This window comes from Pseudomonas fluorescens (assembly GCF_902497775.2).
GTDB classification, from domain to species: domain Bacteria; phylum Pseudomonadota; class Gammaproteobacteria; order Pseudomonadales; family Pseudomonadaceae; genus Aquipseudomonas; species Aquipseudomonas putida_F.
This window is the reverse complement of sequence record NZ_OZ024668.1, coordinates 3793287-3849848: the sequence shown is the minus strand read 5'-3', so window position 1 is coordinate 3849848 and position 56562 is coordinate 3793287. Positions and strand designations below refer to the sequence as shown.

At 61.7% G+C, this 56562-nt stretch carries 53 protein-coding genes, 4 tRNA genes and 1 riboswitch (2 of these 58 running past the window's edge); of the genes, 34 read left to right on the top strand and 23 right to left on the bottom strand.

The window, feature by feature from the left end; genetic code table 11:
• Positions 1-1191: the 5' portion of a TrkH family potassium uptake protein gene (locus F8N82_RS17665; protein WP_038996481.1), read on the bottom strand. 264 nt of this gene lie to the left of the window's left edge; 1191 of the gene's 1455 nt are visible here — the first part of the coding sequence; the start codon lies at positions 1189-1191; its stop codon lies beyond the left edge, outside the window.
• Positions 1192-1291: 100 nt separating this feature from the next.
• Here F8N82_RS17665 and F8N82_RS17660 point away from each other — a divergent pair, with 100 nt between their 5' ends.
• Positions 1292-1846, top strand: a complete 555-nt coding sequence (locus F8N82_RS17660; RefSeq protein WP_095161909.1) for a nitroreductase family protein — start codon at positions 1292-1294, stop codon at positions 1844-1846.
• Between the two features lie 121 nt (positions 1847-1967).
• On the opposite strand, the gene F8N82_RS17655 is transcribed toward F8N82_RS17660, so the two are convergent.
• From F8N82_RS17655 to F8N82_RS17630, 6 genes are all read right to left on the bottom strand, one after another.
• The gene (locus F8N82_RS17655; RefSeq protein WP_038996480.1) at positions 1968-3302 is read right to left on the bottom strand and encodes a sensor histidine kinase; all 1335 of its coding nucleotides are present in this window, start codon (positions 3300-3302) and stop codon (positions 1968-1970) included.
• A gap of 63 nt (positions 3303-3365) precedes the next feature.
• Positions 3366-3782: a Spy/CpxP family protein refolding chaperone gene (locus tag F8N82_RS17650; RefSeq protein WP_038996479.1), complete on the bottom strand. Its 417-nt coding sequence runs from the start codon at positions 3780-3782 to the stop codon at positions 3366-3368.
• A gap of 119 nt (positions 3783-3901) precedes the next feature.
• Positions 3902-4579 (bottom strand): response regulator transcription factor, encoded by a 678-nt coding sequence (locus F8N82_RS17645; protein WP_038996478.1) that lies wholly within the window; start codon positions 4577-4579, stop codon positions 3902-3904.
• Between the two features lie 7 nt (positions 4580-4586).
• Complete coding sequence (locus tag F8N82_RS17640; protein ID WP_038996477.1) at positions 4587-4991, bottom strand: translation initiation factor 2; 405 nt, start codon at positions 4989-4991, stop codon at positions 4587-4589.
• Positions 4992-5112: 121 nt separating this feature from the next.
• Positions 5113-5412, bottom strand: a complete 300-nt coding sequence (locus F8N82_RS17635; protein ID WP_038996475.1) for a YciI family protein — start codon at positions 5410-5412, stop codon at positions 5113-5115.
• Position 5413: 1 nt separating this feature from the next.
• Positions 5414-6022, bottom strand: a complete 609-nt coding sequence (locus F8N82_RS17630) for a septation protein A (protein WP_038996474.1) — start codon at positions 6020-6022, stop codon at positions 5414-5416.
• A gap of 66 nt (positions 6023-6088) precedes the next feature.
• Between F8N82_RS17630 and F8N82_RS17625 the strand changes: the two genes are divergently transcribed.
• From F8N82_RS17625 to F8N82_RS17600, 6 genes are all read left to right on the top strand, one after another.
• Complete coding sequence (locus F8N82_RS17625; protein ID WP_038996473.1) at positions 6089-6952, top strand: PHP domain-containing protein; 864 nt, start codon at positions 6089-6091, stop codon at positions 6950-6952.
• Positions 6953-6965: 13 nt separating this feature from the next.
• Positions 6966-7595, top strand: a complete 630-nt coding sequence (locus F8N82_RS17620) for an L-threonylcarbamoyladenylate synthase (protein WP_038996472.1) — start codon at positions 6966-6968, stop codon at positions 7593-7595.
• Between the two features lie 125 nt (positions 7596-7720).
• On the top strand, positions 7721-8419 hold the full coding sequence (locus tag F8N82_RS17615) for a segregation and condensation protein A (RefSeq protein ID WP_162195924.1): 699 nt from the start codon (positions 7721-7723) through the stop codon (positions 8417-8419).
• A gap of 15 nt (positions 8420-8434) precedes the next feature.
• Complete coding sequence (gene scpB / locus F8N82_RS17610; RefSeq protein ID WP_038996471.1) at positions 8435-9214, top strand: SMC-Scp complex subunit ScpB; 780 nt, start codon at positions 8435-8437, stop codon at positions 9212-9214.
• 150 nt (positions 9215-9364) lie between these two features.
• Complete coding sequence (gene rluB / locus F8N82_RS17605) at positions 9365-10522, top strand: 23S rRNA pseudouridine(2605) synthase RluB (RefSeq protein WP_038996470.1); 1158 nt, start codon at positions 9365-9367, stop codon at positions 10520-10522.
• A gap of 814 nt (positions 10523-11336) precedes the next feature.
• The gene (locus tag F8N82_RS17600) at positions 11337-12758 is read left to right on the top strand and encodes an amino acid permease (protein ID WP_038996469.1); all 1422 of its coding nucleotides are present in this window, start codon (positions 11337-11339) and stop codon (positions 12756-12758) included.
• 45 nt (positions 12759-12803) lie between these two features.
• On the opposite strand, the gene F8N82_RS17595 is transcribed toward F8N82_RS17600, so the two are convergent.
• From F8N82_RS17595 to F8N82_RS17570, 6 genes are all read right to left on the bottom strand, one after another.
• A complete protein-coding gene (locus F8N82_RS17595; protein WP_038996468.1) occupies positions 12804-13931 on the bottom strand; it encodes a DUF1120 domain-containing protein in 1128 nt (375 codons plus the stop codon).
• Positions 13932-14016: 85 nt separating this feature from the next.
• Positions 14017-16479 carry a fimbria/pilus outer membrane usher protein gene (locus tag F8N82_RS17590; RefSeq protein ID WP_052251563.1) on the bottom strand — a complete coding sequence of 821 codons (2463 nt, stop codon included), beginning with the start codon at positions 16477-16479 and terminating at the stop codon, positions 14017-14019.
• A complete protein-coding gene (locus F8N82_RS17585; RefSeq protein ID WP_038996467.1) occupies positions 16476-17189 on the bottom strand; it encodes a fimbria/pilus chaperone family protein in 714 nt (237 codons plus the stop codon). The genes F8N82_RS17590 and F8N82_RS17585 overlap by 4 nt, the downstream gene beginning before the upstream one ends.
• Before the next feature lie 130 nt (positions 17190-17319).
• Positions 17320-17931, bottom strand: a complete 612-nt coding sequence (locus tag F8N82_RS17580) for a DUF1120 domain-containing protein (protein WP_038996466.1) — start codon at positions 17929-17931, stop codon at positions 17320-17322.
• Positions 17932-18000: 69 nt separating this feature from the next.
• Positions 18001-18618: a DUF1120 domain-containing protein gene (locus tag F8N82_RS17575; protein WP_038996465.1), complete on the bottom strand. Its 618-nt coding sequence runs from the start codon at positions 18616-18618 to the stop codon at positions 18001-18003.
• 158 nt (positions 18619-18776) lie between these two features.
• Positions 18777-19430 carry a DUF1120 domain-containing protein gene (locus F8N82_RS17570; RefSeq protein ID WP_191626735.1) on the bottom strand — a complete coding sequence of 218 codons (654 nt, stop codon included), beginning with the start codon at positions 19428-19430 and terminating at the stop codon, positions 18777-18779.
• Between the two features lie 315 nt (positions 19431-19745).
• Here F8N82_RS17570 and F8N82_RS17565 point away from each other — a divergent pair, with 315 nt between their 5' ends.
• From F8N82_RS17565 to arfB, 3 genes are all read left to right on the top strand, one after another.
• Positions 19746-20111: a helix-turn-helix transcriptional regulator gene (locus F8N82_RS17565; protein WP_318196218.1), complete on the top strand. Its 366-nt coding sequence runs from the start codon at positions 19746-19748 to the stop codon at positions 20109-20111.
• A gap of 147 nt (positions 20112-20258) precedes the next feature.
• Entirely contained in the window at positions 20259-20402 is a 144-nt protein-coding gene (locus F8N82_RS17560; protein WP_157771872.1) for a hypothetical protein, read from the top strand.
• A gap of 40 nt (positions 20403-20442) precedes the next feature.
• Positions 20443-20856 carry an alternative ribosome rescue aminoacyl-tRNA hydrolase ArfB gene (gene arfB, locus F8N82_RS17555; RefSeq protein ID WP_038996463.1) on the top strand — a complete coding sequence of 138 codons (414 nt, stop codon included), beginning with the start codon at positions 20443-20445 and terminating at the stop codon, positions 20854-20856.
• Here arfB and F8N82_RS17550 read toward each other — a convergent pair.
• The 4 genes from F8N82_RS17550 to phhA all read right to left on the bottom strand — a co-directional run bounded on the left by F8N82_RS17550 (position 20850) and on the right by phhA (position 24854).
• A complete protein-coding gene (locus tag F8N82_RS17550; RefSeq protein WP_038996462.1) occupies positions 20850-22049 on the bottom strand; it encodes an MFS transporter in 1200 nt (399 codons plus the stop codon). The two genes, arfB and F8N82_RS17550, sit on opposite strands and share 7 nt — an antisense overlap.
• A gap of 424 nt (positions 22050-22473) precedes the next feature.
• Positions 22474-23667, bottom strand: a complete 1194-nt coding sequence (locus tag F8N82_RS17545; RefSeq protein WP_038996460.1) for an amino acid aminotransferase — start codon at positions 23665-23667, stop codon at positions 22474-22476.
• Positions 23667-24023, bottom strand: coding sequence for a 4a-hydroxytetrahydrobiopterin dehydratase (locus tag F8N82_RS17540; protein WP_036994257.1), 357 nt, complete (start codon positions 24021-24023; stop codon positions 23667-23669). Before F8N82_RS17540 ends, F8N82_RS17545 begins: the two co-directional genes overlap by 1 nt.
• A 42-nt stretch (positions 24024-24065) precedes the next feature.
• Positions 24066-24854, bottom strand: coding sequence for a phenylalanine 4-monooxygenase (phhA, locus tag F8N82_RS17535; RefSeq protein WP_038996459.1), 789 nt, complete (start codon positions 24852-24854; stop codon positions 24066-24068).
• Between the two features lie 284 nt (positions 24855-25138).
• Between phhA and F8N82_RS17530 the strand changes: the two genes are divergently transcribed.
• On the top strand, positions 25139-26695 hold the full coding sequence (locus tag F8N82_RS17530; RefSeq protein ID WP_038996458.1) for a sigma-54-dependent phenylalanine hydroxylase transcriptional regulator PhhR: 1557 nt from the start codon (positions 25139-25141) through the stop codon (positions 26693-26695).
• A 125-nt stretch (positions 26696-26820) separates the two neighbouring features.
• Here F8N82_RS17530 and F8N82_RS17525 read toward each other — a convergent pair whose 3' ends face one another.
• Positions 26821-27081, bottom strand: coding sequence for a DUF2790 domain-containing protein (locus F8N82_RS17525; protein ID WP_038996457.1), 261 nt, complete (start codon positions 27079-27081; stop codon positions 26821-26823).
• 404 nt (positions 27082-27485) lie between these two features.
• Here F8N82_RS17525 and acs point away from each other — a divergent pair, with 404 nt between their 5' ends.
• The 13 genes from acs (at position 27486) to astE (ending at position 41992) form a co-directional block, all read left to right on the top strand.
• Positions 27486-29447 (top strand): acetate--CoA ligase, encoded by a 1962-nt coding sequence (acs, locus tag F8N82_RS17520; RefSeq protein ID WP_038996456.1) that lies wholly within the window; start codon positions 27486-27488, stop codon positions 29445-29447.
• A 517-nt stretch (positions 29448-29964) separates the two neighbouring features.
• Complete coding sequence (locus F8N82_RS17515; RefSeq protein ID WP_036994260.1) at positions 29965-30750, top strand: ABC transporter substrate-binding protein; 786 nt, start codon at positions 29965-29967, stop codon at positions 30748-30750.
• 90 nt (positions 30751-30840) lie between these two features.
• On the top strand, positions 30841-31530 hold the full coding sequence (locus tag F8N82_RS17510; RefSeq protein WP_010226646.1) for an ABC transporter permease: 690 nt from the start codon (positions 30841-30843) through the stop codon (positions 31528-31530).
• Positions 31527-32225: an ABC transporter permease gene (locus F8N82_RS17505; protein ID WP_038996454.1), complete on the top strand. Its 699-nt coding sequence runs from the start codon at positions 31527-31529 to the stop codon at positions 32223-32225. The genes F8N82_RS17510 and F8N82_RS17505 overlap by 4 nt, the downstream gene beginning before the upstream one ends.
• Before the next feature lie 66 nt (positions 32226-32291).
• On the top strand, positions 32292-33056 hold the full coding sequence (locus F8N82_RS17500) for an ABC transporter ATP-binding protein (RefSeq protein ID WP_038996453.1): 765 nt from the start codon (positions 32292-32294) through the stop codon (positions 33054-33056).
• A gap of 98 nt (positions 33057-33154) precedes the next feature.
• Positions 33155-34135 (top strand): transcriptional regulator ArgR, encoded by a 981-nt coding sequence (gene argR, locus F8N82_RS17495; protein WP_038996451.1) that lies wholly within the window; start codon positions 33155-33157, stop codon positions 34133-34135.
• 224 nt (positions 34136-34359) lie between these two features.
• The gene (locus tag F8N82_RS17490; protein ID WP_038996449.1) at positions 34360-35580 is read left to right on the top strand and encodes an aspartate aminotransferase family protein; all 1221 of its coding nucleotides are present in this window, start codon (positions 34360-34362) and stop codon (positions 35578-35580) included.
• A gap of 132 nt (positions 35581-35712) precedes the next feature.
• Positions 35713-36732 (top strand): arginine/ornithine succinyltransferase subunit alpha, encoded by a 1020-nt coding sequence (aruF, locus tag F8N82_RS17485; protein ID WP_038996448.1) that lies wholly within the window; start codon positions 35713-35715, stop codon positions 36730-36732.
• A 74-nt stretch (positions 36733-36806) separates the two neighbouring features.
• Complete coding sequence (astA, locus tag F8N82_RS17480; protein ID WP_038996447.1) at positions 36807-37832, top strand: arginine N-succinyltransferase; 1026 nt, start codon at positions 36807-36809, stop codon at positions 37830-37832.
• Positions 37829-39295, top strand: coding sequence for a succinylglutamate-semialdehyde dehydrogenase (astD, locus tag F8N82_RS17475; RefSeq protein ID WP_191626736.1), 1467 nt, complete (start codon positions 37829-37831; stop codon positions 39293-39295). Before astA ends, astD begins: the two co-directional genes overlap by 4 nt.
• Before the next feature lie 24 nt (positions 39296-39319).
• Entirely contained in the window at positions 39320-40669 is a 1350-nt protein-coding gene (astB, locus tag F8N82_RS17470) for an N-succinylarginine dihydrolase (RefSeq protein ID WP_038996446.1), read from the top strand.
• A 14-nt stretch (positions 40670-40683) separates the two neighbouring features.
• Positions 40684-40974 (top strand): topoisomerase II, encoded by a 291-nt coding sequence (locus F8N82_RS17465; protein WP_010226660.1) that lies wholly within the window; start codon positions 40684-40686, stop codon positions 40972-40974.
• Between the two features lie 10 nt (positions 40975-40984).
• Positions 40985-41992 (top strand): succinylglutamate desuccinylase, encoded by a 1008-nt coding sequence (gene astE / locus F8N82_RS17460; protein WP_038996444.1) that lies wholly within the window; start codon positions 40985-40987, stop codon positions 41990-41992.
• 6 nt (positions 41993-41998) lie between these two features.
• Here astE and F8N82_RS17455 read toward each other — a convergent pair whose 3' ends face one another.
• Together F8N82_RS17455 and F8N82_RS17450 are read right to left on the bottom strand one after the other, a co-directional pair.
• Positions 41999-42763 carry a hypothetical protein gene (locus tag F8N82_RS17455; RefSeq protein WP_038996443.1) on the bottom strand — a complete coding sequence of 255 codons (765 nt, stop codon included), beginning with the start codon at positions 42761-42763 and terminating at the stop codon, positions 41999-42001.
• Between the two features lie 112 nt (positions 42764-42875).
• Positions 42876-43382, bottom strand: a complete 507-nt coding sequence (locus F8N82_RS17450) for a 6,7-dimethyl-8-ribityllumazine synthase (protein WP_038996442.1) — start codon at positions 43380-43382, stop codon at positions 42876-42878.
• Positions 43383-43474: 92 nt separating this feature from the next.
• Positions 43475-43626: riboswitch (FMN riboswitch) on the bottom strand.
• A gap of 352 nt (positions 43627-43978) precedes the next feature.
• Here F8N82_RS17450 and alaS point away from each other — a divergent pair.
• From alaS to mgtE, 8 genes are all read left to right on the top strand, one after another.
• Entirely contained in the window at positions 43979-46597 is a 2619-nt protein-coding gene (alaS, locus tag F8N82_RS17445) for an alanine--tRNA ligase (protein ID WP_038996441.1), read from the top strand.
• 88 nt (positions 46598-46685) lie between these two features.
• Positions 46686-47921: an aspartate kinase gene (locus F8N82_RS17440; protein ID WP_038996440.1), complete on the top strand. Its 1236-nt coding sequence runs from the start codon at positions 46686-46688 to the stop codon at positions 47919-47921.
• 184 nt (positions 47922-48105) lie between these two features.
• The gene (csrA, locus tag F8N82_RS17435) at positions 48106-48294 is read left to right on the top strand and encodes a carbon storage regulator CsrA (RefSeq protein ID WP_010226667.1); all 189 of its coding nucleotides are present in this window, start codon (positions 48106-48108) and stop codon (positions 48292-48294) included.
• A gap of 72 nt (positions 48295-48366) precedes the next feature.
• Positions 48367-48457, top strand: a tRNA-Ser gene (locus F8N82_RS17430).
• 108 nt (positions 48458-48565) lie between these two features.
• Positions 48566-48642: transfer RNA gene (locus F8N82_RS17425), tRNA-Arg, on the top strand.
• Between the two features lie 77 nt (positions 48643-48719).
• Positions 48720-48796: transfer RNA gene (locus F8N82_RS17420), tRNA-Arg, on the top strand.
• A gap of 76 nt (positions 48797-48872) precedes the next feature.
• Positions 48873-48949: transfer RNA gene (locus tag F8N82_RS17415), tRNA-Arg, on the top strand.
• A 387-nt stretch (positions 48950-49336) separates the two neighbouring features.
• Complete coding sequence (gene mgtE, locus F8N82_RS17410) at positions 49337-50779, top strand: magnesium transporter (RefSeq protein WP_038996439.1); 1443 nt, start codon at positions 49337-49339, stop codon at positions 50777-50779.
• A 53-nt stretch (positions 50780-50832) separates the two neighbouring features.
• On the opposite strand, the gene F8N82_RS17405 is transcribed toward mgtE, so the two are convergent.
• Positions 50833-52140, bottom strand: coding sequence for an NtaA/DmoA family FMN-dependent monooxygenase (locus F8N82_RS17405; RefSeq protein WP_038996438.1), 1308 nt, complete (start codon positions 52138-52140; stop codon positions 50833-50835).
• 33 nt (positions 52141-52173) lie between these two features.
• Complete coding sequence (locus F8N82_RS17400) at positions 52174-54261, bottom strand: TonB-dependent receptor (protein ID WP_150776933.1); 2088 nt, start codon at positions 54259-54261, stop codon at positions 52174-52176.
• A 182-nt stretch (positions 54262-54443) separates the two neighbouring features.
• Here F8N82_RS17400 and F8N82_RS17395 point away from each other — a divergent pair, with 182 nt between their 5' ends.
• Entirely contained in the window at positions 54444-55235 is a 792-nt protein-coding gene (locus F8N82_RS17395; protein WP_080764863.1) for an IclR family transcriptional regulator, read from the top strand.
• Here F8N82_RS17395 and F8N82_RS17390 read toward each other — a convergent pair.
• Positions 55223-56023: an ABC transporter ATP-binding protein gene (locus tag F8N82_RS17390; RefSeq protein WP_038996436.1), complete on the bottom strand. Its 801-nt coding sequence runs from the start codon at positions 56021-56023 to the stop codon at positions 55223-55225. The genes F8N82_RS17395 and F8N82_RS17390 overlap by 13 nt on opposite strands.
• 156 nt (positions 56024-56179) lie before the next feature.
• Between F8N82_RS17390 and fepB the strand changes: the two genes are divergently transcribed.
• Positions 56180-56562: the 5' portion of a Fe2+-enterobactin ABC transporter substrate-binding protein gene (gene fepB / locus F8N82_RS17385; RefSeq protein WP_038996435.1), read on the top strand. Its footprint extends 544 nt past the window's final position; 383 of the gene's 927 nt are visible here — the first part of the coding sequence; its start codon is at positions 56180-56182; its stop codon lies beyond the right edge, outside the window.

The window sequence follows — 56562 nt, the reverse complement described above, 5'->3', positions numbered from 1 at the left end:
GGTCAGGATCGAACGCACGATTTCTTCGTCGAGCCGGTGACCGTTGTACTTCTGCTTGATCACCGCCCGCGGGTGAATCAGCTGGTTCAAGTTGGCCTTGAGCAGGATGTAGGCCACCTGAAAGCGGAAGATCTTGATGCCGCCTGCGGTCGAGCCCGAGCAGCCGCCAACAAAGCCCAGGTAGAAGAACAGCATCAGCGAGAAGTTGCCCCACAGGCTGTAGTCGCCCAGAGCGAAGCCGGTGGTGGTGACCACCGAGGTGACGTTCAGGGCCACGTGGCGCAAGGCGTCGAGCCAGTGCAGGTTGGTGGTGGCCCAGTACCAGGTGCCGAGCACCAGCCAGGTGGCTACCAGCATGGCCAGCAAACCCTGGACCTGCTGGTCCTTGATCAGCGCCTTGCGATTGCCACGGATGGTCGCCACATACAGGGCGAACGGCAAGCTGCCGAGAATCATCACCACCACCGCGACCCAGTGCACCGCCGGCATGTCCCACTTGGCCAGGGACTGGTCGGAGGTGGAGAACCCGCCAGTGGAAATCGCCGACATGGCGTGGTTGATCGCATCGAAGGGGTTCATCCCGGCCAGCCAGAACGCCAGGGCGCCGAGGGTGGTGATGCCGATGTACACCAGCACGATCGACTTGGCGACCATGTGCGAACGCGGCATGACCTTTTCCGAACGGTCCGAGGATTCGGTCTGGAACAGGCGCATGCCACCGATGCGCAGTAGCGGCAGGATCGCCACGGCCATGGCGATAAAGCCGATACCGCCGAGCCAGTGCAGCAACGAGCGCCACATCAGGATGCCCGGCGACATGGTGTCCAGGCCGCTGAGCACGGTGGCGCCGGTGGCGGTGATACCGGACATGCTTTCGAAAAAGGCGTCGGTGTAGCTGATGTGCTGGGTGAGCAGGAACGGCAGGGCGGCGAAGATGCACACCACCAGCCAGCTGCTGACCGTCAGCAGGTACATGTCGCGCGGGCGCAGGTGCACGTGCTCGGGGCGGCCCTGGATGACCAGGGCAAGGCCGGCAATGAAGGTGATCATGCTGGCCCAGAGGAACGACGGCAGGTCGCCCGTGCGGTCGAAGATCACCAGGGTGGCCATGGGCACGACCATGCTGATCGCCAGGGTGATCAGGAAGATGCCGATGATGAAACCAATGATCCTTAAGGTCGGCAACGCCATGTGATCTGCTCTGACTCGAAACGGAAGGGCGCCATTCTACCTATGGACCTTTTTAAGTAAACGCTAGAATAGCCCGACATTAATTCACAAGGGGTAGCCAATGGAGGCTCTCGACGCATTGCTCAACCGTGTTTCGGTTCCACGTCTGCTGGATCCGGCACCCAATGACGCACAACGCGAGGCGCTGTTTCAGGCCGCCCTGCGTGCACCGGACCACGGCCAGTTGCGGCCCTGGCGCTTTCTGACGGTCGAAGGCGAGGCACGGGCAAAGCTCGGCGAACTGCTCGCCGAAGCGGTACAGCTCAATGGCGAAGCCAGCCAGGCCGCACTGGACAAGGCCCGCGCCATGCCATTGCGGGCGCCGTTGCTGGTGGTTGTGGTGGCGCGCCTGCAGGATCACTTCAAGGTGCCGGCGTCGGAACAGCGCCTGGCGGCCGGTTGCGCGGCCCATGGTATTTTGCTGGCGGCCCATGCGCAGGGGATCGGCGCGGTGTGGCGCACCGGTGAGCTTTCGTACAGCAAGCATGTGGCCAAGGGGCTGGGGCTGGCCGATAGCGAAGAGATCATCGCCTTTCTGTACCTGGGTACCCCGCAAAATGAACCGCGCACGGCGCCGGTGCTGGCGACGGCTGATTTTGTCAGTGCCTGGGGGTAAGGTTTTGTAGGGGCTGTACCGGCCTCATCGCCGGCAACGCCGGCTCCCCGTTAGCCTGTGTGCACCGGACCTGTGGGAGCTGTTCTTGCCAGCGATGGGCTGCGCAGCAGCCCCGGCAATCTCAAGCCTTGCCCGGCCCGGCCAGCGGCAACTCCAGCCGGGCAACAAAACCGCCCTCTGGGTGATTGCCCAGGCTCAGGTTGCCGCCATGGCGCTCAGCCGCCTTGCGCGCAATGGCCAGGCCCAGACCATGGCCGGCGGCGCTTTGCCCGGGCGCACGGTAGAACGGCTCGCCCAACTGTGCCAAGTGCTCTGCGGCCACTCCCGGGCCGTGGTCACGCACGCTCAACACAATCTTGTCGTTATCGCGCACCCCGGTGATTTCAATCGGCTGCCCGGCCGGGTTGAAACGCATGGCGTTGCGCAGCAGGTTATCCAGCGCCCGCTCCAGCAATGTCGGCCAGCCTTGCAGGTTGAGCCCGGGTTCATGCTGCAGCTGGATCTCCTGCTCGGGCGCTGCCAGTTGCGCGTCCTTGTGTACTGAAGCCAACAGCGCGTCGAGGTCCACCGGCTCCGCCCGCGTTTGTTCGGCATCGACCCGGGCCAACACCAGGATTTCGCTGATCAAGGCTTCCAGGCGGTCGCACTCGCGGGTCAGGCGCGGCCACAGGGCCTGGCGCTGCTCGGGTTCGGCCCGTTCGGCCAGGGCCAGGGCAATGCGCAGGCGCGCCAGCGGCGAGCGCAGCTCATGGGAAACGTCACGCAACAGCTGACGCTGGCTGCCGATCAGGCTCTGCAGTCGTGCGCCCATGCGGTTGAAATCGTTGGCCAGGACGCCGAATTCGTCGCGACGGTTGGCCAGGCGCGCCAGGCTGTTCTGCTGGTAGGTGGTCTGCCCCAGGTCGTGCACGGCACCGCGCAGGCGGCTCAGGGGGCGGGTAATCGACAGGGTGACGAGCAAACTGAACAGGGTCAGCACCACCAGGGCAATCCCTAAGGCACTCAACGGCCAGAGCAGGCTGTCGCGGTGCCAGGCGTCGAGTTCCGGGTGCGGGATGCGATAGATCAGCAGGTAGGTCTCTCCGCTGTCGGGGCTGGTGTATTCCTCGGTCAGCCGTCGCCATGGCAGGTGCCGCTCATCATTGTGCCGGCGTGCCTCAAAGGCGGCGGCGCGGCGCGGGAAGGTGCCGGGGACGACCGCATCGCCACTGTCATTGAGCACCTGCACGTCGATGTTGTAGCGGCGCTTGCGGTGTTCGAGGTAGCGCTGGGCGTACTCGGGCCCTTGCTGCTCATAGTGCTGGGTCCAGTTCTTGGCCAGGGTGTTGAGGCCCGGGTGGCGGCTGAGAATCCAGGCGTCCTGATTGAGCATGTGGCCAAGCAGGATCGACAACCCGGCAACCAGGGCGATGGCCAGCCAGAAACTGGCCAGGATGCGCCAGAACAATGAACGCAAAAGAGGCACCTCTAACGGAAAAAGCCCGGCTTGCTGGGGCAGGCCGGGCGGGTGGCTGACAGCTTACTGGGCCTTGTTGGCTTTTTCAGCTTTCCAGGCTTTGAACTCGGCCCATTCGGCGCTGCGTTCATCCTGTTTCTTCATCATTTCGTCGAACTGTTTTTGCTGGTCGGGTTTGAGCAGGGCGCGAATCTCGGACTGGGTCTTGTCCTTCTTGGCCTTGAGCTCGTCTTTGAGGGCCTTCTGGTCAGCGGCCGGGAGTTTTTCCAGGTAGCGCTGGGTGATTTCGTGGCGGCTTTTCATCTGCTCGCCCATCAGCGTGCCGATCTGCTGGCGCTGTTCGCGGCTCAGGTCCAGCTGGGCGAAAGGCGCTCCACCGCGGTGGTGCTCGCCGTGGCGCGGGCCGTCGCCATCAGGCATGGCCATGGCGACGGTGGGCAGGGCGGCAGCGAACATCAGGGCGATAAGGGTCTTGCGCATGGTGACTCTCCTTTCTGAGGCCGGTCGTTACCGGATGTGCCCAGTCTAGGGAGATCAAGGTCAGCGGCGGTCAGGCAAGGGTAAAGCTTGGGTAAAGATGCCGGCGCGCCGTGCTGACATTACAGGCTGTAGTAATAACCGCGGCTGCGCAGGGCAACGATGCGCGGGCGGCCATCGGCGTGCGGGCCGATCTTCTTGCGCAGGTTGCTGACGTGCATGTCCAGGCTACGGTCATACAGGGTCAGCTTGCGGCCCAGGGCGAGTTGCGCCAGTTCCTGCTTGTCCAGCGGCTCGCCGGGTTGGCGCAGCAAGGCTTCGAGAATGCGGCTTTCAGAAAGGGTCAGGGTCAGTTCGTGCTCGTCGATGCTGACCACGCCACGGGCCGGGCTGAAGCACAGGTCGCCGATTTCCACCTGGCTCGGCGTTGCGTTCGGATGGCTGCGGCGCAGCACGGCGCGCAGGCGGGCGGTGAGTTCGCGCGGGTCGCAAGGTTTGGCAAGGTAGTCATCGGCGCCCAGTTCCAGGCCGAGAATGCGGTCCAGCGGCTCGCCCCGGGCCGACAGCATCAAGACTGGCAGTTCGGTGTGTTCGCTGCGCAGTTGCTTGAGCAACTCAAGACCGCTGCCGTCGGGCAGCATCACGTCCAGCACCACGGCGGCAGGCGCCTGTTCGGCCAGGGCCTTACGGGCACTCTGGCCATCGTGGCAGGCACGTACCACGAAACCTTCCTGGGTCAGCCAGCTGCCGAGCAGCTCGCAGAGTTCCTGGTCATCATCAATCAGTAACAGCTCGCTCATGACTCACTCAATTCAACCATTGCCGACGCTTTCTGTGTCCGCCACTGGCAAAGATACCGCAGAGTGCCGCAAACAGGGCAACTGCGCCACCAATCAGGAACCATTGTTGCTGGTCGGTGATGAGTTTCGGTGCGGCGCTGGCCTGCAATTCCTTGAGCGCCAGCTTCAGGCGCTGGTTTTCCTGGCGCAGGCGGGTGAGCTGGGCGCTTTCGCGTTCGCTGTCGGCGTTGTGCAGTTGCTGGGTCAGGGTTTCGCGCAGGCGCTCGCTTTCCTTCAGGCGCTGTTGCAGCTCGGTAATCTGGCTACCGGCGCTGAGCGACAGTGGGGTGCTGGAGCCGGCGGGCTCTTCGGCCTGGGCCAATGGGGTCAGCAGCAACAGGCACAGCAGCAGGGACAACGGACCTTGACGCATCGGAACTCCTGATTCCATTGAGTGGTACAGGAGGTTGTCGGCCATCAGGCGAGAATAATGAGCAATCGCGAAGAGAAAGCTGCAAGGGGCGGTGCGCCGAGACGGGCACCGCCGCTGCTGTTTACGGCAGGACTTGCTTGAACGGCTTGACGATGACGTTGGCGTAGACGCCGGCGGCGATGTACGGGTCGGCATCGGCCCAGGCCTGGGCGGCGCTCAGCGAGTCGAATTCGGCGACGATCAGGCTACCGCTGAAACCGGCGGCGCCCGGGTCATTGCTGTCGATGGCCGGGTGCGGGCCAGCCAGTACCACGCGGCCTTGCTCCTTGAGCTGCTGCAGGCGTTCGATATGCGCCGGGCGCGCGGCCAGGCGGTTTTCCAGCGAATCGGCTACGTCTGTGGCAATGATGGCGTAAAGCATGTCATTCCTCGTGCTTGGGAGTGGAAGGCGGAGTGGTCGGGTCGCTGTCGTGCAGGTGACGGGACAGGTAGACGCCCTGCGCCACCAGGAACAGCACGGTCATGCCCAGGCTGCCGAACACCTTGAAGTCGACCCAGAAACTCTGGAAGGTGAAGGCGACGAACAGGTTGGCCGCGCCACAGAACAGGAAAAAGCCGATCCAGGCGATATTCAGGCGCGTCCATACCGGATCCGGCAGGGTCAGGGCATGGCCCATGATACGCTTGATCAGCACCCGGTCACCGATGAAGTGGCTGCCGGTAAAGGCCAGGGCGAACAGCCAGTTGACCACTGGCGCCTTCCATTTGAGGAAGGTTTCGCTGTGGAAGGCCAGGGTCAGGCCACCGAACACCAGGCAGGCGACCAGAGTCAGCCACTGGCCTTTCTCCAGCTTGCGCTGGCGAATGAACAGGGCGCCGTAGACCACCAGCGAGCTGATGATCAGCATCGCCGTGGCGCTGTAGATGCCACCGAGTTCGAAGCTGTGCCCGGCGAATTCGACGGCACGCGGTTCGAGCTTGTAGACGATGAAGAACAGGAGCAGCGGGATGAAATCGATGAATTGTTTCACAGTGGCAGCCAGAAGCAGGATGTGACGGCATAATAACAAACATCAATGACAGCGAAAGCGCCACCTATGAATGTTGATCTGCACTGCCACAGTACGGCCTCCGACGGCGCCTTGTCGCCGACGGCTCTGGTTGCCCGGGCCCATGAGCACGGGGTGCGGATGCTCTCGCTGACCGACCATGACACCCTCGAAGGCCTGCTCGAAGCCCGCGCCGCCACCCAGGCCCTGGGCATGCAGTGGGTCAGTGGCATCGAGCTGTCGTGCACCTGGGGTGGCGCGACCATCCACGTGCTGGGCTACAACTTCCCCCTCGATGCCGCGCCGTTGCAGGCCGCCGTCGAGTCGTTGCACCACGGCCGCTGGCTGCGCTCGGAAGAAATCGACCGACGGTTGGCGCTCAAGGGCATGAAAGGCGCGCTGGACGGTGCACGGGCCATTCAGCAGGAGCTGGGCGACAGCGGCAATGCCCCGGCACGGCCGCATTTCGCCGAGTACCTGGTGCGCGCAGGCTACGTAAAAGACCGCGCAGAGGCCTTTCGCAAGTGGCTGGGGGCCGGCAAGCTGGGTGATGTGAAACTGCATTGGCCCACCCTGGAAGAGACCGTCCAGACCCTGCGTCAGTCCGATGCCTGGGTCAGCCTGGCCCATCCGATGCACTACGATTTAACCCGCAGCAAGCGCCGCCGGCTGATTGCCGACTATATTCAAGCAGGCGGCCAGGCACTGGAAGTGGTCAATGGGATGATGCCGGCCGAGCAGGTGGGCACTATGTCCATCCTGACCCGTGAGTTCGGTCTGCTGGCCAGTGCCGGCAGTGACTTCCATGGCCCTGGCACCTGGGGTGAGATCGGTGTCTACCGGCCGTTGCCAGAGGACCTGCCACCGTTGTGGCGCCGATTCAAACATGAGCAGCCTATCGCGGCAGTCTGAACAGGAAGAGAACGTGAGTCAGTTTTTCCAGATTCATGCGGAAAACCCGCAACCGCGCCTGATCAAACAGGCCGTCGAAATCATTCGCAAGGGCGGTGTGGTGGTCTACCCAACAGACTCCTCCTACGCCATGGGTTGTCAGATCGGCGACAAGAACGCCATTGAGCGGGTGCGTCGCCTGCGTCAACTGGACAAGAACCACAACTTCACCCTGATCTGCTGCGACCTGTCGCAGATGGGCCTGTTCGCCAAGATCGACACCGCGATCTTCCGCCTGCTCAAGGCCCATGTGCCGGGGCCGTATACCTTCATTCTCAACGCCACCCGCGAAGTGCCGCGCCTGCTGTTGCACGAAAAGCGCCGCACCATCGGCTTGCGCGTACCGTCCAACCCGATCGCCCTGGCCCTGCTTGAAGAGCTCGGCGAGCCGCTGATGAGCGTCAGCCTGATCATGCCCGGCGAAGACGAGCCGATGACCGACCCCTACGAGATCCGCCAGGCCCTGGAGCACCACGTCGACCTGATCATCGACGGCGGCTTTGGCGACCTCAAGGCCTCCACCGTGATCAACCTGGCCGGTGACGAGCCGGAAGTGATCCGCGTGGGTTGCGGCGACCCTGCGCCGTTCATGGTCGAAGCGTGAGCCAGGCGACGACCACCAAAGCGAGCATCGACCCACAAGGCGCCCAGCAGGAACTGCCGCTGGTGCTGGTGTATGGCGAAGCCATGACCGAGATGCCGGTGGACCTGTACATTCCGCCGGATGCCCTGGAAGTGTTCCTGGAGGCCTTTGAAGGCCCGCTGGACCTGCTGCTGTACCTGATCCGCAAGCAGAACGTCGACATCCTCGATATCCCCGTGGCGCAGATCACCCGCCAGTACATGGGCTACGTCGAACTGATGAAAACCGTGCGCCTGGAGCTGGCTGCCGAGTACCTGGTGATGGCAGCGATGCTGGCCGAGATCAAGTCGAGGATGCTGCTGCCGCGTTCGGCCGAGATCGAGGAAGAGGAAGCCGACCCGCGAGCCGAACTGATCCGCCGCTTGCAGGAGTACGAACGCTTCAAGGCCGCTGCCGAAGGCATCGATGGCCTCAGCCGGGTCGGCCGCGAGGTGATCGTGCCGCGCCTGGACGCCCCGCAGGCCAAGGCGCGCAAGCTGTTGCCCGAGGTCAGCCTGGAAGAACTGCTGGTGTCGATGGCCGAGGTGCTGCGCCGTGGCGACCTGTTCGAAAGCCACCAGGTCAGCCGCGAGGCGCTGTCGACCCGCGAACGCATGAGCGAAGTGCTCGAACGTCTCAAGGGCGGCGGCTTCGTGCCCTTCGTCGAGCTGTTCACTGCCGAGGAGGGCAAGCTCGGGGTGGTGGTGACCTTCATGGCGATTCTCGAACTGGTCAAGGAATCCTTGATCGAACTGGTGCAAAATGAGCCTTTCGCACCGATCCATGTCCGCGCCCGCGCCGAGTAACAACTGAGCCAACCCATGAACCTGAACGAACCGCGCGACCTGGCGCCCCTGCTCGAGGCCTTTTTGCTGGCCTCGGGCAAACCGCAATCCCTCGAGCGCCTGTATGAGCTGTTCGAGGAAGCCGAGCGCCCGGAGCCTGCGGCGTTCAAGAAGGCCCTGGAGGTGCTGCGCAAGTCCTGCAACGGCCGCGCCTTCGAGCTCAAGGAAGTGGCCTCGGGTTACCGCCTGCAGATTCGCGAGGACTACGCTCCCTGGGTCGGCCGGCTGTGGGAAGAGCGCCCGCAGCGCTACTCCCGCGCGCTGCTGGAGACCATGGCACTGATCGCCTACCGCCAGCCCATCACCCGCGGCGAGATCGAAGACGTGCGCGGGGTGGCGGTCAACACCAACATCGTCAAGACCCTGCTCGAACGCGAGTGGATCCGCATCGTCGGCTACCGCGAAGTGCCCGGCAAGCCGGCAATGTTCGCCACCACCAAGGCCTTTCTCGATCACTTCAACCTGAAGAATCTCGACGATCTGCCGCCACTGGCCGAACTGCGCGAGATGGAGCCTGCGCCTGAACCGCTGCTGGAGCTGGACGACGCGCCGGTACCGGCGCACCTACAGGCCCTGGCCGATGCCAGTGCCGAGCCGCAGGAGCCCCAGGAAGAAACCAGCTTCCGCAGCCTGTTGACCGAACTGGACGCCATGGAAGAAGGGCTCAAGACCGATTTCGATGACCTGGTCGACGACACCCAACTCGACCTCGACGACGAGCCGCTGGAATCCGAACCGCAGACGCCGCATCAGTAACCCTGGCCTTCGAGCGGATAGTCGCGGCAACTTTTGCAATTTCGGCTAGTCTCAGGTGCGTTCACGCCGTGATCAGCGTATGATTCGCGACCCGTTTTGGCGCTTGTTCGCCAAACCAGATTTTTGTAAATACACCGGGAGGTGCCCAGCATGAGTGAAAAAGACCTGCAAGAAACCCAGCCATTGCCGCCATCAGGCGAGAAACTGCAAAAAGTTCTCGCGCGTATCGGCGTGGGCTCGCGCCGTGACGTCGAGGCCTGGATCGGCCAGGGCCGGATCAAGGTCAATGGCGTCAATGCCACCCTTGGCCAGCGTGTTGACCTGCACGATGCCATTTCGGTCGACGGCCGCGTGATCAAGCGCGAAGAAGCCGCCGAAACCGTGCGTCGGGTGATCATGTATAACAAGCCGGACGGCGAGATCTGCACCCGTGACGACCCGGAAGGCCGTCCGACCGTGTTTGATCGCCTGCCTCGTCCGAAAGAAGGCCGCTGGATCAACATCGGCCGCCTGGACATCAACACCACCGGCCTGCTGATGTTCACCACCGACGGTGAGCTGGCCAACCGCCTGATGCACCCGTCCTACGAAATGGACCGTGAGTATGCGGTGCGTGTGCGTGGTGAAGTCGACGAAGACATGATTGCCCGCCTCAAGGCCGGTGTCGTGCTCGAAGACGGCCCGGCGCGGTTCACCGATATCCAGGAAGCACCGGGTGGTGAAGGTTTCAACCACTGGTACCACTGCGTGGTAATGGAAGGCCGCAACCGTGAAGTGCGTCGCCTGTGGGAATCCCAGGGCCTGGTGGTCAGCCGCCTGAAGCGCGTGCGTTTCGGTCCGGTATTCCTCAACTCCGACCTGCCGATGGGCCGCTGGCGCGAAATGAGCCAGCAGGAAGTCGACATTCTTGCCGCCGAAGTGGGCCTGACGCCTGTCGCCATGCCGACGCTGAACCACAAGTCCAAGGACAAACTGGAGCGCTTGCAGCGCAAATCCACCCGTCCTCTGGGTCGCGGCGAGCGCGTGCGCACCCTGCGTCCGGCACAGGATGCCGCCACCGGTGAGCGTCCTGCACGTCAACCGCGCGGGGAAGCCGAGCGCCCTGCACGCCAACCGCGTGCTGAAGCCGAGCGTCCAGCCCGTCAGCCGCGCGGCGATGAGCGTCCAGCTCGCCAGCCACGGGGTGAAGCCCCACGCAAGGACGGCGGTCGTGGCAGCGCCGTGGCTGAGCGCCCGAGCGACATGAACAAGCGCGGCAAGCCGGCGCCCAAGCGTCCGGGCAGCACCCGTAACAAGCCACGCCCGTAATTGGGGTGGGTAGGCGCGGGGCAAGCCCGCTCCCACAGTGTTAAAGAAGCCAACCTTAGGGTTGGCTTTTTTTTGGTTCTTCACGGAATCCTGGGTTGGGGGCGCGAGCTTATCCATTCACTGTGGCGCTGCTGCTGGCAGCAGCGCCACAGTGAATGGATAAGCTAGAAACCTCAACATCCCAACCCAAGGATCATAGCCCCCGGCAACCCGTGAAGAACCTTTTTTTGCCTGAAATTTCCTTGTCTTACAGACACTTCCGTAAGCGGTGGAAAGTTTTTACACCATATTGTAAATAAATCGTTACAAATGCCTGCCCATTATCGGGGGCTGGCTGCAGATTTTTTCGGCTGTAAACAGAACTTGCCGAAATGCCCGGGCCAGGGCGGTTTACGTGACCGTCAACGGCTTGTTCGGCAGCGCCGGGAGCGGTGAGATAGGCGCCATTGCCGCGTGCAAAGCCAGGGCCGGAGAGCCGGGCATTCAATAAGAACAAATGGAGGCGCCATGTACGCCAATTACCCCCCCAGGCTAGATCCCTTCCTCAGGACCGGTGCGTTTTGTCGTCAGACAGTCACGCAACGTGTTGACCCCTGCGCGTCTGTAGGGGTATACAATGCGCCGCGTTTTAACTGTGACCCCAATGCGTACCGCGCACTCTTGTTGACACCCGGCTGATTCGCCCACGGCTTTTGCCCTGGATGGGCAGCAGTTGTCCAAGATACTCAAGGTAATCACCTTGTTAATTCCGCTGCGCCACGAGCGCGGTGGGTCCGATTCCGTCACAGATAAAAACAAGCAGGTGACTTCGTTCATGAGTGGACAAAACACACATTCAGGCGAGCTGAAACGCGGCCTGAAAAATCGCCACATTCAGTTGATCGCCCTGGGCGGTGCAATTGGTACCGGGCTGTTCCTGGGATCGGCCGGGGTGATGAAGTCGGCGGGCCCGTCGATGATTCTCGGCTATGCGATCTGTGGCTTCATCGCCTTCATGATCATGCGCCAGCTTGGCGAGATGATCGTCGAAGAACCGGTAGCCGGTTCTTTCAGTCACTTTGCGCACAAATACTGGGGCGGTTTCGCCGGCTTCCTGTCGGGCTGGAACTGCTGGATGTTGTACATTCTGGTAGGTATGTCGGAGCTGACCGCGGTCGGCAAGTACGTGCACTACTGGTGGCCGGAGATCCCGACCTGGGCCTCGGCAGCCGCCTTCTTCATCCTGATCAACGCGATCAACCTGGCCAACGTCAAAGTGTTTGGCGAGGCCGAGTTCTGGTTTGCGATCATCAAGGTGCTGGCCATCGTCGGCATGATCGCCCTGGGCAGCTGGATGCTGGTCAGCGGCAGCGGCGGCCCGCAAGCGTCGGTGAGCAACCTGTGGGAGCACGGTGGCTTCTTCCCGAATGGGGTCAGCGGCCTGGTGATGGCCCTGGCGATCATCATGTTCTCTTTCGGCGGCCTGGAAATGCTCGGTTTCACCGCAGCTGAAGCCGACAAGCCGAAAACCGTGATCCCCAAAGCGATCAACCAGGTCATCTACCGCATCCTGATTTTCTACATCGGTGCCCTGGTGGTGCTGCTGTCGCTGACCCCATGGGACAGCCTGGTCACCAGCCTCGACGCCGCCGGCGGAACTTACGGCGCCAGCCCGTTCGTCCAGGTGTTCTCGCTGCTGGGCAGTGATGTTGCCGCGCACATCCTCAACTTCGTGGTCCTGACCGCGGCGCTGTCGGTGTACAACAGCGGTACCTACTGCAACGCCCGCATGCTCTACGGCATGGCCGAGCAGGGCGACGCCCCGGCGGGCCTGGCGAAAATCGACAAGCGCGGCGTGCCGGTGCGTTCGATCCTGGCCTCGGCGGCGGTGACCCTGGTTGCCGTGGTACTGAACTACTTCATCCCGCAGCACGCGCTGGAGCTGCTGATGTCGCTGGTAGTAGCCACCCTGGTGATCAACTGGGCGATGATCAGCTACTCGCACCTGAAGTTCCGCCAGCACCTGGACAGGACCGGCCAGACGCCGCTGTTCAAGGCGCTGTGGTACCCCTACGGCAACTACATCTGCCTGGGCTTCGTGGTGCTGATTCTGGGCATCATGCTGATGATTCCGGGCATCCAGGTGTCGGTCTACGCCATTCCGGTCTGGCTGCTGGTGATGGGCGTGTGCTACAGCCTGAAAACCAACCGCAGCAAAAACCTGGAGGCTGTCGCTGCCAGTTCGCTGAAGCGCTAAGCCACAGTTGTTGCAAAGACGCCCCGCACTGCGGGGCGTTTGCGTTTACAGGTAGATGATTTCAATGGTTGCCGAGCCATCCAGGGGAATGTCCTGGCGCAGGTCCAGGTCCTGGGTCGGGGCGATCACTGGCTGGATGTTGATGGTGGTGTTGAAGTTGCGAAACGGCACCGGGCCCTTGGTGCTGTTGTCCTCGTCGGTGAAGGCCAGCAAGGTGGTGCTGGCGATGCTGTTTTTCAGGCTGCTGGCGTTGCTCCAGTAGGTGCCGCCGCCAGTGGACTGGGTGAGGTAGACCACCGGGAGCTGGTCGGCACTGACATCCTGCGGGTCGAACACCACCTCGTACAGGCCGATCGGATTGCTTGAGGCATCGCGCCCCAGGCCATAGAACACCATGGAATTGACCAGCGAGGTGCCGTCACGGTTGTCATGCATGAGCAGGGCGTAGCGTGCCGGGCTGTCGCAACTGATGCTCAGGTTCAGTTGCCGGGTCGGCAGACGGGTACGTTTTTCGGCATTGAGCGACTGGGCGGAGATCTTGCCGTAGTTGACCACGCCATTGTTCGACAGATGCGGCGTGCAGGCCGCCGGGCGGATCTGCCATTGCAGCGCCAGGTGGGTGGAGGTGTCGCTGGCCGGCGCATGCAGCTGGCCATTGCTGCTGCTTTGAATCACGTCGCGCACGTTGAACGCCGCAGCGGCCAGTTCGGCATCCACGGTCAGGGTCAGAGTCAGGGTGCGCCCGCGCAGCGGCTGGCCAGCGCGCACCGGCACCAGGCCTTGTTGTGGGCGCCAATCCAGGTTGGCGCTGGCGGGGCCGGGCACGGCACCGGGATGGGCCAGCAAACCCAGTTCGACCGACTCGCCGTCGACTGCGGCGTTGCTCGCACGCAGGCGGTAGTGGCTGCCCTCGGCAAGGCGCCAGCGCTCGTTGTCGAGGGCATCGGCCCTGAAGAACAGACTCAGGTCCTGGTCCGAGTTGCAACTCAGGCTGATTTGCGTGGTTTGCCCGGGCAGGGCCAGGCTGGCTTGCTGCGGGTTCAGCCGGGAACGGTCAAGGGTGCCATAGTCGAGCACGTCGGGGCTGCTCAGCAGTCGGCACTCGTCGGCGTGGGCTGTCTGCGACAGCTGCAGGCCGGTCAGGCCGAGGATCAGGAGGGGTATTGCTTTCATGGACGCGTCCTTGGCAGGGCGGGCGAGGCCCTGCGCTGTGGTCGAAAGGGGCTGCCGTCTGGCGTCATGTCGTCGATCAGGGGGGCTAGCTGCAGGTGCGCTGGGCGCTGCTGTAATAGGTATCTCGCGGCGCGTTCGGATCGGCATCGAGGGTGACCCGGCATTCGCGGGCCTGCGGGTCGCTGACGATCAGATGGCTGATCGCTTCGCTGTTGTCGATGAACACCAGGCCACCGGGTTGCACCAGGTTGATGAAGCGGCCGCGGTCATCGAATACCGAGGCGCCGGCGGTGATGGCTTGACCGCGGTTGTCGGTCAGGGTCAGCAGCATCCGGCGCACGCTCCAGGCGTTGAAGGTCAGGCGCGGTACCGCGCCACGGCTGGCCTTGAGTACCGCGGCGCCTTCCTCGACGTTGACGTTGATCGGCAGGCTCTGGCTGTCCACCTCGACCGGGCTGCGGCCGTAGGCACTCAACGAAGGAATCACCGCGCGGCCGCCATAGTCGGTCCATACCGGGCCGTTGGCGGTGCTCGCCTTGACCCCCGGGGTATCGGTTACGGTGAGGATCGCAAAGGTGTCGCGGATCGGATAGGGCGAAGGGGTGATGCCGTTTTCATGCAGGGCCAGGCCACCGCGCAGGCCGATGTTGTAGTTGGCGTCGTCACCGTTGCCGGCGTAGTTCAGGTCAAGCTGGGTGTAGCGCGGCAACGCCGAAATACCGGCGCTGGCCAGGTTGTTGCCGTCGCCTGAGCGGTGTTCGGCACCCAGCCGGTAACCCAAGCTGTCGCTGACCTGTTCGGTGTAGTTCAGTGTGCTGGTGGTGCCGCTGTCGCGATTGCGCACGCTGCCACGCACCCGGCCTTTGCTGCCCAGGGGCAGGCTGACGCTCAGGTACACAGCGTCATCGTTGTTGCCATTGTTGTTACCGACCGACTTCTCCACCGTTGCCGAGACACTGACACCGTTGTAGCTGTTGCCCCAGGACAGGAACAGGCGCTGGTTGCTGTCGTGTTCGTAGTAAGTGGTCTGGGTGTAGCCAAGGCTGAAACTGCCGATGCTCGGGCTGGCCCAGCGCAAGCTGGTACTGAGCTGGTCGCGGTAGCTGGAGGGGTTGCTGTCACTGTCGCGCACGGTGCTGTCGAGCAGTTCGCGAAAGCCGCGGCTGCGGTGGTTGCCGGCGATCAGGCTCGACCATTGTTCGTGCAACTGCCAGTTGAGCTGGCCACCCAGCTGGACCCCTTGCTGATCCAGGGTCGTGGCCTGGGAGCCGAGGGCGAACGCCTGGCCGCTAAGGGCCGGGGTCAGGGCGCCGTCCAGGCTCGCACCCAGGCTGCGGTAGCCCTGGGCGACGATCAGGCCGCTGCTGAGGCTGGCGGTCTGGCCGATGGCGGCGCTCTGGCCGAGGCTGAGTACCGCAGGTTCGTCGTTTTCGTCGCTGTAGCTTCTGACCACCCCGGCGCCGACGCTGAAGCCACTTTGCAGCCGTGGCGCCGCCGCCAGGTTAGCCGGAACGCGAAAGCTGCGCTGCTCGCCATTGGTTTCGATCACCGTCACATCGAGGTCCGAGCGTGAGGTCAGACGTGGAATGTTGCTGATGCTGAACGGTCCTGGCTGGACCACGGTGGAATACAGCAAGGCACCGTTCTGGCGAATCTCCACCCGCGCCTGGCTGTTGGCGATGCCTTGCACGCTGGCGTTGTCCAGTTGCGAGAGCAGACCGTACTCGGGTGTGAGTTGTGCGCCGATGATCTGTGCGCCGTTGAGCACCGGGTTGACCAGGCTGATCTCGCCGGCCTGAAACAGGCTGCGGGTGCGGGCGAAGCTGCGTTGTACGTAAGTGTCGAGCATTTCGCTGTGCACCCGGCCATCGGAGCGGCTGTGCACCTGGCGGCTGCGCAAAATCCAGTTGTCCATGTTCAAGCCGATTTCGGTGTTGGCCGCGGCATAGCGGCTCGACTCCCCGGCATAACGGTTGAAGCTACCGAACACGTCGTAGTTGAACAGGCCGGCGACGCCGCCCTGGCTGTAGCCGTCATCGATGTCGCTGCGCCGCTCCAGAGCCTGGTCGGGCACCAGCAGGCTGACCAGGTGCTGGCCCGGGTCCAGTTCAACCTGGGTGTGCGGGTAGGCTTCGCTCAAGTCGCGGCAGTCCGGTGCCCGCGGGATCTGCAGGTCGTCGTTGACGGTTGGCCAGTCGGCCGGCTTGTTGATGCCGGCCAGGCGCAGCAGGGCGTCGTCGAAACACAGTGCGCCATTGGCGTCGAAGCGCGCCTGCAGCGTACCTTTGTCGCGGCCGTTGACGCTCAGGCGCACTTGCTGGCGCCCGGGGGCAAAGCGTGCCTGGCGGCCGAACAGCTGCGCCAACTGCGGATCGATGCCGCGCAGGCGCAGCACCTGCTGGTCGAACACGGTGGTATCGTTACCTTGGGCTTCGTTGGCGGCGCGGGCGGGCTTGATGCAGTCCAGGCTGATCAGGCCCAGGCACAGGCCGACCAGCAGATGATCGCGGCAGTTGGCTCTGCTCTTGTTAAGGTCGGTGGCGTTCACTGGATGCTGGCCTCGAAGGGGTCAGTGGCAAATCCGTACACAGTCGCCGGCTGGAAACGTACGGAGGTGGCGGTGGCGGTGCCTTGCGGCAGGTCGATTGACAACTGCTCGTTGGCCAGCAGGTAGCTGCGTGGCAGGTCCAGGCGCTGCTGGCCGGGGCTGAGCAGCAGCTCGCGGCCCATGCGCACCACATAGGGGGTGTTGTTTTCTACCCGCAGTTGATTGCCGTCCAGGTGCCAGGTCAGGCCTTTCCACGGCGTGCTGTTCTTCGCCAGGCCCTTGGGGTGCAGGATCACCGGCAGGTTCTGGCGCACGCCAAAGTTGACCCGCATGCCGGTACTGGCGCCGGGCTGCTGTTCGCGGATGCCCTCGAAGATCACCCGGCGCAGGCGTTGCTCTTTGAGCGGTTCGGTGCCGACATAGTGGAACAGCACCTGTTGCTCCTTGCCGGCTTCGACGCGAGCAACCGTTGGCTGGACCACCATCAGGTTGTCCTGGTCTTCGGGCAGGTTCTCGATGAACACCGCCAGCAGAGAAGGGCTGGGGTCGGTGTTGGTGACCACGAAAGCGCTGCCGGCGGCCTTGGCCTCTTCGACGATGACCACCGAGGTTTTTGGCACCATGCCGTCGGCCTGGCTGGTGGATGACAAGGCAAGTAGAAGAAACGCAGGCAGCAGTCGGCCCGCAACGGGGTTGCGTAAAGGATTCATAGTTTCACGTTCGCTATCGGCGCGCGACGCGAGGCCCCTTGAGTCAACTCCATTGAGCTTCAAGCAGGGGCGGCGCCGGCCGGGCGTGTGTCAGGAAGGGACGAACATCCGTTATTCACCCCTTATGGAATTAGAGGTAAAACACCTCGAGGGTCGCGCTGCCGGCGAGCTGAATGTCGTCGTTGTAGGGCAGCGATTTGTCTACCAGCCCGCGAACAATCAGGTTGGTGCTCAGGTTGCTTCCCGCAATAGGGGTTGTGTCGCCGAAGGCAATACGGTGATCAGGGTAGGTTTGGCTTGGTTTCATAGCGCCCAGGGCGGTCGCCCGCCAGCTTTGGCCGGCGTCTTCCGACACCAGTATGGTGCGCGTAATACCATCCAGTTGTGGGGGGGTAAACTGTAGGGCGACCTGGCCAATGTCCTGGTTGTTATGCTTGCCCAAACCAAAGCTACCGCTCCCTGAGCCGTTGGTATTGTCGGTACCAATAAGCGCAAATGATGTTGAGGCATTGCACTCAATGGTCAGGCTCAACTGTTTTACCGGCAGCTCGTAGTAAGAGCCTATCTCTGGCAAGCCTTCAACGGATAGGCGTCCATAGTCAACCACCCCGTTGTTGCCCAGTAGCGGTGTACAGGCTGTTGGGGTAAGGGTGCCGGTAATGGTCAGTTCGGTGGTAGAGGCCATGGCATGGCTGCACGCCAGGCCCAGAAGGATGGAAAGGGTGATTACGGACTTTTTCACAAGTGATTCCTTGTAGGGTGGCGAAGGCTTCTGTGTCCTTTATCGCCTGTTGCTCAAGAGTGCGGTTGATCAGAGGTAGACGATTTCGAGGGTGCTGCTGCCATCGAGCAGGATGTCGTCGTTGAACGACAGGTCTTTGGCAATACTGGCCTGCACAGCCATGTTTGCATTGAGTTGGGTGGCGGCAACCGGAGCGGTTGCGCCAAAACCTACGCGGTAGTCAGGATAGGAGACCGAGTCGAGCAGCCGCGCGTTGGTTATTGGACTCCAGCTGGTACCACCGTCCTGTGAGGTCAAGGGTCCGTGCTGCTGGCCGTCAAGCTCGGCGCCTGTAAAGATCATCGAGTAGGTCCCGATGGGCTGGGTCTCGTGCAGGCCCATGCCAAACCCGAGCGGGTTGGTGGTGCTGTCGCGACGATTGTCGGTGGCGATCAGTGCAAAGGGGGTCGAGGCGCCGCAAGCGACAGTCAGGGCCAGGGCCTTGTCTGGAAGGTTGTAGCCGCCGGCGGTTTCTTCCAGGCCTTCGACATTGAGGCGGCCGTAGTCGACCACACCGCCATTGCTCAGGGTCGGGGTACACGCCGAAGGCGTAATGGTGCCGGTGATGGTCAGGTCGGTGGTCGAGGCAAAGGCCTGGGTGCCAGCGAGGGTCATGAGCAGGGACAGGGTCAGTACGGATTTTTTCACTTGGTTTTCCTTATGTGATGTTGGTGTTGGGTGTTACGGGGGTCCCGTTTTGCGGGCACAAGCACGCCGTCCCTGTTTGCCGGAAACAGGGCGGATGTCAGCGTCTGCCGGGATTCTTCATGGCCGTAAGGCCATTTTTGTTCGAGGTTACGATTGCGCTACAGGTACCGGACCTCCACGGTCAGGCTGCCGTCCATGAGGGCCTGGTCGATATGCTCGACGTCGTTGCGAACCCAGCCGTTGACTGCCAGCCCAAGGGTCAGTAGTTGCGCCGGCGTCGGAGTTGCCTGGCCACGAGTGGCAAAGCCCAGGAGCACGTTGGGGCTATCACCCAAGTGCTCGAGCAGCGCGGCGGACAGGCGTTCCCATGTGGCACCGCGGTCTGCTGAGTACAGGGTTTCTGCCGGGAGGTTGTCGAGCGTCACCGCGCTTCCGACCCAGCCGGCGGTGTAGTGCCCGATGGTGTCGCCGCTGGGGGCGTTGCCCAGGCCGAAAGACCAGGGGTCGCCGGTGGAGGAACTGTCGCGTCGATTGCCTGTGGCCACCAGCGCCAGCGCTGTTGGGGCCCCACAGCTGACCTGCAGGGTCAAGGAGCGTTGGGGTAGCAGCGAGTGGTTGGGCATGCCCGGCTCGATCGGCAGGTCGGCGATCTTGATATCGCCGAAGTCGACACGCCCGCCTGCAGACAGTGTCGGGATGCAAGCCGTTGGCGTGATCATGCCGGTCAGGCTGACATCGGTGCTGCTGGCATTGGCGCCGGCACTGACAAAGGTAAGCAGCGCCGTCAGGGTACACAGCCGTTTTTTGCTCATGGTTCGGTCCTTTGAAAGAGAAGGAACCTCCGGGCCGTTGCGCACTCTTTGGTAGCATCGACGCCGGAAGGCTTCAGTGGCAGTGATCGATTGCTCGAACATGCCAGTTACCAGGGGCAAACCCTGATTTTGTGTCATCCGTGACGATATTTCTGACGCATTGTTTGAGCGTTTGGCGATGCGAATGCCAGCATTTATGTGCTTTTCTTACGCTTGCCCGGCTCTAAGCAGCATGGGTAGTGTGCCCTGCGGCTGGGTTTGTGTTTTCAGGGTGCCGATTATGCCCAATAAAACGTTCTTGTAAAGAGGTGGTGATTGAAAAATTGTGCTTCCGACGCGCCGAGATCGGTAGAGAGCGGAGAGCGACTGCGCCAGGAGCGCACTCGCCTGGGGCTGCGGCAGGATGATTTTGCCCGGCTTGGTGGGGTCAATCGCAATACTCAGGGCAGTTACGAAAAAGGTGAGCGCAATCCCGACGCCGCTTACCTTGCTGCGGTAGCCGCGGCGGGTGTTGATGTTCGTTATGTGATCACCGGAGTGCATGCCATCGATGCTGGCACTTCCTTGAGCGAACCGGAGCAACGCTTGCTGGCCCAGTACCGGTCGTTGGCTGTACCTGACCAGGAAGTTGTGCATAGAATCGTCGGCGCCATGCATGACGTGAAAAATAGTGGCTCATAGCCATAAACTCAGATTTCCTACAAAGCTCTCGGAACGGTCCTAGTTGGGCCGCAGAGGTTTGCTCGTACTGTCGATGCGTACTCTCGATAGGGAAGGATGATCATGTCGGAGCATGCAAGCTGCGCCCCCCTCAAGGACAGTTTCACTGTGTCTGCCGAAGCCTTGAGCGATATTGAAAGCGATCTGTTGATTTTGTTTCGCCAGTTGAACCCAGGCGATCAGGACTGTGTGCAGCGTGTGGCCCAAGTGCTGTTTCAGGGGGCGCAGGCAGGCAGTGGCAACGTGTCTTGAGCGCTGCAGCGGCCTGCGTGTTTCCTTTTAAGGATGTGTGATGTTGCAGTTATCCGACGCGGTGCAGATACCGGACGACGAGATTGAGTTGACCGCCATCCGTGCCCAGGGCGCGGGTGGGCAGAACGTCAACAAGGTCTCCAGTGCTGTGCACCTGCGTTTTGACACCCAGGCTTCGTCGTTGCCAGCCTTCTACAAGGAGCGCTTGCTGGCCCTGCGTGACAGCCGTATCACCCGAGACGGGGTGATCATCATCAAGGCCCAGCAGTATCGGACCCAGGAGCAGAATCGTGCCGATGCTTTGGAGCGCCTGCGAGAGATGATCCTGGCTGCAACCAAGGTCGAAAAGGCGCGACGCCCGACCCGTCCGACCCTGGGTTCGAAAACCCGGCGCCTGGACACCAAGAGCAAGCGTGGGGCGATCAAGGCCGGGCGCGGCAAGATTGATTACTGAGACAGCTGCTTTGGTGGGTGCAGTCGGGCCTGGCGATACAGGTACAGGCTCAGCAGCAGGCCGCAGAACGAGGCGCCAGCGGCAAAGACAAAGATCGAGGCAAAGCCGAATCCGGCGGCAATCGCACCCGCCAATGGCCCGGTGATACCCAGTGACAGGTCGATGAACAGCGAGTAGGCGCCCACGGCCGCGCCGCGGTTGGAAGCGGAAACCAGATTGACCGCTTCAACTCCCAGGGCCGGAAACACCAAGGAGAAACCAAAGCCGCTCAGCGCCGCACCGGCCAGGGCCAGCTCGGCGCTTGGCGCTTGCCAGAGCAGCAGCAGGCCGAGGGTTTCCACAGACAGACAGGCAATGGCCACCCGGTAACCGCCAATGCGGTTGATCAGGTTGCCGAACAGCAAGCGCGCGCCGATAAAGCAGGCGCCGAACAGGCTCAGGCACAGGGCGGCGTTGTTCCAGCTGTGGCTGGCGTAGTACAGGGTGATGAAGGTGGCGATGGTGCCGAAGCCGATCGAGCCCAGGGCCAGCCCCGAGCCATGGCCGAACACCCGGCCAAGTACGTGCAGAAACGGCAAGCGTTCGCCGGCAACCACCGGTGCGGCGGTTTTTTGCCAGGCTAGGGCCAGGCCCAGCACGCACAGCAATAGGATGCTGGCGCCCATGCTCCACAAACCAAAGTGTTGTACCAACTCCACGCCCAGCGGTGCGCCAATGGCCAGCGCACCATAGCTGGCGATGCCGTTCCACGAGATTACCTTGGCGGTGTGCTGCGCTCCTACACGGCCAATACCCCAGCCAATCGAGCCGGAACCCACCAGGCTTTCGGCGCTGCCGAGCACCAGGCGGCCGACCAGCAGGCTGGTCAGGCTCAACCAGGGCGCATGCTGCAGCCAGGCGGACAGCAGCATGAATACACCGCTCAGACCGCAGCCGGCCAGGCCATACAGCACAGCGCGCTTGCTGCCCTGGTTATCGATGATACGGCTGGCATAGGGGCGGCTGAGCAGGGTGGCCAGGTACTGCACGCTGATCACCAGGCCCGCGACCACGGCGCCGAACCCCAGGTCGTTATGCACATAGCCGGGCAGCACGGCCAGGGGGATGCCGATGTTCAGGTAGCCGATGAAGGTAAACAGGACGATGGAGACGACTTGCAGGGTGACCGCAAGGGAGCGCGGTGAGTCGGGCATGTGCGGGCTTTCGTAGAAGAGGAATTCTTGACGGTGTGAAAACGTGTTGACGGGGTGGTCCCTGCATCAGCCGTTTTCACACAGTCTGATCGTTGCGCGATTATTCCTGGTCGGCGCTGGAAGTTTCGTCGCCGTCGTGGTCAGCCTGGGCTGGTTCGGCGCTGTGAGTGGCAGGAGTCTGCTCTTCTGGGTTCAGGCTTGGGAAGGGAAGATTCGGGATTTCATGCATCTCGTCGTTCCTCGCAAGTGTGTGGAAAGGCTGCGCAAGGCGCGCATGGGCTTGTAAAAGCCAGTGCAGGATACAGGAGTCTGAATGACAGTATGAATTTTCCTGCTTGGTGGTAGACCTTCAAACTGAATCGCGGGGCAAGCCCGCTCCCGCAGACGCTAGCAATCTGTAGGAGCGGGCTTGACCGCGATGGCTTCAGCGACAGACGTCGGCGATGGCTGCAGCCAGTGCTTCAAGGCGTGCCGCATCCGCCCCAGCGATGTTTGCCCGGCCAGTGCCGACCATATACACGCTATGGCGTTCACGCAGTTGCTTGACCTGCTCCGGCGACAAACCGGTGTAGGAGAACATCCCGCGTTGCTCGGCGATATGCGCGAAACGCTCGCTCAGGCCGTGGGGTGCCAAGGCCTCGACCAGGCCGACCCGCAGCTCGGCGATGCGCTGGCGCATGGCATCGACTTCTTCGACCCACAGGCGCTTGAGGTCGGTGTCACCGAGGATCTGCGCAACCACCGCCGCACCATGATCCGGTGGCGTCGACCACAGGTTGCGAGCCAGCAGGGCCAGTTGGCTGCGTACATCCAGCAGCTTTTCGGCATCATGGCTGCACACCAGCAGGGCGCCGGTGCGGTCTCGGTAGAGGCCGAAGTTCTTCGAGCAGGAGCTGGTGATCAGCAGCTCAGGCAGTTCGGCAGCGAACAGCCGTACCGCCCAGGCGTCTTCTTCCAGGCCATCGCCAAAACCCTGGTAGGCGAAGTCGATCAGCGCCAGCAGCTCGCGGCGGCGCACCACCTCGAGCACGGCGCGCCAGTCATCCTGGCTCAGGTCGAAACCGGTCGGGTTATGGCAGCAGGCGTGCAGCAGCACCACATCACCCTTGGGCGCAGCTTCCAGGGCGGCCAGCATGCCGACGACGTTCAGACGGTTGTCTGCACCGACGTAGGGGTAGTGACTGACCTTGAGGCCAGCGCCAGCGAAGATGGTTTCGTGGATTGGCCAGGTCGGGTCGCTCAGCCAGATGCCGCGGCCCGGCAGGCAGTGCTCGATGAACTCGGCCGCCAGGCGCAGGGCACCAGTGCCGCCTGGCGTCTGGGTGGCGCCAGCGCGTTGGTTGCTGAGCAGCGACGAATCGCTGCCCAGTACCAGCTCGCTGATCAGTCGGCCAAAGGCCGCATCGCCATGACCACCGACGTAGCTCTTGCTGGCCTGCTGCTCAAGCAAGCGCTGCTCGGCCTGCTTGACCGCAGCCGGGATCGGCGTCAGTCCCTGGGCATCCTTGAACACGCCGACACCGAGGTCGAACTTGTTCGGGTTGCTGTCCTTGGCGTATGCCTCCATCAGCCCCAGGATCGGATCTCCCGGGACGCGCCCAATGGCGCCGAAGTGCATTACTTGCGACCTTCGGCGGTGCTGGCGACCTCGTCGGTGCGCGCGGCCATGATGAAATCGTTACGGTGCAGGCCCTTGATCGAGTGGCTCCACCAGGTCACGGTAACCTTGCCCCACTCGGTCAGCAGGCCTGGGTGATGACCTTCGGCTTCGGAGATTTCGCCAACGGCATTGGTGAAGGCCAGGGCGTGCTTGAAATTCTTGAACAGGAAGACTTTTTCCAGCTGCATGATGCCGTCACGGACTTCGATGTTCCAATCCGGGATCTGCTTGATCAGTACCGGCAGTTCTTCGTCGCTGACCTGTGGCGCATCGGCACGGCAGGCTTCGCAGTGGGCTTGGTTCAAGGCGTTCATAAGGTTTTCCGCAAGTGGTTTGTTATTGGTTTGCAAGGTCGCTCAGGCGGCGACCTTGGGTGGAAATTTTGGCGCGTGCAGGCCCATTTTCATCGCCGTGTGGACCATGCCCATGATGTCTTCGTGGGCCAGGTCGAACAGGCGCTTGAGGTTGGGCAGGGCAAAGTACACCGGTTGCAGGATATCGATGCGGTACGGCGTGCGCATGGCTTCCAGCGGATCGAAGGCCTGGTGCTCGGGCTCATCCGACAAGCTGTAGACGGTCTCTTTCGGCGAAGAAAGGATGCCGCCACCGTAGATCTTGCGACCCTGCGGGGTATCGACCAGGCCGAACTCGATGGTCATCCAGTAGAGGCGGGCGAGGTACACGCGCTCTTCCTTGGTGGCCTGCAGGCCGAGTTTGCCGTAGGTGTGGGTGAATTCGGCGAACCAGGGGTTGGTCAGCAGCGGGCAGTGGCCGAAGATCTCGTGAAAAATGTCCGGCTCTTGCAGGTAATCGAGCTCTTCTTCGGTACGAATGAAGGTCGCCACCGGAAAGCGCTTGCTGGCCAGCAGTTCGAAAAAGGTCTGGAAGGGGATCAGTGCAGGTACGCGGGCAACTTGCCAGCCGGTGGTGGCGCCCAGCACCTTGTTGATTTCACCGAGCTGCGGGATACGGTCATGCGGCAGGTTCAGCTGTTCGATGCCGTCCAGGTATTCCTGGCACGCACGGCCTTCGATCACCTTCAGTTGACGGGTAATCAGGGTGTTCCACACCGCGTGTTCCTGTTGCGGGTAGTCGATAAAACCCTGCGCATCGGGCTCGCGGGCCACGTATTGCGTCTGTTTCATGCTGCTCTCCTGCTGAGGGCCGTTCTTGTTATGTGATTAAGCCATTGCCCCTAGTGATAACCCGCAACCGGGCTGTTTGCAGCGTCCTGCTGGCGGGTTTGCCTTGAATTTTACTCGCGTTTTGTAACGATAACTTTACGAAAGTGTAGTGATCCAGAAAAAACGGGGACTTTGTCCCTTGAAAGCCTGGCTATCTGTCACATAATCTTTACGATTATTCTTCGGTCGCTGCAGAAAAATGGCCGTAGTGCCGCAGACCTCGCCTTCTAGTAGTAGGACATTTCATGCGTATTAAAGTGCATTGCCAGAACCGCATCGGCATCCTGCGCGACATTCTCAACCTGTTGGTGGAGTACGGCATCAACGTCGCCCGTGGTGAGGTCGGTGGTGAACACGGCAATGCGATCTATCTGCACTGCCCGAACCTGATCAACCTGCAGTTCCAGGCCCTGCGGCCGAAATTCGAATCGATTGCCGGGGTCTTTGGGGTCAAGCGCGTAGGCTTGATGCCCAGCGAGCGTCGGCACATGGAGCTCAATGCCTTGCTCGGCGCCCTGGATTTTCCGGTACTGTCGATCGACATGGGCGGCTCCATTGTGGCTGCCAACCGCGCTGCGGCGCAGTTGCTCGGGGTGCGGGTCGACGAGGTGCCGGGCATTCCGCTGTCGCGCTATGCCGAGGATTTCGACCTGCCGGAACTGGTGCGGGCGAACAAGTCGCGTATCAATGGCCTGCGGGTCAAGGTCAAGGGGGATGTGTTCCTTGCCGATATCGCGCCGTTGCAGTCCGAGCACGACGACAGTGAGGCCCTGGCCGGCGCGGTGCTGACCCTGCACCGCGCTGATCGCATTGGCGAGCGCATCTATAACGTGCGCAAGCAGGAGTTGCGCGGTTTCGACAGCATCTTCCAGAGCTCGCGGGTCATGGCTGCGGTGGTGCGCGAGGCGCGGCGCATGGCGCCGCTGGATGCGCCGCTACTGATCGAGGGCGAAACCGGCACTGGCAAAGAGCTGCTGGCGCGCGCCTGTCACCTGGCCAGCCCTCGTGGCCAGGCGCCGCTGATGGCGCTCAATTGCGCCGGCTTGCCTGAATCCATGGCCGAGACCGAATTGTTCGGCTACGGCCCGGGAGCATTCGAGGGCGCGCGGGCCGAGGGCAAGCTCGGGCTGCTGGAACTGACGGCCGGCGGCACGCTGTTTCTCGATGGCGTCGGTGAAATGAGCCCGCGCTTGCAGGTGAAACTGCTGCGCTTTCTGCAGGACGGTTGCTTTCGCCGGGTAGGCAGTGATGAAGAGGTGTACCTGGATGTGCGGGTGATCTGCGCGACCCAGGTCGATCTGTCCGAGCTGTGCGCGCGCGGCGAGTTCCGCCAGGACCTCTACCATCGCCTCAACGTGCTGTCGCTGCACATCCCGCCACTGCGCGAGTGCCTGGACGGTTTGCCGCCACTGGTCGAGCACTTTCTCGATCAGGCCAGCCGGCAGATTGGTTGCCCATTGCCCAAGCTTGCGCCGGCGGCCATGGAGCGCCTGAGCCAGTACCACTGGCCGGGCAACGTCCGCCAACTGGAGAACGTGTTGTTCCAGGCCGTGTCACTGTGCGATGGCGGGGTGGTCAAGAGCGAGCATATTCGCTTGCCGGACTACGGCGGTCGGCAGCCCCTGGGGGAGTTTTCCCTTGAAGGCGATCTGGGGCAAATAGTCGGGCGTTTCGAGAAGGCCGTACTGGAACGCTTGATGAACGAATATCCCAGCAGTCGGGCGCTGGGTAAACGCCTGGGTGTTTCCCATACCACGATTGCCAACAAGTTGCGTGAGTACGCCGTTGGTAAATCGGATTAATTAATCCGCAGTTAATAAAGTATGGGGAATAGTGGCAGGTTGTTAGTTGCAGGCGTGTACTTCAATTCGTGCAGCGCGCCTCGTGTATTGACAACCGAGGCGCTGCAGGCGATCAACCCGTTGGATCAACCGTTCGAGCAACCGTTACCCATCACTCGGTATTCGAGAACGTGGCGCTTGCCCTGGGAGTCTTCGTAGGTCATGCGCGCCGGAACCACTTCGCAGACATTCGGGACTTCGCTCATGGAAATGACTTTGGCGATGTCCAGGTGCTGCGAGTAACTGTACTGTTCAACCGGAATCTGCTCGGCGCCGCCATTTGCAACTTCGTCGGCCATGGCCGCGCTGCAAAGACTACCCAGTGCCAATACCAGTAAAGCTTTCATCTTCATTTTTACCTGTCTAAGGTCGTAAGGGGGCACGCAGCGCTTGTGGCGCCGCGTGTACAACAGGATCAACTATCACGATTATTTGCCGATTAACTTCCCTTCGTGGGGGGCTACAAGAAAGTTAATCGTGGTGCCGTTGCTGGCGAGGTGAATTCTAGGAGTGTGGCCTGTGCTTAAACAGCCACGGTTTTGATAAACACTGTTGGCAGAAACTGTAACAATCCCCTGCCAGGCTACCGCTATTTTTTATTTTTTCGCCGCGCAGGCCCGGCCTTGAGCCTTCGCTGCCTGGCGCAGGGAGAAAAGACGAGGGCGTTACTACCAACGTCGAATGGCCGGCGCAGTCTGGTACAGTTACAACGAGGTCATACAAAAACAACTATTACACCGAGGTAACAAAGATGAGTGCGGCTCCCCTGTATCCCGTTCGTCCCGAGGTTGCGGCCAACACGTTGACCGACGAGGCGACCTACAAGGCCATGTACCAGCAGTCGGTGATCAACCCGGACGGCTTCTGGCGCGAGCAGGCTCAGCGCCTCGACTGGATCAAGCCTTTCACCAAGGTCAAGCAGACCTCCTTCGACGACCACCATGTCGATATCAAATGGTTTGCTGACGGCACTCTGAACGTTTCCTACAACTGCCTGGACCGTCATCTGGCCGAGCGCGGTGATCAAATTGCGATCATCTGGGAAGGCGATGACCCTTCCGAGCACCGCAACATCACCTACCGTGAACTGCACGAGCAAGTGTGCAAGTTCGCCAACGCCTTGCGTGGCCAGGATGTGCACCGTGGTGACGTGGTCACCATCTATATGCCGATGATCCCCGAAGCCGTGGTCGCCATGCTGGCCTGCGCCCGTATCGGTGCGATTCACTCGGTGGTATTCGGCGGCTTCTCGCCCGAGGCATTGGCCGGGCGTATCATCGACTGCAAGTCGAAAATCGTCATCACCGCCGACGAAGGCCTGCGTGGTGGCCGCCGCACAGCGCTCAAAGCCAACGTCGACCTGGCCCTGACTAACCCGGAAACCAGCAGCGTGCAGAAGATCATCGTCTGCAAGCGCACCGGTGGCGACATCGCCTGGCACCAGCACCGCGACATCTGGTACGAAGACCTGATGAAGGTTGCTTCCAGCCACTGCGCGCCGAAGGAAATGGGCGCTGAAGAGGCGCTGTTCATCCTTTATACCTCCGGTTCCACCGGCAAGCCCAAGGGCGTGCTGCACACCACCGGTGGGTACATGGTCTACGCCGCGCTGACCCACGAGAGGGTGTTCGACTACCGTCCGGGCGAAGTCTACTGGTGCACTGCCGACGTTGGCTGGGTCACCGGCCACAGCTATATCGTCTACGGCCCGCTGGCCAACGGCGCGACTACCGTGCTGTTCGAAGGCGTGCCGAACTATCCGGACATTACCCGTGTGTCGAAGATCATCGACAAGCACAAGGTCAACATTCTCTACACCGCGCCTACCGCCATCCGCGCCATGATGGCCGAGGGTCAGGCCGCCGTGGCCGGTGCCGATGGCTCCAGCCTGCGCCTGTTGGGGTCGGTGGGTGAGCCGATCAACCCGGAAGCCTGGAACTGGTACTACCACACCGTCGGCAAGGAGCGTTGCCCAATCGTCGACACCTGGTGGCAGACCGAAACCGGTGGCGTGCTGATCAGCCCGCTGCCAGGGGCTACCGCGCTCAAGCCGGGCTCGGCGACCCGTCCGTTCTTTGGCGTGGTGCCGGCACTGGTGGATAACCTCGGCAACCTGATCGAAGGCGCTGCCGAAGGCAACCTGGTGATCCTCGACTCCTGGCCGGGCCAGTCGCGTTCGCTGTATGGTGATCATGACCGCTTCGTCGACACCTACTTCAAGACCTTTCGTGGCATGTACTTCACCGGTGACGGTGCCCGTCGCGACGAAGATGGCTACTACTGGATCACCGGCCGCGTCGACGACGTGCTCAATGTCTCGGGCCACCGCATGGGCACCGCCGAAATCGAAAGCGCCATGGTCGCCCACCCGAAAGTCGCCGAGGCCGCAGTGGTTGGCGTGCCGCACGACATCAAGGGGCAGGGCATCTATGTCTACGTCACCCTCAATGGCGGCGTCGAGCCCACCGAGCAACTGCGCCTGGAGCTGAAGAACTGGGTGCGCAAGGAGATAGGTCCGATTGCCTCGCCGGATGTCATCCAGTGGGCACCGGGCTTACCGAAAACCCGCTCGGGCAAGATCATGCGCCGCATCCTGCGCAAGATCGCCACGGCCGAGTACGACGGCCTGGGTGATATCTCGACCCTGGCGGATCCGGGTGTGGTGCAGCACCTGATCGACACCCACAAGGACATGAGCAAGGCTTCGGCTTAAAAGCATCGCGGGGCAAGCCCGCTCCTACGCAGCGATCGCGTCCACACAAAGCCCCGCCGGGTTGCTCTGGCGGGGCTTTGTGCATTCTGTTACTTCGACAATCATCGGTAACCCTTCTGTCACCGCTTTCGCACAAAAGCGGGGCATTGCGAAACGTCGCTGTGTGTTTTCAGGGCGTTTCAGCCGTCCATTTTAACCTGCTGAAACGCTACGCTTGCCGGATTAGAAGGCTTTGCCAATAATAGGCCCGCTTATTGCTTCATTGATTGGTTATTTGTCTTTTGCTTTTGCATATTCCGCGAAAGCTGTCAATATCTCCGGCCCCGCGTTCCTGCGCTTCTGTAACTAGTTGTCGCATTGAAGAAATATCGGCTTCGGAGCTGTCGTTAAAATGCCGATCACTCGCTCGTCGCGTCTGCATCAATGCCGACCCTGCGCAGCTCGCGTTGTACCCATTCGCATATCGGGCAGTCTCCTCAACCCTGCCTTGTATTGCCCTTTACCGATGGAGTTCCAGATGAAGAAACTCGCACTGCTTGGCGCCTTGGCGCTGTCCGTGTTTTCCCTGGCAGCGCTGGCTGATGAGAAACCGTTGAAAATCGGGATCGAGGCCGCCTACCCACCGTTTGCATCGAAGGCGCCGGACGGCAGCATCGTCGGCTTTGACTACGACATCGGCAACGCCCTGTGCGAAGAGATGAAGGTCAAGTGCACCTGGGTCGAGCAAGAGTTCGACGGCCTGATCCCGGCACTGAAAGTGCGCAAGATCGACGCCATCCTGTCGTCCATGTCGATCACCGACGATCGCAAGAAGTCCGTGGACTTCACCGGCAAGTACTACCTGACTCCAGCGCGCCTGGTGATGAAGGAAGGCACTGCCGTCAGCGAAGGCCTGACTGAACTGAAGGGCAAGAAGATCGGCGTGCAGCGTGGCTCGATCCACGACCGCTTCGCCAAGGAAGTGCTGGGTGCGCAAGGCGCCACCATCGTTCCTTACGGCACCCAGAATGAAATCTACCTGGACGTCGCCGCTGGCCGCCTGGATGGCACCGTCGCCGATGCTACGCTGTTGGAAGACGGTTTCCTGAAGACTGACGCCGGTAAAGGCTTCGCCTTCGTTGGCCCATCGTTCACCGACGCCAAATACTTCGGTGACGGCATCGGCATTGCCGTGCGCAAAGGCGACAAGGCCAACCTGGATCGCATTAACGCTGCCATCGCGGCCATCCGTGCCAACGGCAAGTACAAGCAGATTCAGGACAAGTACTTCAACTTCGACATCTACGGCCCTGAAGCCAAGTAAATCGTCGACGTTTCACCTGTTCAATGGTGCAAGCAGCAGAGGCTCTGAGGTTTGCACCATTTTTTCATCCCTAAGGTCGAGGACCTCATCATGTTGAAAGGCTACGGGGCAGTCATCCTCGACGGAGCGTGGCTGACGCTACAGCTCGCCTTGTCGTCCATGGCCCTGGCCATCGTGCTCGGTCTGATCGGTGTGGCGCTGCGTTTGTCGCCAGTGCGCTGGCTGGCCTGGCTCGGCGATCTGTATTCCACCGTGATCCGCGGGATTCCCGATCTGGTACTGATCCTGCTGATTTTCTACGGCGGCCAGGATCTGCTCAATCGCGTCGCGCCGCTGCTCGGCTTTGACGACTACATCGACCTCAATCCGCTGATGGCGGGTATCGGCACCCTGGGCTTCATCTTTGGTGCCTACCTGTCGGAAACCTTCCGCGGCGCGTTCATGGCCATTCCCAAGGGGCAGGCCGAAGCCGGCATGGCCTATGGCATGAGCAATCTGCAGATTTTCTTCCGGGTGCTGGTGCCGCAGATGATTCGCCTGGCGATTCCTGGCTTCACCAACAACTGGCTGGTCCTGACCAAGGCAACCGCACTGATTTCGGTGGTCGGCCTGCAGGACATGATGTTCAAGGCCAAGCAGGCGGCCGATGCCACCCGCGAGCCCTTCACCTTCTTCCTGGCGGTAGCGGCGCTGTACCTGGTGATTACCAGTGTTTCGCTGCTGGCCCTGCGTTACCTCGAGAAGCGCTACTCGGTTGGCGTAAAGGCGGCTGATCTATGATTTTCGACTACAACGTCATCTGGGAAGCGCTGCCGCTGTACCTGAACGGCCTGCTGACTACCCTCAAGCTGCTGGCGCTGTCGCTGCTGTTCGGTTTACTGGCGGCGATCCCGCTAGGGCTGATGCGGGTGTCCAAGCAGCCGCTGGTGAACATGAGCGCCTGGCTCTACACCTACGTGATCCGCGGCACGCCGATGCTGGTGCAGCTGTTTTTGATCTACTACGGCCTGGCCCAGTTCGAAGCGGTGCGCGAGAGCTTCCTCTGGCCGTGGCTGTCCAGTGCGACTTTCTGTGCCTGCCTGGCCTTTGCCATCAACACCAGTGCCTACACCGCCGAAATCATCGCCGGCAGCCTCAAGGCCACACCGCACGGTGAGATCGAGGCGGCCAAGGCCATGGGCATGTCGCGGGTCAAGATGTACCGCCGCATCCTCTTGCCATCGGCTTTGCGCCGGGCGCTGCCGCAATACAGCAACGAAGTGATCATGATGCTGCAGACCACCAGCCTGGCGTCGATCGTGACCCTGATCGACATCACCGGTGCGGCGCGCACGGTCAACGCCCAGTACTACCTGCCGTTCGAGGCCTATATCACGGCCGGCGTGTTCTACCTGTGCCTGACCTTCATTCTGGTGCGCCTGTTCAAGCTGGCTGAGCGCCGCTGGCTCGGCTACCTGGCGCCGCGCAAGCACTGAGGCCTGCGCCCACTTTTTCGCCCTGAGCGTTAGCTCAAGACTGACTGCTTTGTGAGAATCGACAGCATGTACAAACTCGAAGTCCAAGATCTGCATAAACGCTACGGCAGTCACGAAGTGCTCAAGGGCGTGTCCCTGGCGGCCAAGGCAGGCGACGTGATCAGCATCATCGGCTCCAGCGGTTCGGGCAAAAGTACGTTCCTGCGCTGCATCAACCTGCTCGAACAGCCGCATGCGGGCAAGATCCTGCTTAACAACGAAGAGCTCAAGCTTGTGGCCAACAAGGACGGCGCGCTCAAGGCTGCCGATCCCAAGCAGCTGCAGCGCATGCGTTCGCGCCTGTCGATGGTGTTCCAGCACTTCAATCTGTGGTCGCACATGACCGCGCTGGAAAACATCATCGAAGCGCCGGTGCATGTACTGGGCATGTCGAAAAAAGACGCCCTGGAAAAAGCCGAGCACTACTTGGCCAAAGTCGGTGTTTCCCACCGCAAGGACGCCTATCCTGGGCATATGTCCGGTGGTGAGCAGCAGCGCGTGGCGATTGCCCGGGCGCTGGCCATGGAGCCGGAAGTGATGCTGTTCGACGAGCCGACTTCGGCGCTCGACCCCGAGCTGGTCGGTGACGTGCTCAAGGTCATGCAGTCGCTGGCCCAGGAAGGCCGGACCATGGTCGTGGTCACCCACGAAATGGGCTTTGCCCGCGAGGTGTCGAACCAGCTGGTGTTCCTGCACAAGGGCCTGGTGGAAGAGAGCGGCAACCCGCGCGAAGTGCTGGTCAACCCGCAGTCGGAGCGTCTGCAGCAGTTCCTCTCGGGCAGCTTGAAGTAAGACTGCCGCTTTGCACCAAAATGGGTCATGCTGCGTAGCAAGCGCAGCCTGACCGGGCTCTAACTTCTTGACCTCTCTCAGGTTTCGGATCGCACCCCATGACCAACCAGCGAATCGGTTTTCTCATCTGGCCCAGCACCAAAGCCCTGACCCTGGCGCTGGCCGAAGAGGTATTGCGGGTTGCCCAGAAGGTTCATCCGGAAGTGGTCTACGAATTGTCGTTCCTGCAGGCCGAAGCGCCGGGTGAAGGTGCCTGGCGCCTGCCGGGCGAGCCGTGGGCCGGCAAGCTTGAGGGCTGCCAGAAACTGTTTTTGCTGGCTGACGAGCCGCCGCAGGCAGTGGCTTCGAGCCTGGCCAGCGCACTCAAGCAACTGGTGCGTGCCGGTTGTGTGGTTGGCGGGCTGTCGGCGGGGGTTTATCCGTTGGCGCAGTTGGGCCTGCTCGATGGCTATCGGGCCGCAGTGCACTGGCGTTGGCAGGATGATTTCGCCGAGCGTTTCCCCAAAGTCATCGCCACCAGCCACCTGTTCGACTGGGATCGCGACCGCCTGACGGCGTGCGGCGGCATGTCGGTGATCGACCTGCTGCTGGCGGTACTGGCCCGTGATCACGGTGCCGAGCTGGCGGGCGCGGTGTCTGAGGAGCTGGTGGTCGAGCGGATTCGCGAAGGCGGCGAGCGCCAGCGCATTCCGCTGCAGAACCGTCTGGGCTCCAGCCATCCGAAGCTGACCCAGGCCGTGCTGCTGATGGAAGCCAACATCGAAGAGCCACTGACCACCGACGAGATCGCCCAGCATGTCTGTGTCTCGCGCCGTCAGCTGGAGCGGATCTTCAAACAGTACCTCAATCGCGTGCCGAGCCAGTATTACCTGGAACTGCGCCTGAACAAGGCACGGCAGATGCTGATGCAGACCAGCAAGTCGATCATCCAGATCGGCCTGTCCTGCGGCTTCTCCTCGGGGCCGCATTTCTCCAGTGCCTACCGCAACTTCTTTGGCGCAACACCGCGCGAAGATCGCAATCAGCGACGCAGCAGCAGCCCGTTCGAGCTGTCGTCGGTGCCCGCCGAGCGCGGCTGATTTTTGATCGCGGGGCCAGCCGTACAGAATCTCCCGCGCATGCCCCGCAGCGTTTAAACTGCGCCTTTGCGACCCTATTTGTCGCATTGCCGTAAGCCTTGGTAAAACAGGGTTTGGCGCTATAAGAAGTTGTCGCTTGGCGACAAGGTCAGGCGCCGATCTGTCCTTACAATCCCCTCATCGCTCGCCAGTTCCAGGCAGGCGTTCCTCTTCAGGAGACTCCGATGTCCGCTCCGCACGCTCCGGTACAACGCGCTGATTTCGACCAGGTGATGGTCCCCAACTATGCACCAGCGGCTTTCATTCCCGTCCGTGGAGCGGGCTCCCGCGTCTGGGATCAGTCGGGCCGCGAGCTGATCGACTTCGCCGGCGGCATCGCCGTTAACGTCCTTGGCCACGCCCACCCGGCGTTGGTTGGCGCCCTGACCGAGCAGGCCAACAAACTGTGGCACGTGTCCAACGTGTTCACCAATGAGCCGGCCCTGCGCCTGGCGCACAAGCTGGTCGACGCGACCTTCGCTGACCGCGCGTTCTTCTGCAACTCCGGTGCCGAAGCCAACGAGGCCGCATTCAAGCTGGCCCGTCGTGTTGCCCACGACCGTTTCGGCCCAGAGAAGCACGAGATCATCGCCACCGTTAACAGCTTCCACGGTCGCACCCTGTTCACCGTCAGCGTCGGCGGCCAGCCGAAGTACTCGGACGGTTTCGGGCCGAAAATCACCGGCATCAGCCACGTGCCGTACAACGATCTGGAAGCGCTCAAAGCACAAATCTCCGACAAGACCTGCGCCGTGGTCATCGAGCCGATCCAGGGCGAGAGCGGTGTGGTCCCGGCCGACGTTGCCTATCTGCAAGGCGCCCGCGAGCTGTGCGACAAGCACAACGCCCTGCTGATCTTCGACGAAGTACAGACCGGCGTTGGCCGTACCGGCTCGTTGTTTGCCTACCAGCACTACGGCGTGACCCCGGACATCCTCTCCAGCGCCAAGAGCCTGGGCGGCGGTTTCCCGATCGGCGCCATGCTGACCACCGAAGAGCTGGCCAAGCACCTGACCGTCGGCACCCACGGCACCACTTACGGTGGCAACCCGCTGGCCTGTGCTGTAGCCAACGCGGTGCTGGATATCGTCAACACCCCTGAGGTGCTGGCGGGCGTCAAGGCCAAGCACGAGCGCTTCAAGAAGCGCCTGGAGCAGATCGGCGAGAAGTACGGCCTGTTCACCCAGGTGCGTGGCGTCGGTCTGCTGATCGGTTGCGTGCTCTCCGAGGCCTGGAAAGGCAAGGCCAAGGACGTCTTCAACGCCGCCGAGAAAGAAAACCTGATGGTCCTGCAAGCTGGCCCTGACGTCGTGCGTTTCGCTCCGAGCCTGGTGGTCGAAGATGCCGATATCGACGAAGGCCTGGACCGCTTCGAGCGTGCTGCGGCAACCCTGACTCAGGCCTGATTACGCCTGCAGTCCTGTCATCGGCCCTGCGGGGGCCGGTGATACCGAATTCCAGAGCAGGTGCCTGCGGGCGCCTGCTGTTTTTCTCTGAGCCGGCGGATGTCGGCCTGTATACCCGAAAGGAGTGACACCATGCTGGTGATGCGCCCCGCGCAAATAGCTGATCTGGGCGAAGTACAGCGTCTTGCCGCAGACAGCCCCATTGGTGTCACGTCCTTGCCGGATGATGCCGGTCGGCTGAGCGACAAGATTGCCGCTTCGGAAACCTCCTTCGCTGCCGAAGTCAGCTTCAACGGTGAAGAGAGCTATTTCTTCGTCCTTGAAGACAGCAGCACCGGCAAGCTGGTCGGCTGTTCGGCCATCGTCGCCTCGGCCGGTTACTCCGAGCCGTTCTACAGCTTTCGTAACGAGACCTTCGTGCATGCGTCTCGCGAGCTGAAGATCCACAACAAGATTCACGTCCTCTCGCAGTGCCACGACCTGACCGGCAACAGCCTGCTGACCAGCTTCTATGTGCTGCCGGAACTGGTCGGTACCGCCTGGGCCGAGCTCAACTCCCGTGGCCGCCTGCTGTTCATGGCTGCCCACCCGGAGCGTTTTGCCGAGTCGGTGGTGACCGAAATCGTCGGCTACAGCGACGAACATGGTGAATCGCCATTCTGGGATGCGATCGGCCGCAACTTCTTCGACCTCAACTACGCCGCGGCCGAGCGTCTGTGCGGGCTCAAGAGCCGGACCTTCCTGGCCGAGCTGATGCCCCATTACCCGATCTACGTGCCTCTGCTGCCGGATGCCGCGCAGGAGGCCATGGGCCAGGTGCACCCACGGGCGCAGATCACCTTCGACATCCTGATGCGCGAAGGCTTCGAGACCGATCACTACATCGACATTTTCGACGGTGGCCCGACCCTGCATGCGCGGGTTTCCGGTATCCGTTCGATTGCCCAGAGCCGGGTGATGCCGGTCAAGCTGGACAATGCCGCCAGCAAGGGCGGGCGCCCGTACCTGGTCAGCAACGGCCAGTTGCAGGATTACCGCGCGGTGCTGCTGGAGCTCGACTGGGCCCCCGGCAAGCCGGTCAGCCTGAGTCTTGAAGCCGCCGAAGCCCTGGGCGTCGGTGAAGGCGCCAGCGTGCGCCTGGTCGCGGTTTGATTCCTGCGGTTCGATAACCGAGCACCCAGGTCGAGTTTTGCGGCAGGCCACAGGCCGCCGCCCGAGGAGATAGCATGATCGTTCGTCCCGTACGCAGCAGCGATTTACCCGCGCTGATCGAGCTGGCGCGCAGCACCGGCACCGGCCTGACTACCTTGCCGGCCAACGAAGAGCGCCTGGCGCACCGGGTCGGCTGGGCCGAGAAGACCTTCCGTGGCGAAGCCGAGCGCGGCGATGCCGATTACCTGTTCGTGCTGGAAAACGACGAAGGCGTGGTGGTGGGGATCTCCGCCATCGCCGGCGCGGTCGGCCTGCGTGAGCCCTGGTACAACTACCGGGTCGGCCTGACCGTCAGCGCGTCCCAGGAACTGAACATCTATCGGGAAATCCCCACCCTGTTCCTGGCCAACGATCTCACTGGCAACTCCGAGCTGTGCTCGCTGTTCCTGCGCGGCGACCACCGCAGTGGCCTCAATGGCCGCCTGCTGGCCAAGGCGCGGTTGTTGTTCATCGCCGAGTTCCCGGAGCTGTTCGGCAACAAGATCATTGCCGAGATGCGCGGCATGTCCGACGAGCAGGGCCGTTCGCCGTTCTGGGAAAGCCTGGGCCGGCACTTCTTCAAGATGGAGTTCAGCCAGGCCGATTATCTGACCGGCGTCGGCAACAAGGCGTTCATCGCCGAGCTGATGCCCAAGTTCCCGCTGTACACCTGCTTCCTCTCGGAAGCGGCGCGCAACATCATCGGCCGCGTGCACACCGACACGGAGCCAGCGCTGGCGATGCTCAAGAGCGAAGGTTTCAGTTACCAGGGTTATGTCGACATTTTCGACGCCGGGCCTGCGGTGGAGTGCGAGACCGCCAAGATTCGCGCGGTGCACGATAGCCAGGCGCTGGTGCTTGCGGTCGGCACCCCGGGCGACGACGCGACCCCGTTCATCATCCATAACCGCAAGCGCGAAGACTGCCGCATCACCGCCGCACCTGCGCGCCTTGCTGCCGGCACCCTGGTGGTCGATCCACAGACCGCCAAACGCCTGCGCCTGAGCGCCGGTGACCAGGTGCGTGCCGTACCACTGTCTGCTGCCCGGGAGGCCAAATAATGACGACTCACTTTATCGCTGGCAATTGGCAGGCAGGGCAGGGCGAAGCGCTGCAATCACTCGATCCGGTCAGCCAGCAGGTAGTCTGGCAAGGACAGGGCGCCAACGCCGAGCAGGTCGACAGCGCGGTCAAGGCCGCGCGCCAGGCCTTTGCCGGTTGGGCGCTGCAGTCGCTGGAAGCGCGCATCAGCGTGCTCGAAGCCTTTGCCGCCGCGCTCAAGGCCAATGCCGACGAACTGGCGCGCTGCATCGGTGAAGAAACCGGCAAGCCACTGTGGGAAGCCACTACCGAAGTGACCAGCATGGTCAACAAGGTGGCCATCTCGGTACAGAGCTACCGCGAGCGCACCGGTGAAAAGAGCGGCCCGCTGGCCGATGCCACCGCCGTGCTACGGCACAAACCCCACGGCGTGGTTGCGGTGTTCGGCCCGTACAACTTCCCCGGTCACCTGCCCAACGGGCATATCGTTCCGGCGCTGCTGGCCGGTAACACCGTGGTGTTCAAGCCCAGCGAGCTGACCCCGAAAGTCGCCGAGCTGACGGTCAAGTGCTGGATCGAGGCCGGCCTGCCGGCAGGCGTGCTCAACCTGGTCCAGGGCGCCCGCGAAACCGGCGTGGCCCTGGCTGCCAACCCGGGCATCGATGGCTTGTTCTTCACCGGCTCCAGCCGCACTGGCAACCTGCTGCACCAGCAGTTCGCCGGGCGCCCGGACAAGATCCTGGCCCTGGAAATGGGCGGCAACAACCCGCTGGTGGTCGATGAGGTCAAAGACCTGGACGCTGCGGTGTACACCATCATCCAGTCGGCGTTCATTTCCGCCGGCCAGCGCTGCACCTGCGCGCGCCGCCTGCTGGTGCCGCAAGGTGCCTGGGGCGATGCGCTGCTCAAGCGCCTGGTCGAGGTGAGCAAGAACATTTCGGTGGGGGCGTTCGATCATCAGCCGGCACCGTTCATGGGTTCGGTCATTTCCCTGGGCGCGGCCAAGGCTTTGCTCGATGCCCAGGCGCAATTGCTGGGCAACGGTGGCGTGTCGCTGCTGCAAATGACCCAGCCGCAAGCCACGGCCGCCTTGCTGACGCCGGGCATCATCGATGTCACCGCAGTCGCTGAGCGCCCTGATGAAGAATTCTTCGGCCCGCTGCTGCAGGTGATCCGCTACCGCGATTTCGATGCGGCCATCGCCGAGGCCAACAACACCCAGTACGGGCTGGCAGCCGGGCTGTTGTCCGATTCCCATGCGCGCTACCAGTATTTCTGGCTGCAAAGCCGCGCCGGCATCGTCAACTGGAACAAGCAGTTGACCGGCGCCGCCAGCAGCGCGCCGTTCGGTGGTGTGGGTGCCAGCGGCAACCACCGCGCCAGTGCCTACTACGCGGCCGATTACTGCGCTTATCCGGTAGCCTCGCTGGAGACCGCCAGCCTGACCCTGCCTGCCACACTGACGCCCGGCGTCTCCCTATAACAAAAGGTCCACGGAGCCTTGCCGATGAAATCGTTTGAAGTGAATTTTGATGGTCTGGTCGGACCGACGCACAACTATGGCGGGCTGTCGTACGGCAACGTTGCTTCGCAAAGCAACAGCCAGCAGGCGTCCAACCCGCGGGAGGCGGCGCGTCAGGGCCTGGCGAAGATGAAGGCGTTGATGGAGATGGGCTTCCAGCAGGGCGTACTGGCTCCGCAGGAGCGTCCTGATGTGCTTGCGCTGCGCCGCCTGGGCTTTGCCGGTACTGACGCGCAAGTGATCGAACGAGCCGCCAAAGAGGCGATGCCGCTGCTGGTTGCCAGCTGCTCGGCATCAAGCATGTGGGTGGCCAACGCCGCCACCGTCAGCCCCAGTGCCGACACCGCCGACGGCCGCGTGCACTTCACTGCCGCCAACCTCAACTGCAAGTACCACCGCAGCATCGAGCACCCGACCACCAGTCGCGTGCTCGGCGCCATGTTCGCCAACCAGCAGCACTTTGCCCACCATGCGGCCCTGCCGGCGGTGGCGCAGTTCGGTGATGAAGGTGCGGCCAACCATACGCGTTTCTGCCGTAGCTACGGCGAGGCCGGCGTCGAGTTCTTCGTCTATGGCCGCAGTGCCTTCGACGCCCGCTACCCGGCGCCGCAGAAATACCCGGCGCGCCAGACCCTGGAGGCTTCGCAAGCCGTCGCACGGCTGCATGGCCTGAGCGAGGAGGGCGTGGTCTTTGCCCAGCAGAACCCGGCGGTAATCGACCAGGGGGTGTTCCACAACGATGTGATCGCTGTGGGTAACGGCGAAGTGCTGTTCTACCACGAAGACGCCTTCCTCGAGACCGAGGCGATGCTTGGCCAACTGCAAGCTAAACTGGCTAAACGAGGCGGTAGCTTCAAGGCGATTTGCGTACCGCGCTCGGCTGTCACGGTTGAGGACGCGGTGCGTTCCTACCTGTTCAACAGCCAGTTGCTGTCTCGCGCCGATGGTTCGATGCTGCTGATCGTGCCGGAAGAGTGCCGCAACAACGAGCGGGTCTGGGCCTATCTGTCGTCCCTGACCAGCTCTGGCGGGCCGGTCAGCGAGGTCAAGGTTTTCGACCTCAAGCAGAGCATGCAGAACGGCGGCGGGCCGGCGTGCCTGCGCTTGCGCGTGGCATTGAATGAAACGGAGCTGGCGGCGGTCAATCCAGGCGTTATCATGACCGCACCGCTGTACGACACCCTGACCCAATGGGTCGACAAACACTACCGCGATCGCCTGAGCGAAACCGACCTGGCCGATCCGCAGCTGTTGCTGGAATGTCGTGCGGCACTGGATGAACTGACCCAGATCCTCAAACTGGGTTCGGTCTATCCGTTCCAACTCCAACCTTGAGAGAGAATTCGACTATGTCCGACGCCCTGCAGCTGATCCTTGAAGATGACGATGGCACCCAGCTGGAAACCTCCTGCACCCGCTTTGCGGTGGTCTGGCAAGGCAAGGAGGTATGGATTCAGCAGGATGGCCGTGGTCAGCTGCTGATCGGCGTCGACGTCGAAGAAGACGACACCGAGTACGCCAACCTGCTGCTGCGCCCGCTGGCCACCAACCTGGTGAGCCTGCAACTGGAAATGGAACCGGCCGATGCCGGCGACGATGATGATCACGTCCATGGTCCCGATTGCGGCCACCATCACTAAGGAATAGCCCATGCTCGCCCTCGGCAAACTGCTTGAACTGACCCTGGCCGGTCGCGAACCGGCAGAGAAGACCCAGCTGACTGTCGACGGCGTACGCATGCGCTGGCTCGGTGAGGGCGCTCTTGAAGTGCGCCCGCCCGAGGGTCGTGACAATGGCCTGGACCTGCTGCTGTCGGCAGGTATCCATGGCAACGAAACCGCGCCGATCGAATTGCTCGACCGGCTGCTGCACGACATTGCCCGCGGCGACCTGAAGCCGCGTGCACGTATTCTGTTCCTGTTCGGTAACCCCGAGGCTATCCGTCGCGGCGAGCGTTACCTTGAGCAGGACGTCAACCGCTTGTTCAATGGCCGCCACGATCAGTCCAGCGGTTCTGAAGCCTTGCGTGCCTGTGAGCTGGAGCGCCTGGCGGCGACCTTCTTCAGTCTCCCTGAGCGCGCCCGCCTGCATTACGACCTGCACACCGCCATTCGGGGTTCGAAGATCGAGCAGTTCGCGCTCTATCCGTACAAGGAAGGCCGCCAGCATTCGCGTCGGGAGTTGGCCCGCTTGCGCGCGGCGGGCATGGAAGCGGTGCTGCTGCAGAGTCAGGTCTCGATTACCTTCACCGCTTACACCTATGAACAGCTGGGGGCTGAAGCCTTTACCCTGGAGCTGGGCAAGGCGCGGCCGTTCGGGCAGAACGGCCAGGTCAACGTCGAGCGCCTGGAAGCCCGCCTCAAGCAGATCATCGACGGCACCGAGCCTGAGGAGCCCGAGCTGTTGGATGGTTTGCAGTTGTTCAACGTGGCGCGCGAGATCATCAAGCACAGCGAGCAGTTTAAGCTGCACCTGCCGGCGGATATCGAAAACTTCTCGGAGCTGGAGCCCGGCTATCTGCTCGCCGAGGATATCGCCAACACCCGCTGGATTGTCGAGGAGCAGGGCGCGCGCATCATCTTTCCCAACCCGAAGGTCAAGAATGGCCTTCGGGCGGGGATTCTGATCGTGCCCGCGAGTGACGAGCAACTGGTCTGAGGCGGATTACGCAGGCACAGAAGGGCTGATGATGGAATCGAAGATGCGATACAGCAACTTGAACAGTTCGGTGTCACTGTCGACACCGTCGTAAGGGTTGTACAGCAGCGCTATTTCGCTCTCGCGTGCGTAGGGCGCCGGGAACACGCTAGCGCCTATTACGCCGCCCGCTTTGACGGACTGCTCCATGATCAGCACATTGACAACCCTGCCGGCCAGAGCGTTCTTGCTGTCATCCAGTAGCGCCTTGAGTTCACGGTGCCCATCCAGCAATGCCAGTTGATTGAGAATCCGGAACTGGAACTGTGGCGTGCCGTAGATGCGCAGATACTCGTCTTCGGTCTGGATCAGGGTCTTGGAACTGCTGGCGCCGCTATCAATGCGCAGTGGCCAGTTGAAGCCCTCTGCGAGGCCAAGCGGCAGGTCGCTTTTGAGTACCTGAAGCGTCAGCCGCTGCGAGGCAGTGGAAGGGCTAATCAGATAATCCTGATTATCGACGCGCACGTTGAGCTGGCTACCTGCCTGGCTCAGGGCAATATCCGAGGAGCGTGACCAGATCACGATTTCATCACTTTCGCCGGCATCTTCCCAATCGAGTTTCGCCGTCTGGACCCAGCGCTCTACCATGACGCGGGCATCTTTGTGCAGTGTGAAGCGCTGGCGTTCTACCCTGAAGTCTTGGGTTGCTTCGTCCAGTTCTTCGATGATGACGGAAGGTGTATTAACTTTTCCGTCGATTTTGATAGGGGTAGCATTACTTTCGTTGCTCATGATGTAGATCTCGTTTTCAGGTGAGATCTCAGCCTACGGCGCATGACGAAACCACAGGCGATACATATGTATGGGCAGGAGCGGCGTCGCGACGCCGCTACCGCCCCACGCGTTACCCCACTCGTTTCTGTGGTGATTCATTGCGGCGCAGGGCACGCAGCTTCTGCAGGGTGTCGGCACAGGTCTTGGCCGCTTCGGCGCCTTTCACCAGGAAGTGCTCGAAATAGAAGTTCTGGTGCTCGTCGCCAGCATGGAAATGGTGTGGGGTCAGCACCACCGAGAACACCGGCACCTCGGTTTCCAGCTGCACCTGCATCAGGCCGCTGATCACCGACTGGGCGACGAATTCATGGCGGTACAGGCCGCCATCGACCACCAGGCCGGCGGCGACGATGCCAGCGTAGCGACCGCCGCGGGCCAGCAGCTTGGCGTGCAGGGGGATCTCGAAAGCGCCGCCGACTTCGAAGAAATCGATATCGCTCGCCTGATAGCCTTGTTTACCCATTTCCTCGACGAATGCCTTGCGCGCCTGGTCGACAATATCTTTGTGCCAGCAGGCCTGGATGAAGGCGATGCGCTCGTGGGTAGGGTTCTTGCTATCGATTGCGGTAGGTTGCATTGAAACGGACTCCTGTTTGTATGAGAAACAGGGCGCTGGATCGAAGGGGATTTCGCCATGCAAGTGCACAACGACAGGCGCGGATGCACCTATCCCGTTCTCTCTTTATCCGGACTATGACCGTCGGCCCCGGGATCACACCGGGTCTGCTGACCTTGCAGGCTGGCCTGCAAGCGCTCGCGGGCTATGCGCATTGCGCGCAATTACCGCCGGTGGGGAATTGCACCCCGCCCTGAGAACGTTGCCGTCGATCACCGACGGCGGGGAATTATTAGCACAGTTGTCGGGTGAACGTATAGGCTGCTAACGGTTTTTTCCGGATGAAGGACATTTCATCCGGGAAACCTTGCCAATTGTTTTGTACGGCCCCAGTAATACTGTGTGATCAGATCAAAACAGGCCCTGAGAGGTCGGGCAGGGTGGCAGCGAGCGGTTTTTCGCTGTCGTTGTCGTTGCAGGCCGTCCAATTGACGGTTTCTATAGCATAAACACACTGCACCCAAGCCTAAGGCCCGATATAATGCGGCCCTTTGCCGTCGTTTCGTCAATTTGACGCAAGCATTTGCCTTAAGGCCGCCGTTTCCGTGGAAGAACCTATGAAAAGCGCAGAAATCCGTGAAGCCTTCCTTCGCTTCTTCGAAGAGCAGGGACACACCCGAGTTGCCTCCAGCTCCTTGATTCCGGGCAACGACCCGACCCTGCTGTTCACCAACGCGGGGATGAACCAGTTCAAGGACTGCTTCCTTGGCCAGGAAAAGCGCGCCTACACCCGCGCAACCAGCAGCCAGAAGTGCGTGCGCGCCGGTGGCAAGAACAGCGACCTGGAAAACGTCGGCTATACCGCCCGTCACCACACCTTCTTCGAAATGCTGGGTAACTTCAGCTTTGGTGACTACTTCAAGAAAGACGCCATCACCTACGCCTGGACCTTCCTGACCAAGGTGCTGGGCCTGCCGGAAGAAAAACTCTGGGTCACCGTCTATGCCAGCGACGACGAGGCGTACGACATCTGGACCAAAGAGATTGGCGTACCGGCCGAGCGCATGGTGCGCATCGGCGACAACAAGGGCGCGCCATACGCCTCCGACAACTTCTGGACCATGGGCGATACCGGCCCGTGCGGCCCATGCACCGAGATCTTCTATGATCACGGCGCCGACATCTGGGGCGGCCCACCCGGCTCGCCGGAAGAAGACGGCGACCGTTACATCGAGATCTGGAACAACGTCTTCATGCAGTTCAACCGCACCGCCGATGGCGTGCTGCACCCGTTGCCAGCACCGTCGGTGGATACCGGCATGGGCCTGGAACGCATCAGTGCGGTCATGCAGCATGTGCACTCGAACTACGAGATCGACCTGTTCCGCAATCTGCTCAGCGCCGCCGCCGCGGCCATCGGCTGCAAGAACGAAGAGCAGTCGTCGCTCAAGGTGGTTTCCGACCATATCCGTTCCTGTGGCTTCCTGATTGCCGACGGCGTGCTGCCGTCCAACGAAGGCCGCGGCTACGTGCTGCGCCGCATCATCCGTCGCGCCTGCCGCCATGGTAACAAGCTGGGTGCCACCGGCAGCTTCTTCTACAAGATCGTCGCCGCCCTGGTGGCCGAGATGGGCGAAGCCTTCCCCGAGCTCAAGCAGCAGCAGGCCAACATCGAGCGCGTGCTCAAGGCTGAAGAAGAGCAGTTCGCCAAGACCCTGGAGCAGGGCCTGAAGATCCTCGAGCAGGACCTGGCCGAGCTCAAGGGCACCGTAGTGCCGGGTGACGTGGTGTTCAAGCTGTACGACACCTACGGCTTCCCGATGGACCTGACCGCCGACATCGCCCGCGAACGCGAGCTGACCATCGACGAAGCAGGCTTCGAGCGTGAAATGGAAGCCCAGCGTGAGCGTGCCCGCTCCGCCAGCGCCTTCGGCCTGGACTACAACACCCTGGTCAAGGTCGACGTGGCGACCGAGTTCACCGGCTACAACGCCACTGAAGGCAGCGCCAACATCGTTGCTCTTTATAAGGACGGCAAGGTCGTCGAGCAACTGGGCGAAGGCGAGGAGGGCGTGGTCATCCTCGACCGTACGCCGTTCTACGCCGAGTCCGGCGGCCAGGTGGGTGACACCGGCTACCTGCAGGCAGGCAACGTGCGTTTTGACGTGCGCGACACCACCAAGACCGGCGGCGCCTTCCTGCACCACGGTGTGGTTGCCAGCGGCACCCTGACCGTCGGCGCCCAGGTGCAGACCCGCGTCGATGCCGACGTTCAGCACGCCACCTCGCTGAACCACTCCGCCACCCACCTGCTGCACGCTGCGCTGCGCCAGGTGCTGGGCGATCACGTACAACAGAAGGGCTCGCTGGTCGATAGCCAGCGCCTGCGCTTCGACTTCAGTCACTTCGAGGCGGTCAAGCCGGAGCAACTCAAGGCCCTGGAAGACATCGTCAACCGCGAAGTGCGCAAGAACTCCGAGGTGAAAACCGAAGAGACCGATATCGAAACCGCCAAGCAGAAGGGCGCGATGGCGCTGTTCGGCGAGAAATACGGCGACAGCGTACGGGTGCTGAGCATGGGCGGCGATTTCTCCGTCGAACTGTGCGGTGGTATCCACGCCAAGCGTACCGGCGATATCGGCCTGCTCAAGATCATCAGCGAAGGTGGCGTGGCCTCCGGCGTACGCCGGATCGAAGCGGTCACCGGCGCTGCCGCACTGGCTTACCTGAACGCCGCCGAAGAGCAGCTCAAGGAAGCCGCGCAACTGGTCAAGGGCAGCCGCGAAAACCTGATCGACAAGCTCTCGGCAGTGCTTGAGCGCAACCGCCAGCTGGAAAAACAGCTGGAGCAACTGCAGGCCAAGGCCGCCAGTGCAGCTGGCGACGACCTGTCCAACGCAGCCGTCGAGGTCAAGGGCGTCAAAGTCCTGGCCGCGCGTCTGGATGGCCAGGATGGCAAGGCGCTGCTGGCGCTGGTCGATCAGCTGAAGAACAAACTCGGTCGCGCAGTGATCCTGCTCGGCAGTGTCCATGAGGAAAAGGTCGTGCTGGTTGCCGGTGTGACCAAAGACCTGACTGGCCAACTCAAAGCCGGTGATTTGATGAAACAAGCCGCTGCGGCGGTGGGTGGCAAGGGCGGTGGTCGTCCGGACATGGCGCAAGGTGGTGGCGTGGACACCGCTGCGCTGGACAGCGCACTGGCCTTGACCGTGCCCTTCGTTGAGCAGGGCGTTTAAGGCGTACATCGGCCCGCCGTCCAGTGGCGGGCCATGGCGTTGATTGAATGTTTATTGGGTGCCCTTCATGGGCTGAGGCGGCTTTGAAATGGCGTTGATCGTACAGAAATTTGGCGGTACCTCGGTCGGCACAGTCGAGCGAATCGAGCAGGTTGCCGACAAGGTCAAGAAGTTCCGCGAAGCCGGCGATGACCTGGTGGTGGTTTTGTCAGCAATGAGCGGCGAAACCAATCGCCTGATCGAGCTGGCCAAGAAGATCAGCGATCAGCCGGTTCCACGTGAACTGGATGTGATCGTCTCCACCGGCGAGCAGGTGACTATCGCCTTGCTGGCCATGGCGCTGATCAAGCGTGGTATTCCGGCGGTGTCCTACACCGGTAACCAGGTGCGGATCCTCACTGACAGCGCGCACAACAAGGCGCGCATCCTGCAGATCGACGACCAGAAGATTCGCGGCGACCTCAAGGCTGGCCGCGTGGTTGTGGTTGCAGGTTTCCAGGGTGTCGACGAGCACGGCAACATCACCACCCTCGGTCGTGGTGGCTCCGACACCACCGGCGTGGCCCTGGCGGCAGCGCTCAAGGCTGACGAGTGCCAGATCTACACCGATGTCGATGGTGTCTACACCACTGACCCCCGCGTGGTGGCCCAGGCCCAGCGCCTGGACAAGATCACCTTCGAAGAGATGCTGGAAATGGCCAGCCTCGGTTCCAAGGTGCTGCAGATCCGCGCCGTCGAGTTCGCCGGCAAGTACAACGTCCCGCTGCGCGTGCTGCACAGCTTCCAGGAGGGTCCGGGTACCCTCATTACCATTGATGAAGAGGAATCCATGGAACAGCCGATCATTTCCGGCATCGCCTTCAATCGCGATGAAGCCAAGCTGACCATCCGTGGCGTACCGGATACCCCGGGCGTTGCTTTCAAGATCCTCGGCCCTATCAGTGCCGCGAACATCGAAGTCGACATGATCGTGCAGAACGTTTCGCACGATAACACCACCGACTTCACCTTCACCGTGCACCGCAACGACTATGACAAGGCCCACAAGGTCCTGGACAAGACCGCCGCCGAGCTCAACGCTCGCGAAGTGGTAGGTGACACCAACATCGCCAAGGTCTCGATCGTCGGCGTCGGCATGCGTTCCCATGCCGGTGTCGCCAGCCGCATGTTCGAAGCGCTAGCCAAGGAGGGCATCAACATCCAGATGATCTCCACCTCCGAGATCAAGGTCTCGGTGGTTATAGAAGAGAAGTACCTGGAACTGGCGGTGCGCGCCCTGCACACCGCCTTCGAGCTGGACGCCCCGGCCCGACAGGGCGAGTAAGGCGGCTGCCTCAGGGGCGCGGCATGGCCGCGCCCTTCGTTTTTCTGGCTGGCGTGAGAAATCTGTGGTTTTGCTCGCGCTAGTCAATACTTAGGCGTAGGTCGGCAGCCGTCACGGGTTGTAGGCTGAAGCCCTTTTTTTTGCAGACTGTTATCCCTGAACTGAATTGCGTGAGGAGAAAGCTATGTTGATTCTGACTCGTCGGTGCGCCGAGAGCCTGATCATTGGCGACGGCGAAATCACCGTGACCGTGCTAGGCGTCAAAGGAAACCAGGTGCGGATAGGGGTAAACGCCCCTAAAGAAGTGGCCGTCCACCGTGAGGAAATCTACCTGCGGATCAAGAAAGAGAAGGACGAAGAACCAACCCATTAATTTTTATCGAGTTTTTTTCAAAAAAGAGTTTGCAAACGGGGAAGGGTCTGGTTATTATACGCCCCGTGTTGCGGAGAGGTGGCCGAGTGGCCGAAGGCGCTCCCCTGCTAAGGGAGTATACCTCACAAGGGTATCGGGGGTTCGAATCCCCCCTTCTCCGCCATTATTCATGTAGGACGCTGTAATCTGCCTGAATCGCCTAAGTCGTTGAAATTAAACGAAAAAGTGGTTGGCAAAATGATTTAGCGGCCTATAATGCGCGGTAACAAATGCACTCATAGCTCAGCTGGATAGAGTACTCGGCTACGAACCGAGCGGTCGGAGGTTCGAATCCTCCTGAGTGCACCATACGACGAAGCAGTTTTCAACTTGAATGCTGCTTCAGCTGCAACCAGAGGTGATCTGGTCCATCAAGCGCCAATCCTGCACTCATAGCTCAGCTGGATAGAGTACTCGGCTACGAACCGAGCGGTCGGAGGTTCGAATCCTCCTGAGTGCACCATACATCAAAGCAGTTTTCAGTTTGAAAGTTGCTTTAGCTGTAACCAGAGGTGATCTGGTCTAACAAGCGCCAACCTGCACTCATAGCTCAGCTGGATAGAGTACTCGGCTACGAACCGAGCGGTCGGAGGTTCGAATCCTCCTGAGTGCACCATACAACAGAAAGCCCGCCTATCAAGGCGGGCTTTTTGCTTTCCGGCATTCATCTTCCGGTAAGGCGTGATGAATAAACTGTCATCGCTGCCGTGTCTGCCCCGCGCAATTTTTTGCCGACCCCGATGTGTTTTTTTTCGCGCTGCCGCCGTCGCACTGTTGCCTGCATACGTTGTCACAAGTATGTCTCGCAAACGATTGTTCTAGCCGCGATTTTTTCAGCACCCAGACAGCTCAAGCGGTGTATGATTGCGCCCGTCAGCCCCGCCGGGGCTTGTGGAATACCACCATGGACTTACCCAGTAGTTACTCAATAGCAAGTTTTGCCAATCAAGAATTGACTGATTGATCTCCCGGCGTGCTCCGCTGCTGGGAGTGGAGTTCGCCTATGACTGAAATCGAAGTAAAAAAGACGCAAGAAAGCCTGCAGGATCGCCTGGCCCAGGTGGTCGAACTGCTGCAGCGTCAACGCGTGGTCGAAGACCTGACCCACCGTCAGGAAGGTCATCACCATGACCTGGTAGAAAACCTCGTTCACCGCCAGAACCTGGTCGAGCTGCAACGCAAGCTCGACGACCTGCACTCCGCCGACGTTGCCTACATCCTCGAAGCCCTGCCGCTGGACGATCGTCTGACGGTCTGGCAACTGGTCAAGGCCGAGCGCGACGGTGACATCCTCCTCGAAGTGTCCGACTCGGTCCGTGAGACCCTGATCGCCGACATGGACGATCACGAGCTGCTCGCCGCCGCCAAGGAAATGGACGCCGACGAACTGGCCGACCTGGCGCCTGAGCTGCCGCGCGATGTTGTCCACGAGCTGATGGAAAGCCTCGATGCCCAGCAGCGCGAACGCGTACGTTCGGCCCTGAGCTACGATGAGGACCAGGTCGGTGCATTGATGGACTTCGAGATGGTCACCATCCGCGAAGACGTCAGCCTCGAAGTGGTCCTGCGCTACCTGCGCCGGCTCAAGGAGTTGCCCGGTCATACCGACAAACTCTTCGTGGTCGACTACGACGGCATCCTCAAGGGCGTGCTGCCGATCAAGCGCTTGCTGGTCAACGACCCGGAGAAGAAAGTCGCCGAGGTCATGGCCAGCGATCCGGTGAGCTTCCATCCGGATGAAGACGCCTACGATGCCGCCCAGGCATTCGAGCGTTACGACCTGATTTCCGCGCCGGTAGTCGACAAGAGCGATCGCCTGATCGGCCGTCTGACTATCGATGAAATGGTCGACCTGATCCGCGAAGAGAGCGAAAGCGAAGTGCTGAGCATGGCCGGTCTGCGCGAAGAAGAAGACATCTTCGCCTCGGTCTGGCGCTCGCTGCGCAACCGCTGGGCGTGGCTGGCGATCAACCTGATCACCGCCTTTGTCGCCTCGCGGGTGATCGGCCTGTTCGAAGGCTCGATTGAAAAACTGGTGGCACTGGCGGCGCTGATGCCGATCGTTGCCGGTATCGGTGGCAACTCCGGTAACCAGACCATCACCATGATCGTACGTGCCATGGCCCTGGACCAGGTCAGCCCCGGCAACACCTCGCGGTTGATGCGCAAGGAGCTGGCGGTGTCGTTGATCAACGGCCTGATTTGGGGTGGGGTGATTGGTGTGGTCGCCTACCTGCTGTATGACAGCTGGTCGCTCGGCGTGGTCATGACCGGCGCCATGACCCTCAACCTGTTGCTGGCGGCGCTGATGGGGGTGTTGATCCCGATGACCCTGGTGCGCCTGGGCCGCGATCCGGCGATGGGCTCCAGCGTGATGATCACGGCGGTAACCGACAGTGGAGGCTTCTTCATCTTCCTCGGCCTTGCCACCATCTTCCTGCTCTGATTGGCCATCGGCAAAAAAACACCCCTCGAGAGGGGTGTTTTTTTGCCTGGTGTTTATTGCTCGGTGAGGTGCTCGATAAAGGTCGAGCCGCTATAGCCCTCGCGAAACAGCCCGGCCTTCACTAACCGTGGCATCACCTGCTCAAGGAACAGATGTACCGATTCCACCGAGCCACCGGGCGCGGCGATGAAACCATCGATCGCCCCGGCCGCAGTCCACTCGACAATACTCTCGACAGCATCGTCCACCGTACCGATCACCTGCCAGTGCGCTGCAGAGATCACCTCCGGGCGCAGTAACAACTCACTGACCCGTAGCGATTCACGCTCGATCAGACGTCGCAACAGATTGGTGTGGGTGCGGCTATTAGGGGTGGCTACTGGCGGTGGCAAGTCTTCGCGGGTTACTGGCCGGTCTTCTGGCCAGTCATTTAGATCGAGCCCGGTCATCTCCTTGATCGAGGCAAACTTGCGCGGCTTGTCGATGCGCGCGTGGGTTTGCATGAACAGCGCGCGGGCCTGCTCGCGGGTGTCGGCCAGGTACAGGCTCAAACCGGGCAGCAGGCGAATGTCGGCAGGTCTGCGGCCGTGTTTTTCCGCGCGACGGGAAAGATCACGGCGCAGCTCGAGCGCCGCTTCGATATCCGGGGTCGGTGCGAACACCAGGTCGGCCACCGAGGCGGCGAAGTCACGGCCCGAGTCCGAGGCACCAGCTTGCACCAACGGGATTCGCGTATGGGCGTACTCCGGCAGGTTGAGCGGGCCCTTGACCTTCAAGTGAGCGCCGTCGTGGTCGATGGGGCGAACCTGTGAGGCGTCGGCGTAGCGGCCGGTACCGCGATCCAGTTTCAACGCATCGCTGGGGAAGCTTTGCCACAACTGATGGACTACCCGAGTGAACTCCGCAGCCCGCTGGTAACGCTCATCGGCACTGGGCATCGCACTCAGGCCGAAATTTTCATGGCCTTGCAGGGCAGTGACGATGTTCCAGCCAACCCGGCCCTTGCTGATCCAGTTCAATGACTGCAACTGCCGGGCGACCACATAGGGTGGCAAGAAGGTAGTCGATACGGTCGAGACCAGGCCGATCTTCGTTGTGTGCTGGGCGACCGCCGCGAGCAGGATACTCGGGTCGAGGCTGGCGAATCCCGAGCCGCTTTCGAGCATCTCCGGTACCAGCGCGTGGACGTCGGGTCGAAAGACAAAGTCCAGGTGCGCAGCTTCGGCGCGCTTGGCCAGATCGATCGCAAACTCGGCGGTGAAGATGCCTTCTATGTTGCTGTTGTCGCGTCGCCAGCCATCGCCGCTCAACCAGGTCGGCGCCAGTGACAGGCCAATGTGCAGGCGCTTGGGGGTACTCATCCTTGCGATTCTCCTCGTTATGGGTAGGCGGGCTCAGAACGCGCCCTTGATGCCGACGCCAACCATGCGCGGCAGGGTCATGCTCGCCTCGGTGCCACCGATGCCACGGTTCTGCTGCATATAGGTGGGGGAGCGGTCGTCGAATACGTTCTTGACGTAGCCGTACAGCTGCACCTGCTTGTTGAACTGGTAACTCATCCGCGCATCGGTGAGGGTGTAGGGCTTCACCGAGTAGGACGAGGTGTTGGCGGTGTCGGAGTAATAGCCATCCAGGTGGCGGACCTGGACGTTGAGATTGAGCGCGTCGGTGATGTCCCAGCTCGGGCCGAAGCTCAGGGTGTAGCCTGGTGAGCGGGCGAACTCGTTGGCCTGGTAGTCGGTGTTGCTGGAGATCTTGTCGATGCGCGTACGCAAGGTACCGGCACTGGCTTTGAGGGTCAGGTTGTCGAGCACGCGGTAATCGGCGCTCAGTTCCAGGCCATAGGCGTGGGCCTTTTCCGCGTTGATGGTGTAGGACTGGGCGACACCCGGGGAAATCACCACCGGGATGTTGTACTGGGCGTCCTTGAAGTCCATGTAGAACAGGTTGCTGCTGAGAATCAGGCGGTCGTCGAGCAGGTTGGCGCGGCTGAACAGCTCATAGTTCCAGATCGACTCTTCCTTGAAGTAGGCCCATTGCCGGGTGGTCAGGTTCAGCGACACGCCACCTGGGTTATAGCCACGGCTGACCAGGGCGCCGACGGTCCAGTCCGGGGTCGCGGCGTAGGCCAGGGAGACCTTGGGCAGCAGGGCGGAGAAGGTTTTCTCGTAGTCCAGTGCCGTTGGCGCCAGTACCGAGTTGCCCTGGCGCTCGATGTGATCCTGCTGGTAGCGCAGGCCGGTGCTCAGGGTCCAGCGATCGCTCAGGCGGTAGTTCAGCTCGGCAAAGATGCCGAGGTTCTCCTTGGTGTCATCGAAGGCCGAGAGCCCGCGCAGGTTCAGGGTTTCGTCGGTCTTGGTGTGGGCGTAGTAGATGCCGCCCATGCCGCTGAGGGTATCCAGCGCGTCGCCAAAGGTGATGCGCGACTCGTTGGAGGCGTTCTTCTGCTTGATATCGGCGTCGCCTTCGCCCGCAATGCCGGTGACCCGCTGGACGTTGGAAAGCGAGTACTGCGCCTGGTTGAACAGCTTGATGCCGTTGTCGAAGTCATAGCTGACATCCAGCACGCTGGTGTTGGTGTCCTGTTCCCAGCTGGGCATGGTGGTGGTGTCGTGGTCGAGCTTGTGGAAGGGCGCCGAGGCGGCCTCCTGGCTCGGGCGGTTGCTGTCGTTGTGCGAGAAGGTGTACTTGGCCTCAAGCCCCGGCAGCGACTCGGGCACCCACAGCAGCTTGGCCCGGGCCGTGACGGCGCGGAAGTTCTGGTCGGCCTTGCCGCGCTGGAACTTCGGGTTGTCGTAGTCGATGAACGTGTCGCGCGCCGAGTAGTCCACCGCCAGGCGGCCGGCCAGTTCATTGCCCATCAACGGGCCGGAAACGGCAACCGAGCTGCGCTTGGCATCATAGCTACCGACCTCGGTCTGGTAGGCCGCTTCCGGGGTAAAAGTCGGATCTTTAGTGTTGACGATGATCGCGCCGGCAATCGCGTTGGCCCCTTGCGAGGTGGTCTGTGGGCCGCGGAACACTTCGATGCTGTCGATATCCCAGACCGAGGTGGCACCAAAGAACATCTCGTTGTAGTTCAGGTAATGGCCGTCGAGGTTGATCGTCGCCCGCGGCACGGTGCCGCCCCAGAACACGTTCTGGCCATTGTTCGGCCCCTGGGTATCCTGGCCACGGATGATCGGCGCGCCGACCGAGTCGGTGTAGATCACGTTGGGCACATCATTGAGCACTTCTGACACCGAAGCGCTGCCGGTCTTTTCCTTGTCGATTTCCTTGGCGGTCTTGATCGATACGGAGGAGGCGGTGTCTTTCAGGTCGCGCTCGAGCTTCTCACCGGTGACGATGATCGGCTCGAAAACAACGCTCTGCTGGGTGGTAGTGACGACGCTTTGCCCGAATGTGTAGGGCGATGCCAGCAATGTCGAGAGTGTGAATACACTAAAGCCTTGGCGCAGTGTGCGGTGTGGATGTGCCTTCAAGATGCCCCCAAATGAGAATGATCCTCTTTCCCGTTCGAGGGTAGCATGGTGCTATTGCGTTCCTCAATAAAGAATTCATTCCGCAAAATGGGAATAGGTAGAGATTCGTGGAATCGGTATCATGGCCGCCAACGAGTGCGACCGTGCGCGCCTTTGAGGAGACCGAGCAATTGAATAACGAGATGACCGCCCTGGACGAAGAGGCGCAGACAGCCCCGGAAAAGCGTTCCGGCACCATTCAGTCGGTGTCGATCGCGGTGCGTTTTCTTCAGGTGCTGGCCAATGCCGAGAGTGAACTGGCGCTGGGGGAGGTCGCTCGGCGCACCGCGACGGGGGGCTCGACGGCCCACCGTTATCTGCAGAGCCTGGTCAAGGAAGGGCTGGCCAAGCAGGACCCGGCCAGCGGCCTCTACGACCTGGGGCCGGCGGCCTTGAACATCGGTATCAGCGCCTTGAAGCGTGTCGATGCGGTGGACATTGCCGCCCAGCACATGAAGGCCCTGGCTCAGCAGCATGCCGCCAGTGGTGGGGTAGCGATCTGGACCGACCGCGGGCCGACCCTGGTGCGCTGGTACCGTAGCGCCTATTTCTCGATCAACCCGTTGGCCCTGGGCGACATCCTGCCGATCGACAACACCGCTTGCGGCCTGGTGTTCCAGGCGTTTTTACCCAAGGCGGTGATCGATGCCGCGCGCAAGCAGCAGCCGGCGCATTTTCGCGGCACGCCGCCGAGCAAGGCGTTGCTTGATGAGGTACGCAATGGTCGCTGGGCCGAGCTGACCAGCCATCTGCTCTCGAACGTCACCGGCCAGGCCGCGCCGGTGTTCGATGCCCAGCAGGAAATCGTCTGCGTGTTGACCACGGTCACTGACCTGGGCCAGCTCAAGACAGCAGAGGATCGCGAGGCGCTGTACCGCGAAGCCGGCCTGGTCAACCAGGCCACGGGCGGGCGGATTTTCGATCAGCGCGGTTGAATCTGCAGCTGGTGCCCCTTGGGTACTACCAGCGGGGTGCCGGTGACCGGGTCGGCAATGATCACCGAGGCCAGGCCGAATACCTCCTCTACCAGCGCCTCGGTGAATATGGCCCCTGGCGTGCCTTGCGCGAGCACCGCGCCGTCGCGCATGGCAATCAGGTGCGAGGCGTAGCGGCAGGCCTGATTGAGGTCGTGCAGCACGGCAACGATGGTCCGGCCCTGGCGATTGAGATCAGCCAGCAGTTCGAGCAATTCGATCTGGTGAGCGATGTCGAGGAAGGTGGTGGGTTCATCAAGCAGCAGGATCGGGGTTTGCTGCGCCAGGACCATGGCAATCCAGACCCGCTGACGCTGGCCGCCGGACAGTTCATCCAGCCCTCGCTCCGCCAGCTCGCTGACCTGGGTTGCGGCCATGGCGGCAGTGACCGCCTGTTCATCCGCTTCGGACCATTGGCGCAAGAATGACTGATGAGGAAAGCGCCCGCGCGCCACCAGGTCGGCGACGGTTATGCCGTCCGGTGCCGTGGCGCTTTGTGGCAGCAGGCCAAGGCGCCGTGCGACCTCTTTGGCGCCACGCTCGGTGATGGTTTTGCCGTCGAGCACTACTCGCCCGTGGGTAGGGACCAGTAGGCGCGATAGCGCCCGTAGCAGAGTGGATTTTCCGCAGGCATTCGGCCCGACAATCACTGTAAAAGAGCCATCGGGAATGGCGATCGACAGGTCGGTCGAAATGGTGCGCTGGTCGTAACGCAGCGTCACGGTGTCAGCATGCAGGCGATGGGTCATGGGTAGCCGTTCCTTGCTGGCAGCTTGACGGCGAGTATTGCATGCGCGGAATTAATTCTGCAATATGGAATGCGATTGAATCGCATCCACGTTTAGCCATGACAGCGCTTGCTGTCGAGTGCATCCTGCCGACCTGTTGCCGAAGAAAAATTGCCGATGAAAAAGCTCACTATTGCGCCAGTGCTTGCTGCTGCGGCGCTTCTCCTGCTTGCCTGTAGCGTGTTTGCGGTGCGCCCGGCAAGCGCGGCGGGCGAGCCTTCCAAGCCGTTGCGTATCGCCTCCACCTCGCCGAGTATCACCGGCATCCTCCTGGCCATAGACGCGCCGCTGGTTGCCAGTGCGGCTGCCACGCCGAGCTGGATGACCGACAGCAAGGGGTTTTTCAGCCAGTGGGCGAGTGTTGCCGATCAGCGTCAGGTTCAAGTGCTGTACCGCAACCTGGTGTTCGATATCGAAGCGGTGATCGGCGCCAACCCGGACTTGCTGGTGCTCAGCGCAACCGGTGCCGACAGTGCTGTCCAGCACCAGGCCGAGCTTGA

Excerpts from the sequence above, each read along its gene's own strand:
- F8N82_RS17660 (WP_095161909.1), top strand. The coding sequence starts at position 1,292 with ATGGAGGCTCTCGACGCATTGCTCAACCGTGTTTCGGTTCCACGTCTG.
- F8N82_RS17650 (WP_038996479.1), bottom strand. The coding sequence starts at position 3,782 with ATGCGCAAGACCCTTATCGCCCTGATGTTCGCTGCCGCCCTGCCCACC.
- F8N82_RS17645 (WP_038996478.1), bottom strand. The coding sequence starts at position 4,579 with ATGAGCGAGCTGTTACTGATTGATGATGACCAGGAACTCTGCGAGCTG.
- F8N82_RS17640 (WP_038996477.1), bottom strand. The coding sequence starts at position 4,991 with ATGCGTCAAGGTCCGTTGTCCCTGCTGCTGTGCCTGTTGCTGCTGACC.
- F8N82_RS17635 (WP_038996475.1), bottom strand. The coding sequence starts at position 5,412 with ATGCTTTACGCCATCATTGCCACAGACGTAGCCGATTCGCTGGAAAAC.
- F8N82_RS17625 (WP_038996473.1), top strand. The coding sequence starts at position 6,089 with ATGAATGTTGATCTGCACTGCCACAGTACGGCCTCCGACGGCGCCTTG.
- scpB (WP_038996471.1), top strand. The coding sequence starts at position 8,435 with ATGAACCTGAACGAACCGCGCGACCTGGCGCCCCTGCTCGAGGCCTTT.
- rluB (WP_038996470.1), top strand. The coding sequence starts at position 9,365 with ATGAGTGAAAAAGACCTGCAAGAAACCCAGCCATTGCCGCCATCAGGC.
- F8N82_RS17600 (WP_038996469.1), top strand. The coding sequence starts at position 11,337 with ATGAGTGGACAAAACACACATTCAGGCGAGCTGAAACGCGGCCTGAAA.
- F8N82_RS17595 (WP_038996468.1), bottom strand. The coding sequence starts at position 13,931 with ATGAAAGCAATACCCCTCCTGATCCTCGGCCTGACCGGCCTGCAGCTG.
- F8N82_RS17585 (WP_038996467.1), bottom strand. The coding sequence starts at position 17,189 with ATGAATCCTTTACGCAACCCCGTTGCGGGCCGACTGCTGCCTGCGTTT.
- F8N82_RS17570 (WP_191626735.1), bottom strand. The coding sequence starts at position 19,430 with ATGAGCAAAAAACGGCTGTGTACCCTGACGGCGCTGCTTACCTTTGTC.
- arfB (WP_038996463.1), top strand. The coding sequence starts at position 20,443 with ATGTTGCAGTTATCCGACGCGGTGCAGATACCGGACGACGAGATTGAG.
- F8N82_RS17550 (WP_038996462.1), bottom strand. The coding sequence starts at position 22,049 with ATGCCCGACTCACCGCGCTCCCTTGCGGTCACCCTGCAAGTCGTCTCC.
- F8N82_RS17545 (WP_038996460.1), bottom strand. The coding sequence starts at position 23,667 with ATGCACTTCGGCGCCATTGGGCGCGTCCCGGGAGATCCGATCCTGGGG.
- F8N82_RS17540 (WP_036994257.1), bottom strand. The coding sequence starts at position 24,023 with ATGAACGCCTTGAACCAAGCCCACTGCGAAGCCTGCCGTGCCGATGCG.
- phhA (WP_038996459.1), bottom strand. The coding sequence starts at position 24,854 with ATGAAACAGACGCAATACGTGGCCCGCGAGCCCGATGCGCAGGGTTTT.
- F8N82_RS17530 (WP_038996458.1), top strand. The coding sequence starts at position 25,139 with ATGCGTATTAAAGTGCATTGCCAGAACCGCATCGGCATCCTGCGCGAC.
- F8N82_RS17525 (WP_038996457.1), bottom strand. The coding sequence starts at position 27,081 with ATGAAAGCTTTACTGGTATTGGCACTGGGTAGTCTTTGCAGCGCGGCC.
- acs (WP_038996456.1), top strand. The coding sequence starts at position 27,486 with ATGAGTGCGGCTCCCCTGTATCCCGTTCGTCCCGAGGTTGCGGCCAAC.
- F8N82_RS17515 (WP_036994260.1), top strand. The coding sequence starts at position 29,965 with ATGAAGAAACTCGCACTGCTTGGCGCCTTGGCGCTGTCCGTGTTTTCC.
- F8N82_RS17510 (WP_010226646.1), top strand. The coding sequence starts at position 30,841 with ATGTTGAAAGGCTACGGGGCAGTCATCCTCGACGGAGCGTGGCTGACG.
- F8N82_RS17505 (WP_038996454.1), top strand. The coding sequence starts at position 31,527 with ATGATTTTCGACTACAACGTCATCTGGGAAGCGCTGCCGCTGTACCTG.
- F8N82_RS17500 (WP_038996453.1), top strand. The coding sequence starts at position 32,292 with ATGTACAAACTCGAAGTCCAAGATCTGCATAAACGCTACGGCAGTCAC.
- argR (WP_038996451.1), top strand. The coding sequence starts at position 33,155 with ATGACCAACCAGCGAATCGGTTTTCTCATCTGGCCCAGCACCAAAGCC.
- F8N82_RS17490 (WP_038996449.1), top strand. The coding sequence starts at position 34,360 with ATGTCCGCTCCGCACGCTCCGGTACAACGCGCTGATTTCGACCAGGTG.
- aruF (WP_038996448.1), top strand. The coding sequence starts at position 35,713 with ATGCTGGTGATGCGCCCCGCGCAAATAGCTGATCTGGGCGAAGTACAG.
- astA (WP_038996447.1), top strand. The coding sequence starts at position 36,807 with ATGATCGTTCGTCCCGTACGCAGCAGCGATTTACCCGCGCTGATCGAG.
- astB (WP_038996446.1), top strand. The coding sequence starts at position 39,320 with ATGAAATCGTTTGAAGTGAATTTTGATGGTCTGGTCGGACCGACGCAC.
- F8N82_RS17465 (WP_010226660.1), top strand. The coding sequence starts at position 40,684 with ATGTCCGACGCCCTGCAGCTGATCCTTGAAGATGACGATGGCACCCAG.
- astE (WP_038996444.1), top strand. The coding sequence starts at position 40,985 with ATGCTCGCCCTCGGCAAACTGCTTGAACTGACCCTGGCCGGTCGCGAA.
- F8N82_RS17455 (WP_038996443.1), bottom strand. The coding sequence starts at position 42,763 with ATGAGCAACGAAAGTAATGCTACCCCTATCAAAATCGACGGAAAAGTT.
- F8N82_RS17450 (WP_038996442.1), bottom strand. The coding sequence starts at position 43,382 with ATGCAACCTACCGCAATCGATAGCAAGAACCCTACCCACGAGCGCATC.
- alaS (WP_038996441.1), top strand. The coding sequence starts at position 43,979 with ATGAAAAGCGCAGAAATCCGTGAAGCCTTCCTTCGCTTCTTCGAAGAG.
- F8N82_RS17440 (WP_038996440.1), top strand. The coding sequence starts at position 46,686 with ATGGCGTTGATCGTACAGAAATTTGGCGGTACCTCGGTCGGCACAGTC.
- csrA (WP_010226667.1), top strand. The coding sequence starts at position 48,106 with ATGTTGATTCTGACTCGTCGGTGCGCCGAGAGCCTGATCATTGGCGAC.
- mgtE (WP_038996439.1), top strand. The coding sequence starts at position 49,337 with ATGACTGAAATCGAAGTAAAAAAGACGCAAGAAAGCCTGCAGGATCGC.
- F8N82_RS17405 (WP_038996438.1), bottom strand. The coding sequence starts at position 52,140 with ATGAGTACCCCCAAGCGCCTGCACATTGGCCTGTCACTGGCGCCGACC.
- F8N82_RS17395 (WP_080764863.1), top strand. The coding sequence starts at position 54,444 with ATGACCGCCCTGGACGAAGAGGCGCAGACAGCCCCGGAAAAGCGTTCC.
- F8N82_RS17390 (WP_038996436.1), bottom strand. The coding sequence starts at position 56,023 with ATGACCCATCGCCTGCATGCTGACACCGTGACGCTGCGTTACGACCAG.